The sequence below is a fragment of the Bacillus cereus group sp. BfR-BA-01355 genome (assembly GCF_022663675.1).
GTDB lineage: Bacteria > Bacillota > Bacilli > Bacillales > Bacillaceae_G > Bacillus_A > Bacillus_A thuringiensis_S.
In genome coordinates, this window is record NZ_JAKUFY010000015.1 from 1 (window position 1) to 57,671 (window position 57,671).

Here is a 57,671-nt window from a genome sequence, read left to right on the forward strand (position 1 = left end):
TTATTATCTACTGCGCCTCCAACTGGTGTTTTAGATAGGTAACGTGTTCCGATATAACCAGTTTGACCGTTGTAGTTAATTTTGCTCCATCCAGAGTTTTCAGAGATTACTTGAACCTTCTGTCCTTGTGGAAGTGCACCTATGATTCTATAATTTGTACCTTCGCCGCTACGTACATTTAGTGCAGAAGCATTAATGTAGTAGTCGCCAATTGCACCTTGGTTAGGTTTTTCAGGTTGTTTTGGTTGCTCAGGAGTAGTAGTACCACCTTTAACGAATTTTACAAATTCGCTACTAACAAAGCCTGTTTTTCCTTGGTAATTTACTTTAAACCAACCGTTTTCAGATCCAACTACGTTTAATGTTGTACCGTTTAAAACACCACCAATTACACTATGGTAAGCGGCAGGGCCTGTACGAACACGTAAAGATGTAGCGTTAACCACGTAAGAACCGCCAGTTTGAATAGTTCCATTATTATTGTTTTGCTCTTGTTTGTTGCCTTCTGTAACGTTTTCGTTAGAACCGCCTTTTGTTACGTAGTCTTTGCTTATATAAGCAGTTTGTCCTGCGTAATTGATTTTGAACCAATCTTGAACTTCGCCAACAACTTGTACTACTTGTCCTTTTGTAACAGAACCTACAGTTGTGTGAGAAGTACTAGGACCTGTACGAACACGAAGGGAAGATACATTTACTGTATAGTTTCCGCTTGCTGGTTTTACTTCTTGGTTGTTATTGTTATTATTCGTATTGTTGTTTGAAGAACCCGCATTAGAAGAAACGCCAGATACGAATTCGCCACTTACATAACCTACTTGTCCATTATGGTTAATTTTCACCCAACCATTTTCTTGTCCAATTACGTTTAATGTTTGTCCTGCATATACACGTCCAGAAACAGAACTAGAAGTGTTAGGAGCTGTACGTACACGTAATACATCAGCAGTAACTTTATTGTTTCCGCCTGTGCTTACATTGTTGTTTGTTGCTCCACTTTTTGATACAAATTCGCCACTAACAAAGCCTGTTTTTCCGTTAATGTTAATTTTGAACCAACCATTTTCTTCGCCAATCACGTTTAGTGATTGACCGTTATAAACGCGTGAGATGATGTCGTGAGAAGTGCTTGATCCCGCACGAACATGTAATACGCTCGCGTTTACCTTATAAGATGAGTCGTTTGATGCAGAAGCTTGGACAGTTGTAGCAGCTTTTTGTGTATTTTGTTCAGGTGCAGCTTGAACACTATCAAGTGTAGGTGCTGCTCCTCCTGCTACAGACACTGCCGCAAGACCGGCAAGATACTTTTTCATAATTTGTCGATTCCTTTCTGTCTGTAATGTAGTGAAGAAATATTTACCAACTGTTAAAAATTCTAAAGAGCATGTCGATTACTGTCAAGACTTATGTAGGAATCTGAATATGACAAAAAGATTACAAAAAAAAATCAAGGCATAAATTTACACCTTGATTTCCATTTAAATGTATATATTGAATATGAAAGGACAGAAATTATTCGTGTTTAAGAAGATGCCATATTGGATTGTAACAAGATTTGATTAAAAGATTTTTGCAGTTTTTTGGTGATAGGCCCAACTTGCCCATCTTGAATCGCGGTTCCATCAAGGTGGGTCATTGGTAAAATTTCAATCGTTGTGCCTGTAAAAAAGCATTCATCTGCTTGATAAACGTCACGAACGCTGAAAAGTTCTTCCTGTACAGGAATGTGAAGAGTATTCGCTAAAGAAAGGACATATTGACGAATAATGCCATTTAGAATAAGGTGATTGGCTGGATGTGTGTAAAGAGTTCTGTTTTTAATTAAAAAGAAGTTGGAATGGCTTCCTTCCGTTACGATACCATTCCTTATGAGAAGTGCCTCTTTACAGCCTTTACGTTCAGCTTTCGTAGCAGCTAGTACGTTTGGTAATAAATTTAATGATTTAATGTCACAGCGTAGCCATCGAGTATCGGGTTCTGATATAGCGCGTATACCATATTCAATCCATAATGCTGGTCTTTCTTTTTTTGTAATATAGGCATAAATTGTCGGAGGGGTGTCATATGAAAATACATGTGTGCGAGCTTGTACACCGCGAGATACTTGCAAATAAATTGTGCCATCTTCGTGGAAATGGTTTCGTTCAATTAATTTGTAAAGTAAAGTGATGAGTTCAGCTTTTGAGAAAGGGAGCGATAATTCTACTTCTTCCATGGATCGATATAATCTTGTTATGTGCGGATCTAATAAGTGAAAGTTCCCTTTATATAGGCGAATAACCTCGTAGACACCATCTCCGAATTGCAAACCTCTTTCTTCAAGTTCTATGTACGTTTGTTGTTTTGTTGTATCAATAACTTCATCATTCCAAAGTACAAATTTTTCGTATGCCAATTTCCGTCCCATCCTTTCGTAAGTACGTAAATAACGTGAAACTTTCATTCATGCGAGATAAAAATCACTATAGTAATTTTTATGTAAGCAATTCTCTATATATGACCGTATATGTATTTGTAAATCATAGAGAAGTAAGGACGATTTCCCCCGCATTAACGGGCTGATTAAAGTTTCACTTTACAGCATTTTGTATATACAAATTCGAAAATAAGAAATGAGAATCCTGCTTTTAAATAAAAAAAAGCAACATTCTTATGGAATGCTGCACAAGGAGGGTAGCTATCTTTCATAGGGACATTGTCTCGTTGAATGCTTTGTGTATGGAAACAAAACATGTTGAAAGACAATTATAAGAAAGTAGAAACAAGAGATTTACACATTTCTTTAAGGGATCTTACGAAAGATGAGAGGTAAGAAATATGTAGAACCTTGTTTACATATTTTATTATAGAGATTCTTCATTAACCCTATGTGAATATTTGGTAAAGGTTATGTAATTTTAAAGTTAATGAATATAAGCAGTTGTATGGAAGAAAATAAAAAAAGAGGCTGAGATTACTCAGCGCTCTTCTTTTCTTCTTTAATAGCTGTTTTTACTTCACCAGTTTTGATCTTATTACTTTCAGAGAAGCGAAGTAAGTCACCTTCAATGATTTTATCAGACATGTGCAATTCATTTTGGGCACGATCAATTAGTGGTTGAGATTCTTCTTTCGGTAATTGTACAACTTCGCCAGTAGCACGGTCGTAGAATGTACTGTTTGTGTACATGTATTTATCTGTAATGAAGCTACCGTCACGAAGAACAACAAATCCTTTATTATCAGGTGAGAATACATCATGACCGAATCGAACGTCATTTGTAGAATCTACACCAAGTAAGTTTAGAATAGTTGGTTTAATATCAATTTCACCAGTTGGTTTCGAAATTGTTTTACCTTCTTTTTGACCTGGAACGTGAATAAACATCGGTGTTTTTTGTAAGTTCATATGGTCAAATGCAGTGATTTCTTCTTTTCCTAAGAACTGTGCCATTGCACGGTTATGGTTTTCAGAAATACCGTAGTGGTCACCGTAGAATACGATTACTGAGTTGTCGTAAATACCTTCTGCTTTTAGACGCTCAATAAAGTGTTTCATTGCTTCGTCTAAGTAACGAGCAGTTACCATGTAACGGTCAAATACTCCATCACCAGAATTATATTCGTCGATTAATTTTGTACTGTCATCGTAAGTGAATGGGTAATGATTCGTTAAAGTAAGGAAGCGAGTATAGAATGGTTGCTTCACTTCTTTCAACATATCAATAGATTGATCGAAGTATTCGATATCTTTTAATCCCCAGTTTAATTTTGTTTCCGGCGTAATCTTGTAATCAAGCTCGTTGTAGTAACGATCATAACCAAGTGCTGGATACATAATGTTACGGTTCCAGAATGTTGCGTTGTTTGCGTGGAATACCGACGTGTGATACCCTTGCTGACGTAAAATTTCTGGAGTTGCTGTATATTCATTGTTACCGTGTGTGAAGAATACAGCACCGCGGTCTAGTGGATATAAAGAAGTATCTACTAGGAATTCAGCATCAGATGTTTTACCTTGCCCAGTTTGATGGAAGAAGTTATCAAAGTAATAACTTTCTTTCGTAAATTGGTTTAAGAACGGTGTAACTTCTTGTCCGTTAACTGTTGCGCCAATTAAGAATGTTTGTAATGACTCAAGAGAGACAACAATTACGTTTTTCCCTTTTGCAGTACCGAACATATTTGGATCTGGTTTACTTTGTGTTGTTTTCACGTAGTTTTCTGTTTCTTGTAATTTACTACCGTCAGCGAATGCTTTTTGTGAACTTGATTTCGCTTGTAAGCCAAGATCGTATACTTGGTGTACATATAATCCTAAGTTTTTAACAAGCATAACGCGGTCGAATGAACGTGTTAATAGTTCTGGGCGTTCAGCTTCTGCAAGTCCTAAGTTTGCGAAGAAAATAGCAACTGTTGATACGAAGTATAGAGAACGCATCGGGCGTGCTACACGCTCTGTAGGTGCAAAGTTTTTCATTTTCTTCAATAGAACGAAGAATACGATAATGTCTGCGAATGCAAGAATAATTTTGTAGTTAAATAATTCTTTCACACTAGAACCTAAACTTCCGAAGTTAGATGTTTGTCCGAGTACTGGTAAAGTAACGAAGTCATTGTAGAATCCGTAGAACATTACGTTACCAACAAGAACGATTGTTAAGACAAAGTTAATTCCAAGTGCTATATAGTTACGTTTTTTCCCTTTTGCAAATAATGCAAGACCAACAAGCAGTAATGATGCTGCTAATGGGCTAAGGAATAAAATGAATTCTTGCATGAAAGATTCAAGTTTTAAATCAAAGCTTGTGCGTGTAATAATGTAAGTTTTCAGCCATAAGGCTAAAGCTACGAATACAGTGAAACGCACATTTTGAAATTGCGATTTCAAGGTTTCTTTCATTCATTTCCACCCTTTCTCTATCAGGCTTGGTCGATTTTGGAGCGAAAAATGCTAAAATAAAAAATACATAGTTTTCTTGGCCATAATTAAAGGTTCTATATTCACCCATATACGACTATAACTATGCATACCCTTTTGGTTTCTTTTGTTGCTCATAAGCATAACGTCATTTCTGTATTATACAACAAAATTCATTTCTGAGAAACACTATAACATTTTACATTTTTTGTATAAGATTTGTCACTACCAGAGAAAACTTTAACATTCGTTTATATGTCCGTCAACTAGAAAATATAACAAAGATAGAGCAGAATGTTAAGTGGAAGTGAAAATTTCTTTGTTGAGAAATAAGAAACGAAGATGGATAAGGGTTATCTAGAAATCTATTATATGAAGGAAATCGTGTAAAAATTAACGAACACTTGTTCTTTTTTGGTTTGTTTGTTACAATGAAAGTTCATTGATAGGTTTTGTGTAATTTCCATGAACTTTTACTGATAACATATTGTAGCTTATTTCTTTTTAAAAATAGGGAGGCTTTTACATGAAACAAAAATTTTCAGTTGAAGCGTTTTGGAAGAAAGTAAAACATGTTGCAAAGCAAGCAGGGCAGTCGGTCATTTATACAAGTTTATTACTGTTTTACGTTTTGCAAAGACCCGATGTTCCAAAACGAGTGAAAATTATTGTAATTGGAGCACTTGCTTATTTTATTGCACCGATTGATGCGATTCCAGATTTCATTGCTGGAATTGGCTATACGGATGATTTAGGGGCGTTAACGGCCGCACTAATACAGGTGTCGTTATACGTCAATGAAGATGTGAAAGATAAGGCACGAGTGAAGTTGGCAGAATGGTTTGGTTCGGATATAGACACAACATTTATCGATCAGAAATTAGGTCAATAGGTGAAATCTGTCATAAGGTGACAGGACGAACGTAAGCGAGGAAGTGCATTATGCCATCAGGAAGAACGCATACGAAAATAAACTTAATATCCCTTCCGGTTGTTTTGTTTTTGCTCTTTTCGTATGGATTAACAAATTTTGATTTTTTATTAACTTTTGCAATTGGTTTTTTAGTAGGTACTTCATTTTTAACACCAGATTTAGATACGTACAGTAATGCTTATAACAAATGGGGTTTCTTACGTATATTTTGGTATCCTTATAAGAAAGTAATGCCACATCGATCTTTCTTTACGCATACGATTATACTTGGTGATGTGATTCGTATTGCGTACATGTTAATCGTCTTTTCTCCATTTTTATTCCTATTAAATGTAATCGCACTGGATGGTAATTTAATAGAAATTGCGAAGAAACATGAGGTTGAAATTGTAACGTTCTTAATGGGAATTGTTGTGGCAAGTACGCTCCACATTATAGCGGATAAGGTGAATACGCGCCGAAAGAAAATGATGAGAAAAAAGAAGAAACGCAGAAGATAAAGTAACTAATCGGGAAAAGGACCCTTGCAATTTGCAAGGGTCCTTTTTTAAACAAACGTTTGTTTAAAATTAAGCTTTCAGTACTTTAATTCCTTTTACAATGTTCCAGATGAAGTAGTATAAGCTGATGATTCCGCAAATAGCTAAGACAATCATTGCTCCAATTCCAAGTGTTACATCTGGTTGGTCAGATCCTATGCCCATAATTCCTAAAATGGTTAAGCCGATAAATGTAGCGATACTTGGAATGATGTGTGTCCATAGAGCACGTTTTGCGTGTGGCTTTGTTTCAGCGTCTCCTACAATCCAAACGATAATGGGGAATAAGATAGGGGCAAATAGTACACTAAAGTATGATAACGCAGCTAATATTTTATTTCCGTTCATATATATCACCTCATGAATAATGTCTGTTGTTATACTATTATTATGCAATAATTTAGGTAAGCTTTCTATCGATGAACATTACAAGAACATGACGATTTTGTAAGATTTTTTTGTTAAATGATAAAATTTTCAAAAAAATCTTTTTTAATGGAAATTGTTATGGTACAGTATAAATGGAAGTTGTTGAAAACGTTTTCTTAAACGTTTTTTATTTTTAGGCTTAAAGGTATGATGACCTGATAGTCTATTGATAAGATTGTATTTATTTAAAAGGGGATTCTTTAGGGGGAGAGGACAATGAACACATGGACACAAGTTTATGATCCGTTCGGTAATATTTGGATTTCAGCAGCGGTAGCACTTATTCCGATTATCTTTTTTTTCTTAGCTTTAGCGGTTTTTCGCATGAAGGGGTATGTGGCAGGATTTATTACAGTTGTACTTACAGTTTTAGTAGCATTATTCGCTTATAAAATGCCGTTCACGATGGCAATGGCAGCAACCGGGTACGGTTTTTTGTACGGGTTATGGCCAATTGCTTGGATTATCATTATGTCGGTATTTTTATATAAAATTTCTGTAAAAACAGGTCAATTCGATGTGATTCGTGCATCGGTATTATCGATTACGAACGATCATCGTTTACTCGTTATTTTAATTGGATTTTCATTCGGAGCATTTTTAGAAGGAGCGGCAGGGTTTGGAGCGCCAGTAGCGATTACAGCAGCGCTTCTTGCTGGTCTTGGGTTAAATCCTTTATACGCAGCAGGTCTTTGTTTAATTGCAAATACTGCACCAGTGGCGTTCGGAGCGATGGGAATTCCGATTACAGTTGCTGGACAAGTAACAGGTATTGATCCACATAAAATTGGACAAATGGCTGGGCATCAATTACCGTTCCTATCATTATTTGTTCCATTCTTTATCGTATTTTTAATGGATGGATTTAAAGGGGTAAGACAAACGTGGCCTGCGTTACTTGTAGCAGGTAGTTCATTTGCGATTACGCAGTTCATTACAGCGACGTTCTTAGGACCGGAACTTCCGGATATTACGTCAGCACTTGTAAGTTTAGTGAGTTTAGCACTGTTCTTAAAAGTTTGGCAGCCGAAAGAAATTTATCAATCCGGGCAAGCAAATAATGAGGTAGCAGCAACAACGACAGCAGCATCGATGCCGAAATTAACGTTTGGAAAAGTAGTGAAGGCATGGTCCCCATTTATCGTATTAACGGTTATGGTAGTCATTTGGAGCCAAAATTTCTTTAAGGCATTATTTGCTCCAGGAGGGGCTTTAGAAAGTCTTGTATTTAAGTTTGAAATTCCAGGTCTGCATAATCTAGTAATGAAAGCAGAGCCAATTGTAAATAAACCAACGCCTTACGAGGCAATTCTAAAGTTTGATGTATTATCGGCAACTGGAACAGCGATTTTAATTGCTTGTATCATTTCCATGTTTATTTTGAAAATGAATGTAAAAGATGCAGTAGTGACATTTAAAGAAACGTTAAACGAATTAAAAATGCCAATTCTATCTATCGGATTTGTACTAGGGTTTGCATTTATCGCAAACTATTCTGGCCTATCTTCTACGTTAGCGTTAGCATTAGCTGGAACAGGCGGACTATTCCCGTTCTTCTCACCATTCTTAGGCTGGATTGGCGTATTCTTAACAGGGTCTGATACGTCTGCGAATGCACTGTTCTCGAATTTACAAGCCATTACAGCGCAGCAAGTCGGCGTATCTGAAGTGCTTCTCGTTGCAGCAAATACAACAGGCGGTGTAACAGGTAAAATGATTTCCCCGCAGTCGATTGCCATCGCTTGTGCAGCAGTTGGTCTTGCTGGAAAAGAATCGGATTTGTTCCGTTTTACAGTGAAGCATAGTTTATTCTTCGTAATTATTGTTGGTATTATGACGTATGTACAGGCATATTATTTAACGTGGATGATTCCATAAAAAACAAAAGAAATAAACTTTGAATTTTTCAGATTATAGTGTATGATGGGAAAGTATTGAAAATTAAATCAGTGATAAACTAGGGGTGCCTAACGTATGCGTAGGCTGAGAGAGAAGCGCGTGAACTTCTTAACCCTTTGGACCTGATCTGGCTCGTACCAGCGTAGGGAAGTTAACGGCTTTACATAATGATGTCTTTATGAGCCAGGTCCTTATTTTTTTATGGACCTGGCTCTTTTTATTTTGGCATGCGCTGGCCATATCTTGTCCTTGTCACGAACAGGGGGGCAACAAAATTTATGAAACAATCTGTTTCAGCTGAGCAAATTGAATTGAAATCGAGTTTACCAGGGAGTAAGAAAGTATATGTGGATGGACCACGAGAAGGTATGAAAGTGCCGATGCGTGAGATTGAACAAAGCGAAACGAATGGCGTCCCAAATCCACCAATCCGTGTGTATGATACGAGCGGTCCTTATACAGATCCTGCGTATAAGGTCGAGCTGGAAAAAGGCATTCCAACGCCGCGCCACTCCTGGATTATGGGGCGTGGTGATGTAGAAGCATACGAAGGGCGTGAAGTAAAACCAGAGGATGACGGTGTGAAAGTGGCTTCGAAACATACACCTGTTTTCCCGCAAATGGATCGTAAGCCGCTTAGAGCAAAGCAAGGTGCAAATGTTACGCAAATGCACTATGCACGTAATGGCATTATTACGTCTGAGATGGAGTATGTTGCGATTCGTGAAGGGGTAGAGCCGGAGTTTGTTCGTAAGGAAATCGCAGAAGGCCGCGCTATTTTACCAGCGAATATTAATCATCCAGAAGCTGAACCGATGATTATCGGGCGTAACTTCCATGTGAAGGTCAATGCAAATATCGGAAACTCTGCTGTATCTTCTTCTATTGCAGAAGAAGTAGAGAAGATGACGTGGGCTACTCGCTGGGGTGCAGATACGATTATGGATTTATCTACAGGTAAAAATATTCATACGACGCGTGAGTGGATTATTCGTAACGCGCCTGTACCAGTTGGAACTGTACCGATCTATCAAGCGCTGGAAAAAGTAAACGGAATTGCAGAAGATTTAACGTGGGAAGTATATCGTGATACGTTAATTGAGCAGGCGGAGCAAGGCGTTGATTACTTTACGATTCACGCTGGTGTATTGCTTCGTTACATTCCAATCACGGCAAAGCGTACGACAGGTATCGTTTCACGCGGTGGTTCGATTATGGCGCAGTGGTGTTTATTCCATCATAAAGAAAACTTCCTATATACTCATTTTGAAGAGATTTGTGAAATTATGAAACAGTACGATGTTTCGTTCTCTCTTGGAGATGGATTACGTCCAGGGTCTATTGCAGATGCAAATGATGAAGCACAGTTTTCTGAGCTTGAAACACTTGGTGAATTAACCAAAATTGCTTGGAAACATGATGTGCAAGTTATGATCGAAGGACCTGGACACGTACCGATGCACTTAATTAAAGAGAATATGGAGAAAGAGCTTGATATTTGTCAGGGCGCGCCGTTTTACACACTTGGGCCACTAACGACAGATATTGCACCAGGTTATGACCATATTACATCGGCGATTGGAGCTGCGATGATCGGTTGGTTTGGAACGGCGATGCTTTGTTATGTAACGCCGAAAGAACATTTAGGTTTACCGAATAAAGATGATGTACGCACGGGTGTTATTACGTACAAAATTGCAGCGCATGCGGCTGATCTTGCGAAAGGACATAAAACGGCTCATCAGCGTGATGATGCACTTTCAAAAGCACGCTTCGAATTCCGTTGGCGCGATCAATTTAATCTATCTTTAGATCCTGAACGTGCGATGGAATATCACGATGAAACGTTGCCTGCAGAAGGGGCAAAGACAGCTCACTTCTGTTCAATGTGTGGACCGAAGTTTTGTAGTATGAGAATTTCACATGATATTCGTGAATATGCAAAAGAAAATGATTTAGAAACGACAGAAGCAATTGAAAAAGGAATGAAAGAGAAAGCAGAAGAATTTAAAGAAGCTGGTAGTCATTTATATCAATAACACGTTACACCTCTTTACTTGATTGATCACACTGTAGTACCTAACTTTATTATAGAAGAATCCCCATTTGCTAAGACGGTAGCAAATGGGGATTCTGTTGTTTATCCCGCTATTTGTGGGCAGTAAGACCCCCACCTCAAAATTCAGCGGAAGCAAAGAAGTTAGGTGGGGGTCGGGCTGCCCGTAAAAGCCCGATTGGTTAGGGCTAATAATCAGTGGGGGATGAACAAAACCCCCACTGATTAAAGTTTCACTTTATAAGGCAAAGAAGAGGTGTACCCAGTAGAATAAGAGGAATAGTGTGACGACTGTTGTGAGCGGGATAACGATAAGGGATACACTTAAATAGTCTTTCCATTTTACTTTAATTTTGTTTTGTTTCAGAATATACATCCAAATGAGTGAAGCTAGCGTACCAATTGGTAGTAATAGTGAACCGATGTCACTACCAATGATGTTTGCGAGATAGATTGTTTTTAATGTGACTGGATCTAGTCCCATTTCTGTTAATGTGATCGTACCAATCATAAGGGCAGGATGGTTATTGAAGACGTTAGAGAGGATGGATACAAGTCCGCCCATCGCAAAGCTAGCATAGAGTAGATGCTGATTCACAACTGGCTCGAGCCATTGTACAAGTGCAGCTGTTAATCCTGCGTTGTGGAGTCCGTAAATAATGACGTACATAGAGAAGGCGAAAATTAAAATGTGCCACGGTGTCTTTTTCAAAATGTCGACAGGATTTGTTCGTAAGTAGTCCCATCTCCAAATGAGAAGAACGAGTGAACCGAGTACCGCAACGATTTCAATTGGTATGGATAAGAAGGATGCAACGAATAGAAGACAGCGCATAAGGAAGACAAAACCTAATACTTTTAACATGAATCTTGTCCGTTTTTGTTTCGTATCAACAGAATTATTTCCTTTTAGTGGATGGAAGTTTTTCGTGAAAAAAATTTCTTCAATATCATATGAAGAAACAGGTAATTTTTTCGGAAGTTTTTTCTTCAAAACTGTATACATGAGCCATGACATAAATAATAAGCCTAATGTTGCAGGTACAAACATCATAGCAGTATGCATATAAAGAGTCATATTAACGATATTTAATGCAATTAAGTTTACGATATTACTTACACCAATTGGTGCACTAGACGCAGTAGCGATTAAAGCGCCACTTAATAAATAAGGAATTTGTTGATGTGGTTTTAATTGAAGGTTTTTTAGAAGAAGAATTAAAATTGGAGTTGTAATTAAAATACTGCCGTCGTTATTAAATAAAAGAGTCATAAGAAAACATAGTAATTGAATATACCAGTATAAACGGTGACCGGACCCTTTTGCTAAATTTGCTAGTTTCGCTGCGGACCAATGGAAGAAGCCGAAGCTTTCTAATATAACTGCCATAACAATAGTCGCTAATATTGTTATGGAGGCTCCTCCTATTTTACTAACAATATCTATGACGTCTGGTTTTGACACAAGTCCAGTAATTAGGATAATGCCAGCACCGATTGCTGCTGGCCACGCCTCATTTAAACCTCGAGGCCGCCAAAAGATAACAATCATTGTTAAGAAGAATACAATAATAGTAATCCATATTTCAATGCTCATATTTTGCCTACCTTTCTATTTTCCCTTAAACAGATGTAGCTTGTCTCAAGTTTATATTGGTAGTATATTCAGCAAAAAATAAGAAGAACTAGACGTATAACGAGATGAAGCGAATATGTGTTTTTCATGCTAAAGGACAAGTGTCACTAGTAGTGAAATAACTATTGTGATAGGAGTCTATAAATTGATTGGGCAGTAAGGTAGGAAATGAGATTTATATCGGAAATTTTTAAAATATATCGACTTAACGACAAAATATAACAAGAGGAGTCTATCCCAAAATACCTTTTGGAACAGACTCCAAGGCTATATTATTTTTCCTTCAAAAAAGTACGATCCTTCAAGAATAAATTCCAGAAGAAAATAAATCCTGGTAATAAAATTGCAATCCCAATTGCGTATAGAATGAGCAGTGCATAGAACGTTTCTTTCGTTGTAAAGCTTGTAAATACAGTTACGTCAGGGTAAATAATATACGGTAAATGCGCGACCCCGTAAGCATAGCTTGCAAATGCATATTGAGCGACGACAGCTAAAACAGCAATGCGAGGGAATCCTAGTGTGTTATACTTCTTGTTTGTCCACCAAAGGGACGAGTATCCGATAACGAATAGAACAATAGAAACTGTAAACCATGGGAATTGCTTTATTAATCCTTGCATAAGCCAATGTGTTTCTGGATCCATTACAACGAGAGCGATAATCGCCGTAACAAGTGTTGCAGGGCCAAGTATGATGGCATTCCTTCTATAAAGTTTGTATGCATCTTCTGAACCTTGCTCTCTCGCAAAATCAGCAAGAAAGAGAGAGGAGAGAAATAGTTCAGACGTTAGTCCGAAGAGCATATAACAATAGATAACCGGGCTAGAAAGAAGTTTTCCATACAGGAGTACTTCTCTTCCTTCAGACATTGTAATATACGCTCCCTCTGTAACGGGTAAAACGGTAATTAATAGTGCTGGAATTAAGAGACCAGTAATACCTGAAATAACCCGAAGAAGGTACTGATATTTTGGCAAGGAGTAAGCAAATACCATAAATGTACTACGTACTGCAACGAGTACTAAAATTAACATAACTGGTACGAACATAACGGTTGCAAGAGTAAAGGCCGCTTTCGGAAAGAAGCCGAGAAATGCGACAACGACGAAAACGAGAAACGTATTTGTTAATTCCCAAGTTGGTGATAAGTACCGATTGGCAAGTTTGGCAGCGAGCGTTGGATGTTTTGCGTATACCATGCCCCAAAAACCAGCTCCAAAATCGATGGACCCTAATATACTGTATACGAAAATAAGGGCCCATAAGATGATGATTGCAATACTTTCCTCATGCACGAGAATCGCCTCCTTGGTGTTGTAAATCATTCTTTAATGGATGTCTTCTAAAGAATGTCCGTAGAACAAAGACTGTTAAAATAGCGAGTCCAATATATAAAATGATGAATAAAACAAATAAAGGACCGACGAAATCAGCGCGAGTAGAAGCATCGACTGTACGTTGCATACCATAAATTGTCCATGGCTGACGACCGCTACAACTGAAAATCCATCCGAATTCAATACCGAGCATCATAATTGGTCCGCATGCGGCAGCCCCCCAAAGTAGCCACTTCGGTAGTTCTGTCCCCTTTTTTCGGTAAACGAAGTACCAATATAAGAGAGCAATTGCTGCAACTGCAAAGGTAAACGCAGCAGTGCCGACCATTAAGTTGAACAGTGTATGTGTATAAAATGGTGGCCATGTTTCTTGTGGGAATTCATTTAGACCTTTTACGACAGTGCTAGGGTCTAGTCCCACTAATAAGCTAAGCATGTTTGGAATTTCAAGTGCATAGTTTAGTTCAAGCGTATTAGGATCCACAATCCCGCCAATGGATAGCGGTGCGTGTGATGTCGTTTCAAATAAAGCTTCAGCAGATGCAAGTTTTTCAGGTGAGTGTTTATGTAGGGCGATTGCCGATTCGTGCCCTGAAAGCCACATCGTAGCGCCTGTAATAAATGTCACGACAAGCCCTAATAGTAGCCCCTTTTTATGATAAGCAATTTCACGTGTACTTAAATTTTTCTTCAATAATTTAAATCCAGCGATAGAAGCAATGACAGCCGCACCAGTTGCATAAGCCGTAATAACGACATGGAATGCACTTGTGCCAAAACTCGGATTAAAGAAAGCTTTCCAAGGATCAACGTTAAAAACAGATCCATCTGGATTCATTGAAAATCCTGCTGGTGTATTCATCCATGTATTTGCTGATGTAATAAGAACGGCGGATGCCGTGGCACCAAGCATGACGAAAAATAGCGAGATTAATCTCATAAATGGAGGAAGTTTATCGGCTGCATATACGTAAATCGACATGAATAAAGCCTCCAAAAAGAAGGCAAAAATCTCAATTTGGAAGGGAACAGAAATAACTTGCCCAACAATTTTGGCAAAACCAGGCCAAAGAAGTGAGATTTGCACACCGACAATTGTTCCAGTTGGAATTGCTACACCGAGAAGAATAGCAAACGCCTTTGTCCATCTTTTCGCCATAATGGCATAGTCGGAGTCTTTCTTCCAGTGATAGAGTATTTCGCTTATAAAAATCATCAATGAAAGTCCAACGCCAAGTGTTGCAAAGATAATGTGGAATGCTAATGAAGAACCAAAAAATGCTCTTGCTAATGTTACCGTATCCATATGTAAACTCCTCTTCTTTTTTGCCATTATTTTCTGATTGAATTGGAAGATTTATTCAAAAAAACTACCAAAAATATATATGTATTTAAAAAGTGAATATGATAATATAATGTTGTAATATTTTGAATAGAAAGAAATAAGTAGTTGCTTATATTTTGTTTGTTTTTTGCGCAGGAATCTTTTATAATCTTTTATGCGAACATAAGTTCTGTTTTTCGAAAAAGAAGTTTATGTGAAATGGAGAGGGTGTTTTATGTATCCTGAAGTCATTAAAAAGATGGCATTTTCAAAAGAGCATAGAGATTTATTATTGAAGCTATATAATAAAGAAATTACACGTCGTGAATATGATCGACTTGTACAATCGCTATATAAACCTTCTAAAGAGGTTTGTGGGGGATAGAAATGGGGGAGACAATCTAATAGATTGTCTTTTTTAAATTTATGTATGTTCTGATAAAATTAAGGTTAGCCTTACTAGGGAGGTGAAAAGATTGCGGAAACGTTTATATATAGGGATTGGAGTTATCTTCTTAATCGCTCTAGGTGGAATTGTATTTTGGTCAGCTTTACAAGGAAACCGTACAGAAAATTTTATTTTAAGACATATGGTGAATGAAAATGGAACGCTTGCCACGTATCGTTTAGTAGATACTAAGGCAGGTACGGGTGAAGCGAAGGGACGTGAAGCTTTATCAGAATCGGCGGGATTATGGTTACAATATACACTTGATAAAGATGACCAGGCGTTATTTGATGAGCAAGTAAAGGTTATTCAAGATAATTTCGTATATAAGAATCATATCGTTTTATGGAAACTCTCTGAAAAGGGAGAGAGGCAGTCAGCTACAAATGCACTTATAGATGATCTTCGTATTATAGAACAATTATATCGTGCTTATGAAATGTATAAGGAAGAGCGTTATAAAAACCTTGCCGATCAATTAAGTGATGCTGTACTTCGTTATAATAAAAAAGATAATTATTATGTTGATTATTATGATGCAGATGCAGGGAAACAAAATAATTTTGTAACAACATCATACATAAATCCGCGTGCATTCTCTTATATGAAGAAGTACGGTAAAGTTTCTGCTCAGCAATATCAGGAAATTGTTCAATTTTTAGCGGATTATCCAAGGCATGGCTGGGCATTCCCAAAAGAATATAAAGAAGATGGTACATTTAAGTACGATAAAGAAGTGAATCTTATTGACCAATCATACGTTGCATATCATCGAAGTTTAGGTGGTCTTTCATCAGCTGCTTATTTGGAATTTATAAAGAAGAGATTCCAGGAGGATGGAAAGCTATACGGTCGTTACAATTTAGAAACGGGAAAACAAACTGTGAATTATGAATCGCCAGCCGCGTATGGACTAACGATTTTGTACGTACTACAAACAGGTGATACAAAGTTTGCGAAGGAATTGTATGATCATATGTCCACATTCCGAAATGACAACGTATTTAGTAGATATTATGGTGGATATGTAACAGGTGAAAATAATAATACGCATATTTTTGATAATGTACTACCACTTTTAGCTGAAATGGAATTAAAAAAGAGTGACCAATAAAAGGTGCCACCATATGAGGGTGGCACCTTTTATTGGTTGATATAATTTTGCGTCCTAATATTAGAGAAGTAGTCAATCACGAATTCACGGAATTGCTGAGCTGTTTTTGATAAGTATCGCTTTTTTGACCAACTTAATCCGATGGTTCGCTTACAAGCGGGTTCAATAATACGCAACTTGTTTGCTGCTAAAGTAGAGTTTTTTAATAAAGTTAAATTTGGAACAAAAGCGATGCCGAGACCTTGCTTAATGAGGTCGCTAATCACTGTCGGTTCATCTACTTCAAAAGCAATATGCGGAGTGAAACCAGCTTCTTTACAAAATTCATCCGTTAAGTGCCGAAATCCATAGCCAGTATTCATACTAATAAACGGTTCGTCTTTTACTTCATGCAGGTGGATACTTTCGCGGTTTGATAACCGATGGCCTGAAGGAACGACTAAGAAAATTTCTTCTGTAATAAGTGGTTCCCAAACAATTTCTTCTCCTTCAACTGGTACAGAGGAAAGACAAAAGTCAATTTCCATATTTTCCAGTTGTCGTTTCATAGAAGGAGTAGACGCAAGAAATTGCTGGAATCGAACATTAGGATGTTCTCGTAAAAAAGAACCTAGTAGTTCTGGTAATATTCTTGGAATAGAAACGGCCATTGTAATAGAGCCTTGTTGTAATTCGGCTAAATCTTTAATTTCTCGTTCCCCTTCACTTAATTCATGAAAAATACGTTCTACCCGTTTTAAAAATACTTTTCCGAAAGAATTTAAAGTAATCTGTCGGCCTTGGCGATCAAATAAAGGGACGCCTAAATCCTTTTCGAGTCTAGCGATTGTTTTGCTGAGTGAAGGTTGCGCGATATGCAATTCTTCAGCTGCCTTTGTCATATGTTCTAGTCGTGCAACTGTCTGAAAGTATTTTAACTGGAGCAGTTCCATTTCGAATCTCCTTTCTATAGACCAAAAGGAATGAATTGATAATTAAAGATGTATTATACAGTATGGAAAGTGACGTGTATAGTAAATCTGTTAAACCATTGTAATGGTGTGAAATTAGGAGAAGGAGTATGTTTCATGAAAGGAATTCAACTTATATTTAAAGATTGGAAAGCGATGTGGCACCATAAACATGGACGTATCGCTTTAATTTTTTTATTAATCGTTCCGTTAATTTATTCAGGATTCTTCTTGGCTGGATATTGGGATCCGTACGGAAAATTAGATAAATTACCTGTTGCAGTTGTGAATTTAGATAAGGGTGCTGTGATGGATGAAAAAACAATTCATGCAGGAGACGATTTTGTTAAAAATTTAAAAGAGAATAAGGAACTGGCTTTTCATTTCGTATCAGAAAAAAATGCTGATGAAGGGTTAAAAGAAGATAAATATTATATGGTTGTTACGATTCCAGAGAATTTCTCTAAAAAGGTAAGTACACTTATGGATGAGAAACCAGAGCCAGCAAAGTTACAGTACAAAGTAAATCCAGGTAAAAACTTTGTAGCAGCTCAAATTGGAACGACAGCTGTTGAAAATATGAAAACAAAAATCTCAAATAGTATTACGAAATCTTATACAGAGGGTGTCTTTTCAAAGTTTCAAGATTTGGCACAAGGATTGAGTGATGCAAGTAATGGGGCTGAGAAGTTACATGAAGGAACGACCGATGCAAAAAATGGAGCGAATCAGCTTGCGGATGGTATTGATCGTTTAAGTGATGGGACATCGAAATTGAAAGAGGGAAGTGAAAAGCTTGCATCCAGTCAATCTGCTTTAACCGGGGGGGCAAATGAGCTGAGTCAAGGAGTGACATCACTTCATAGTGGTATGGAGTTATTAGCACAAGGTGAAAAAACGTTACAATCAGGAGTTAGTGAATTAAGTGCTGGTACAAATGAATGGGTGAGTGGAAGTGAGAAGCTTGCTGAAGGCCAAGTAAAAGCGGATGGTGCAGCTAATAGTGTAAAACAACAATTAGAAGAGTACGTGAAAAATCATCCAGAAGTGCAGCAAGATCCCGCTTTTCAAAAAATTGTTGCTACGTCTAATGGACTAGCTAAAGCAACAAGTACTTTAAATAATAGCCAACAACAATTGACACAAGGTGCGAAGAAGCTTACTGAGGGTCAACATAAGATTGAAGAAGGCATGAATACATTCGGAGTTAAGTTAAATGAAGCTACTGCTGGAACGAAAAAGGTAGCAGATGGTGCATCGAATTTAGCTGATGGATTTACGAAGTGGGGAAATGGATTTACAACAGTACAAGAAGGTGTAAATCAGCTTGCGAGTGGTGGAACGGAGCTGAATAACGGTGCTAGTAAATTAACAAATGGACTTGTTAAACTTGATGATGGTGCGAAAGAACTTTCTACGAAATTGGGAGAGGGCGCAGAGAAGATAGCGGATGTCCGTAATGATGATGCACGCAATACGATGTTCTCAGAGCCAGTTCAGTTAGTGAAGTCAACAGTTTCTGACGTTCCTAACTACGGTTCAGGCATTGCACCATATTTCTTATCACTTGCATTTTATGTTGGCGGAATTATGGCATCGAATATTTTACCTCTTGGCCGCAGACAAAATATGAAGGTAAGCGGAACGGTACATTTTATTAATAAATTAGGATTGGTATATTTAATTGGACTTATTCAAGCGCTACTCGTAGATGTAGTTGTGCTAGGTGTTATGAAACTAGAAGTTGCCAGTGTGCCACTTTTTGTTTTATCAAGTATTGTTATTTCCTTTACGTTCATGACATTTATTCTTATGTTAGTAACAGTATTTGGTCTTGTTGGAAAGTTCTTAGCGGTAACGCTTCTTGTCCTGCAATTAGCGACGAGTGGAGGTACTTTCCCAGGAGAATTAAACATAGCTGTGCTTAGCAAAATTGGACAGTTTCTCCCAATGTCCCATTCTCTTAGAGGATTACAAGATGTTATCTCTTTAGGAGATTGGTCGCAATTACAAATGCAAATTTTAATATTGTTATGTTATCTCGTTGTTGCCGGTGGAATTGCTTGGATCACGAGCCATATACAGCATAAAGAAACGAATGCAGAACAAGTTTCTTAAAATGAAATAAGCTATCCGATTTTTTCGGATAGCTTATTTTTTATTTACGTTCCATTACTGCAAAGTAATTATTTTCATTATCAGCAAAGTTGAATGCTCTACCAGTAGGTAAATCTACAACCTGTCCAACTGTGACATTTTTCTCTGAAAGATCTTTATATAGACGGTCTAAGTCATTTGAGAAGAACATAAGTGAAGGAGTACCTAAGTTTAATTCAGGTTGCATCTTCGCGATTAACGCTTTATCGTGAAGGACGATGCTTGTTCCTGCTTCTTTCGCCGGCGCAATTTCAATCCAGCGGAATCCGTTTCCGTTATTTTCTTCCGCAATGATTTGGAACCCTACTTTTTCTGTCCAAAATTGTACTGTTTCGTCTTGGTTATTTACATATAGCATAATTTGTCCAACTTGATTAATCATAGGTGTCTCTCGCTTTCCTTTTTATATGCGTATTATTATATCAAATATATGGTTTGAATAGTTTTTTATGATTTTTTCGGAATACAACCTTCGTCCATTTCATCTTTGTTGTAGGAGAAGGACCTGTAATCCAAGTATGAAATGGTAATGTGCTACAAACGATCATTGTTGAAATAGAGATAATGGCCGTTAACACAAATAGTAATAGGCTATATAATATAGTATTTTCTTGCAGCGTGAATAAGGAAAGAAGTTTTGTGCATAGTTGCAAGAAGAATAAATGAGCTAAATAAGCACCATACGTGTAATTTCCAATGAAACGTAACGTTTTATATAAGAAACCTCGACGCTGTACTATCGTAATAGATAACACATACAGTATGATAATTTCGCATACGATATATAAAAACATAGATGGTTTTAAATAGGTAGAAACAGTTAAATGAATAGAATTTGCTCCGTAAAAACTAAACAACTCATAATTGATGAATAAAAATAAGATGAAAAATAATATTGTTATAAGCGGGATATGTTTCATGACGAATAGACGCCAAGTTTTTAGTGCTACAGCGGCAATGCCACCCATAACGAAATAGAATGAGTAGAATAGAAATGATCGATCTGTATAATGTAAAATTGTTGAACTTGTTAATTTTTCTCCATTAAAAATATAGTGAGAAGAGAACCACATTAATAGAAAATATAGGCACGCGAAAAAGGTCATATATTTATATATGTCTTTTTTATTTTCTGTTCGTTTTTGAAACCAATAAAAAAGTGTGCATAGTAAAGGGAACAATAAGTGAATTTGGAACATCATAATAACGTACCAAAGATGGGGCGCGGCTGTTCCGAGTAATAAACTTTTTATTCCACTTTGTAATGTAATAAGATCGTTTGTTGTTAATAGGTAAAGAATAGACCAAAAGAAATAAGGAATGAGTAAGTGTGTCGCTTTTTCAGAAATATATTCTTTATATACTAATTGCTTCGTATAGTGCCGAATTAAGTGAAATCCAACGATAAATATGAATGCTGGTGCTGAGAATTTTGCAAGGTTGAATAGCATGCCCATAATGAGAGATTGCTCAAGTAAGACATTTCCTTGATTCATTGTATATAATAAGGAACTTTGCAAAACAACAGCGAGAAATGCAATGCTTTGCAAAACTTTAAATTCTGGTGCGCTTTGAGTCATTATTTCCATCTCCTTTTCCATACATGATTATAGTACGGAGAATGGATAATGGATGTGGAATATTTGTGAAGATTGTAACAAATTTGTGGCGAGAGGAGATATCAACTTATTAACAAATAACGACAAAAAGAGGATGCTCTAAACGAGCATCCTCTTTCTATCTATTAAGCAAATTTGTTTTTGATCCAATTCTTACCTTCTACAAGGCGAGCTGTCATTACCGCACAAGCGTTATCTGCTGTTACGTTTAACATCGTTGCAGGTGGATCAATGATTGTACTAATTGCTGCAATAATTGGCAATGCTTCTGGCGGGAAACCATATAGAGATACGATTAACATTTCACCAATCATACCACCGCCTGGAATAGCACCCATTACTGTTCCTACTAATAAAGAAACAACAAGTGCGATTGCTAATGTTTTCGGTCCTTCGAATTCCATGTTGAAAATACCGAATAAGAAAGCAATTTTTAATACGCCGCCTAAAACAGATCCATCTTTATGAAGTGTAGATCCAAGAAGGACAACTGTTTCACGAACGTCTGAAGAAATACCCATTTTCTTCGTTGCTTCTAAGTTCGCTGGAATACTTGCGGCACTACTACAAGTTGCAAGTGATGTAACTGTAGGAGAGACCATGTTCTTCCAAAATACTTGTACACCTTGTTTGCGACCTGCAAGGTATGCATAGAACGTGAAGAATACAAAGAAGTAGATAAGAGAAGCTGGATAGTATACCATTGCTGCTCGGAAGTAAGTTCCAAGAAGTTGTGGTCCGAATTCACCAACTAATGCTGCGAAGTAAGCAGCAAGTCCGATTGGAGCGTAGTACATAATGAAAGATACAACTTTCATTGAAATTTCTGCACCAGCTTGTAGGAATGTAGCGAATGGCTTTCCTTTTTCGCCAACTGCTGAAGTTGCAATCCCCATTAAGATAGAGAAGAAAATAAGAGCTAACATATTTTCACGAGATAGTAACTTCGAGAAGTCAGATACTGTTAAAATACCGACGATTTGATCTGCAACACTAACAGCTTTGCCGGCTTTGTCAGGTTGTGTTAGTTCTAGTACAACACCTTGTGCTGGCGGGAATACTTTCACGACGATAATCATAAAAATAGCAGCTAAAATACTTGTAAATAAGAAAGTCCCAGCCATACTAGACATAATTTTACCGAAACGTTTTAATCCATCCATATTAGCAATAGACGATGCGATGCTAAAGAACACTAGAGGTACAACAATCGTAAACATTAAGTTTAAGAAAATATCACCAAGCGGCTTTAAAGCAACTGCATCGGCACCCATGAAATAACCAATGAAACCACCAATTAGGATAGAAGATAATAAAATAAGTGGAAAGCGATATGCCTTCATAAATATATCCTCCTATCAATTAAAAAATCATACTGAATCATTATAGCGAGTTAGAGTCCTCTTTACTAGGAGAATACGGATAAATGGAATAGCGTGAAAACCAAGAAATTTTTGTTTTTAAGCTCGGCATACAGCAGGAAATCTAGACATATATATTTGTAACCTAGTGGTGGCAAGGGATGCACCATAACTTAGGTTTAGAAAAAGGGGGAGGGAAGCGGAATGAATATTTTGCTTTGCTGTGCAGCGGGAATGTCTTCCAGTTTGATTGTTACAAAGATGGAGAAAGCAGCAGAGGCAAGAGGGATAGAAGTGAAAATCTGGGCAGTATCAGGTTCTGAAGTGAATAGTCATATTGATAAAGCTGATGTCCTTTTACTTGGACCGCAAGTACGTTATTTATTACCGAAAATGAAAGAATTATGTAAGGAGAAAGGGGTACCTGTTGATGTTATTCAATCCGTCCATTACGGACTTTGTAATGGAGAAGCTATCTTGCAAGCAGCTTTGTCAATGAAACCATGAGGAGAGTGGGATAGATGATACGGTTTTTAGAGAAGTATGTGATGCCGGTGGCAGGGAAGGTTGCAGAGCAGAGGCATTTACAAGCAATTCGAGATGGAATTATTTTAACGATGCCTTTCTTAATTATTGGATCGTTTTTCCTCATTATTAGTGCACTGCCGATACCGGGATATAACGAGTTTATGGCAGGTTTGTTTGGTGAGAATTGGCAGAGAGCTTTAGGGTATCCAGTTAGTGCAACTTTTAATATAATGGCTTTAATAGCTGTTTTTGGAATCGCTTACAGGCTTGGAGAGTATTATAAAGTGGATGCTTTAGCATCCGGGGCATTGTCGCTTGTGACGTTTTTACTTGCGACTCCATTTCAAGTTGCATATATTATACCAAGTACAAAAGAGAGTGTACTTGTAGAAGGCGCTATCCCAGCTGCATTAATGGGAAGCCAAGGGTTATTTGTAGCAATGATTATTGCACTTATATCTACTGAACTTTATCGGTTTATTGTACAAAAAAAGATAATTATAAGGATGCCAGAGACAGTTCCACCAGCTGTCACGCGTTCATTTGCGGCACTTGTTCCAGGTTTTATTGTTGTAACAGTTATTTGGATTTTACGCTTAATTATAGAAAATACTTCTTTTGGCAGTATCCATAATATTGTAGGACAAATTTTACAGGAACCACTTAGTGTACTTGGTGCTAGTCTTTGGGGCGCAATAATAGCAGTTATTCTCGTTCATGTTCTTTGGTCGTGTGGAATTCATGGTGCTACTATTGTTGGTGGTGTAATGAGCCCTGTTTGGTTGTCGTTAATGGATCAAAATCGAGTTGCTTTTCAAGCTGGGCAAGATGTACCAAATACCATTACGGCACAGTTTTTTGACTTATGGATTTATATGGGCGGTTCTGGTGCAACGCTGGCTCTAGTTGTCGGAATGTTACTATTTGCACGAAGTCAACAATTAAAAAGTTTAGGGAGATTGTCAATCGCGCCTGGTATATTTAATATTAATGAGATGGTAACTTTTGGTATGCCAATTGTAATGAACCCAATTTTATTAATTCCATTTATATTGGTTCCAGTTGTGTTAACAATTGTTTCTTACTTTGCAATGGAATGGGGATGGGTCGCACGTCCGAGTGGGGCGGCTGTACCTTGGACGACACCTATTCTTTTCAGTGGATATTTAGGATCGGGTGGGAAAATTTCAGGTGTTGTTTTACAACTCGTCAACTTTGCGCTTGCATTCTTCATTTATTTACCGTTCTTAAAAATATGGGATAAACAAAAAGTAGCAGAAGAAAAGGGGGAGTGAAGAAGTAAAATGGATACGATAGAGACGAAAGCTTTTCATTTAATTTTGCATGGAGGAAACGCGAGAAGTTGTTCAATGGAAGCAATTGATTGTGCGAAGCGTGGGGAGTTTACAGAAGCAGAAGCTAAATTACAAGAAGCGCTAGAGGAATTAAAAGAGGCGCACCGTGTACAAACGGAGCTTATACAGAAAGAGGCTGGTGGCGAAAAGACCGAAGTTACTCTTTTAATGGTACACGCGCAAGATCATTTAATGAATGCAATTACAGTGAAAGAATTAGCAAGTGAGTTTGTAGAGTTATATAGGAAGATGTCGGTGGATGAATGAACCTTGCTTATGCAAGGTTTTTTTATCCCGCATTAACGGGCAGTAAAACTCCCACCTCAAAATGTGGCTGGAGCAAGGAAGTTAGGAGGGAGCTTAACTGTCCGTAAAGGCCCGATTGGTTCAACTAATAATTAGTGGGAGATGAACAAAACCCCCACTAATTAAAGTTTCACTTTATGTATATGCCTGTACCATCAGTGGAATGTTCATCCCACTGATGGTATTTACAATCCTCCTTTTTCCGGATGAGTAAGGGTTATAATTAATCGGCAGTAACAATTTCTCCTATACCACGAATTAATCTTTTTATATGCATCCGCTCCGGTTTTAATATATTTACGATATAATCAATCGCAATTTGTGGTTCAACGGTTGTACCGCAAGTATAACAGTCAATAGCTGCAAAATTTTGTTCCGGGTAAGTGTGAATGGAAAGATGGCTTTCTGATAATAACACTAATACAGTAACACCATATGGCTGGAATTCTTTTTTACTTACGTTTAAAACATGGGCACCAGAGCAATCTGCAGCTGTAACTAAATGATATTCTAAAAAGTGCGTATCATCTAGTAGAGAAAAATCTACTCCCCATAAATCTACTATTATATGCTTGCCAAAAGTAGAATATTCCATAGGCAACACTCCTTACTATAATATCGTCAAAACTTCATTTCCTGTTTGTAGCATTGATGTAGGATAAGGTTCGATTCTGAATTTAAAAGAGCGAGGTTGCGTTGTTCTAGATGTTCTTCTTTAAATTGAAATAAAGGGAAAAGAAGAGCAGGCAAGGTTCGAGGAGTTGGTACTACATATAATTGTTCAATTTGATCTAGTACATAGGCAGAATTAGCAGCGATATGAAATCCCCAGTCAGTTCCAAAAGAAGGAACGATTGTATGATAACTTTTCACAGTTAGTCCAGCATGTTCAATTGTATTACCGATGCTCCAGTATACTAGAGGTGCATCAGCAGGTGAATTAGATTGGCAGACGAATGCGCCATCTTCTGTTAAGAATGTAGCTATACGAGCAAAAAGTTCGCTTGTATATAAAGTACTTAACAACTCTGTCGCTGGGTCTGGGAAATCAATAATGATTACATCGTATAAAGAGGAAGGAGAGCTTAAAAACTCTTTTGCATCGCATACGTGTGTATTTACACGATTATCAAAAAATGCACTTTTGTTTAAAGAAACTAATTCTGGAACATTACGAGCCATATCAATCATCGATCCATCTAAGTCAACAAGGTCTACATGTAGTACAGTTTCATATTTTAAAACTTCTCGCAGGGCAAGACCATCGCCACCGCCTAATATGAGAACACGTTTTGGATCAATTACTTTTGACATAATTGGATGTACAAGTGCTTCATGATAAATTTGCTCATCGACGGAGCTGAATTGTAGTTGCTTGTCCAAGTATAAGCGAATATCGTTTACTTGGACTAAATTAATATTTTGATAATTACTCTTTTCTTTAAATAAATTTGTATGTTCACCAGCTTGTATTTCCTTTAGAGAAATTTCATCCCACACATCTAAGTTGTGTGAATCTGTGGGTACTATAATTACATTTTCTGATTGTACTTGTTTATCCTGTTCATCTTGTTTGTCTTGTGTATCGTGCTTGTCCTGCTGTTCTAGTTCAAATTTGTCAGAGTCTACTTCAGAACGCTTGTCTTTTTTATAGCTTTTTATTCTATAAATCTTTATTTTGCTTTGTTTTCTATGTTTTGGCATAGGAATCTCCTTTCGAATTGTGTTATTTTACTCTATTCTATGTAATCTAGTAGAATTTGCTTGGACAATAGATAGAAGAGTGTGTTCAAGAGCATGTTGTTTTTTTACTAGATTCTACGATGAAAGATTTTTTTAGTGTTTTTTTATGTTAAGCATAACTAGACAACTAAACACTAATCTATTTTCATACAGTTATGTGTTAAAAGCGTGTTGTTTTATAACACACTGTGTGTTTTTTGAGTAACACACTAATTGAAAGCGTTAACACACAAAGAAAATGCTCGAAAAAGCGCTGATTTTAGTGATTTTAAAAAGTTGGCACGCTAATTGCATTGATAAATAGCGTAAAGAAAAATAAATAACATAAACTTTTTATACTACACAAGGGGGATTTTCAAATGAATATTTTATTATGTTGCTCAGCAGGGATGTCTACAAGTTTACTAGTTACAAAAATGGAAGCGGCTGCAAAAGCTCGCGGTCTAGAAGGAAAGATTTGGGCTGTATCTGGGGATGCAGTAAAAACGAATATCGATCAAGCAGATGTGTTATTACTAGGACCACAAGTTCGTTACATGCTTTCTTCAATGAAAACGCTTGCTGATGAGAGAAACGTTGGAATCGATGTTATTAATCCAATGCACTACGGCATGATGAATGGAGAAGCAGTTTTAGATCACGCATTAACACTTAAAAAATAATTAGGGGGGAAGCGAAATGCAAAAGTTTATTGCATTTATGGAGAAATATATTGTTCCTGTCGCTGGTAAAATCGGATCGCAACGTCACTTAGCTGCGATCCGTGACGGATTTATTGCAGTTATGCCACTTATTTTAGTTGGTGCACTGGCATCACTAATTAATGGTTTTCCGTCTGAAGCTTTCCAAGATTTCATGAAAGGTTTGTTTGGTGAAACGTGGAAACAAGTCGGCGGTGGAATGTGGACTGGTTCTTTCGCGATTCTAGCACTAATCATAGCATTTACAACAAGTTATAACTTAGCAAAATCTTACGGCGTTGATGGTTTGTCAGCAGGTATTATTTCATTTGGTGCGTTAATTATTCTTACGCCAACAACACCGAAAGAAGGCGGATTGAACTTAGCTTGGACAGGTGCACAAGGGTTATTTGTAGCAATTATCGTGGCACTCCTTGTTACTGAAGTATTCCGTTTCTTTGTACAAAGAAACATTACTTTTAAAATGCCTGATGGAGTACCACCAGCAGTTTTAAGATCTTTCGCAGCTATAGTTCCAGCATTTGTTATCTTAACAGTAGTTGCAGGTATTCAATTAGCAGTGAAATTAGCTGGTACAAGTGTTCATGAATTTATCTTTAATACGATTCAATCACCACTACAAAGTTTAGCAGGGACATTACCAAGTGCAATTATCATTGTAATCCTTGTTCATCTTCTTTGGTTCCTCGGTTTACATGGTCCAAATATCGTTGGTGGTATTATTGAGCCATTATACTTACCGGCATTAGAGGAAAACATGAAGTTATTCAAAGGTGGTACATCTGCATTTGATGTTCCAAACATTGTTACAAAACCATTCTTTGATACTTTCGTATATCTTGGTGGTTCTGGTGCAACATTAGCGTTCTTAGTAGTTGTGTTACTTGTAGCGAAAAGTGCACAATTACGCGGTGTATCTCGTTTATCAATTGGTCCTGGTGCATTTAACATTAACGAACCAGTAATCTTTGGTACACCAATTATTTTAAACCCAGTTTTATTCTTACCGTTTATCATAACACCAATTGTATTAGTAATTACTTCTTATACAGCTATATCTATTGGCTGGGTACCAAAAACAGTTGGGATAATTCCATGGGCAACACCACCAATTATTAGTGGTTATCTTATAACAGGTGGACATCTTTCAGGTGCAATTCTACAGTTATTCAACTTTGTAATTGCGATGGTAATCTATTATCCATTCGTTGTATTATGTGACCGTTCAGTTGTTCGTACTGAAAAAGAAGCAGCACAAGGTAATAGTAATTCTTTACCTATGTAACATAGTAATTGTTCTCATAGACAACGATACCTGTGAGAACAATTACCTTTATATCATGTTCAAAAAGATGAAAAACATCTATATGAACACTAAACTATCATTAACAAATTCATACTTTAATAGACATGTTCAAACTGAAGGGGTATTTAAATCGGTTGAACCTTATAGAGAGGGCGGTAATTATGATGACTACAGCAGAACAAATTCCATTCCAATTGATTTTAAATAGTGGTAACGCACGAAGCTTTGCGATGGAGGCACTTCAATTTGCCAAACAGGGGAAAATGGTAGAAGCAGATGAAGCGATGGTAAAGGCGAAAGAAGCGATTAATGAAGCGCATCATTTCCAAACAGAGCTCATACAATCAGAAGCAAGAGGAGAAAAAACAGAGGTTAGTGTTCTTTTAATTCACGCACAAGATCATTTAATGAATGCGATTACAGTGAAAGAATTAGCAGCAGAGTTTATCGATCTTTATAAAAAGCTTGAAGCGAAAGGGGAATAAAGCATGACTGGAATTAAAATTGCTACAATCGGCGGTGGATCTAGTTATACACCAGAGTTAATTGAAGGATTTATTAAACGTTATGATGAGCTTCCTGTTCGTGAAATTTGGTTAGTAGATATTGAGGCAGGAAAAGAAAAGTTAGAAATTGTTGGTAACTTAGCGAAACGTATGGTGAAAAAATCTGGTTTACCAATCGAGGTACATTTAACACTTGATCGCCGTGAGGCATTAAAAGATGCAGACTTCGTAACAACACAACTTCGCGTTGGTTTATTAGAAGCACGTGCAAAAGATGAAGCAATCCCATTAAAATATGATGTAATCGGTCAGGAAACGAATGGTCCTGGTGGTTTATTCAAAGCACTGAGAACGATTCCTGTTATTTTAGATATTTGTAAAGATATGGAGGAGCTTTGTCCGAATGCATGGCTAATTAACTTTGCGAACCCAGCTGGTATGGTAACAGAAGCTGTCCTTCGTTATACAAATATTCAAAGAGTAGTTGGTCTATGTAACGTTCCAATCGGAATCCGCATGGGTCTTGCAAGATTACTTGAAGTAGATGCAAGTCGTGTCCACGTTGATTTTGCAGGTTTAAATCATATGGTATACGGACTAGATGTATACTTAGATGGCGTAAGTGTAATGGATCGTGTGTTAGAGCTTGTAACAGATCCGGAAAAGCAAATTACGATGGAAAATATCGCAGCGCTTAACTGGGAACCAGACTTTATTCGCGGCCTTCGTGCAATTCCATGTCCATATCATCGTTATTACTACAAAACACGTGAAATGTTAGAAGAAGAAAAAGAAGCTTCTGTTGAAAAAGGTACACGTGCAGAAGTAGTAAAACAATTAGAAAATGATTTATTTGAGTTATATAAAGACCCGAATTTAGATATTAAACCACCACAATTAGAAAAACGTGGCGGCGCTTATTATAGTGACGCAGCATGTAGCTTAATTACGTCTATTTACAACAATAAAGGTGATATCCAGCCTGTTAATACACGAAACAACGGAACAATTGCAAGCTTACCAGATGATTCTGCTGTTGAAGTGAACTGTATTATTACGAAAGAAGGTCCAAAACCAATTGCGGTCGGAGATCTTCCAGTACCAGTTCGCGGTTTAGTACAGCAAATTAAATCATTTGAGCGCACAACAATTGAAGCTGCTGTTACAGGTGATTATCATAAAGCGCTGCTCGCTATGACAATCAATCCACTTGTACCATCAGATACAGTTGCAAAACAAATTTTAGATGAAATGTTGGAAGCACATAAAGAATATCTTCCGCAGTTCTTCAAAAAGGTAGAGAAGTAAAAGCGGCGCTATTTAGCCCGCTTTTTTTATTCTATCCCACTTTAATGGGCAGTAAGACCACTACCTCAAAATTCAGCGAAAACAAAGAAATTAGGTGGGGGATCAACTGCCCATAAAAGTCCGATTGGTTCAACTAATAATCAGTGGGGGGGGAGAAAACCCCCCCACTGATTAAAGTTTCACTTTATTAGGAGGTATTACGATGATTAAGTTAATTGTAAACGCAGATGATTTTGGTCTTACAGAAGGTACAAATTACGGCATTATTGATGGGCATATAAACGGACTTGTAAATTCAACGACGATGATGATGAATATGCCAGGAACAGAGCATGCGGTACGCTTAGCCAAAGAGTATGAAACGCTAGGAGTAGGAGTACATCTTGTATTAACGGCAGGAGAACCACTTCTTGGAGACGTACCATCACTTGTAAGTAGCGATGGATTGTTTCATAAACAAGGTGTCGTAAGGGAAGGAAATATAAATCCAGAAGAAGTTGAGAGAGAGTGGACTGCTCAAATTGAGAAATTCCTATCTTACGGATTAACACCAACTCATTTAGATAGTCATCATCATGTGCATGGTTTACCGATTTTACATGATGTTCTTGAGAGATTAGCGGCTACATATAATGTTCCGATTCGTCGTTGTGAGGAAGATAGAGCGGTGCGCCCATTTTCTGATGTGTTTTACAGTGACTTTTATGCGGATGGTGTGACGGAAGATTACTTTGTGAAGTTAAAAGAAAGAGTACAAGGTGAACAAACGGTAGAAATTATGGTTCATCCAGCTTATATTGATCCAGAGCTTGTGAAGCGTTCTTCTTACGTAATGGATCGTGTGAAGGAATTGCGTATTTTAACAGAGAGCGAATTACCAGAAGGAATAGAGCTTGTGAAGTTTTAATAGAAAAACGACGGCTACATCATGCCGTCGTTTTTTATTTATAAAATGGATAGAGCATATCCGCCAAATGCCCCGAGTATAACGATAACCCAAGGTGGTGTTTTCCAAAAAGCGAGCAAGCAAAATAGAAGAGATGCAAAAACAAAATCTACAGCGTTCATAATTGTGCTTGTCCAAATAGGATCATAAAAAGCTGCTAGTAAAATACCGACAACAGCTGCATTGACTCCAAGTAGTGCGCCTTGTATGAATGATATTTTTCTCACGCTGTTCCAAAATGGTAAAACACCAATAACGAGTAAGAAAGCAGGGAAGAAAATTGCAATTGTTGCGAGTAATGCCCCAAGCGTCCCGTTTAACACTGCTCCTATATAAGAGGCGAATGTAAACAGTGGTCCTGGTACTGCTTGTGTTAATCCGTATCCAGCTAGGAACTGTTCTTTCGTCATCATTCCGTTTTGTACGAACTCACCTTCAAGAAGAGGCAGCACGACATGTCCTCCTCCAAATACAAGTGCGCCAGAGCGATAGAAACTATCAAATAAAGCGATGTAATAAGAGAACGGTCTTAATATTGGTAGCAGTAGTAATAGTCCAAAGAATAAGACGAGACAAGAAACTGCTATCTTTTTTGAAATAGGTACTTTTATATGTTGAGATTGGCTAATTGGTTGGTTGCGATATAACAACCAGCCGATAAAGCCACATATTATGATGAGGGTGACTTGTGTCCAACTACTTGGCCATAATAAGGCGATTGCGGCAGTTACAATCGCAATCGTTGCACGATTTCGATCTGGAGTTAACTTCCGCGCCATTCCCCATATGGCATGAGCGACAATAGCGACTGCTACAAGTTTTAGTCCATGAATCCAGCCAGCACTTCCAAGATCGAACTGATTAAGGAATGAGGCGAAGAAAACCAAAACAAGCACAGACGGTAAAGTGAATCCAATCCATGAAATAATAGCTCCTAATAGCCCGCCCCGTAATAATCCAACCCCCATACCGACTTGACTGCTGGCAGGACCGGGAAGGAATTGACATAGTGCTACTAAATCTCCATAGCTTCGTTCATCCATCCATTTTCTTTTTTGCACGTATTCGTGGTGGAAATAGCCGAGATGAGCGACAGGACCGCCGAATGAAGTAAGTCCTAATTTAAATGAGACGAGAAAAATCTCTAATAATGTATGAAAAGTGTATTTGTTAGTTTTCAATGGAACCTCCTATAATGTTTTTCTATGTGCATTATACAAGAGACTTTCAATCTACAGGAACAATTACAATGTAAAGATTTTGTGAATCTTTTCTTTGTAATTAAAATTGAAAAAGTCATAAATGATTATGTCTAAACCATAAAGTAGTAGAAGTAGTGCTGGGAAATTTATATAAGGAGAATGCCTTATGACAACACATTTCTTTGCCAGGTTAACAGGTAAGAGGGAAGTGCCTCCTGTAAATACAGAAGCTTTTGGGGTAGCAGAGTTTATTTTTAGTGATGATTTAACGAAATTGCATTACAGAGTAATACTAAAAAATATAGAAAAGGTTACATCGTGTCAAATTCATTTAGGGAAGTCTACTCAAATTGGTCCTGTTGTTTTATATTTGTATGGTCCACTAGAGCAAGGGATTAGCTTGAACGAGGGAAGCATTACTGGTGTAGTGAATGTGGAGGATTTTGAGGGACCTTTACAAGGGAAATCATTTGTACATTTACTTCAAGAAATTATTCAAGCAAATGTATATGTTAATGTTCATACGAAATCACAAAAAAGAGGAGAAATAAGAGGGCGAGTTAGAAAAGTAAAGAAATAGAGGAAAAGGCTGTCCATATGTTGGAACAGCCTTTTCTTCTTAATATAAGGTGCTAGTTTTAGTGATTATTGTCGGTAAAGCGATATATTTTGAAAATCGCTGATATAACTCGCGTTACGGTCGATATTTTTAAAAACTGCCTCGATTAATTTTTCGCAGGCTGATTTTTAATAAAGAAGTCCATAACGTAAAATACTTCGTCATCAGGTATTTGTATTTCAAATGTATTTTCAATTGGTTGCAATGCTTTTTTTACTTTCATATACATCCAGTATTCATCTTGTCTTCTTTTCTCTTTATCAGGGTGAGGAAGAAGGCTTTCTCCTTTTTGAAGACGGTCAACCATACAGCTCATATGCAGAATAACACCCATTAAGCTATCAGGAGTTAGCTGTAAGGAAATTAATTCTTGAATTGTATTTAATGCGTAACGAATTGTTTTGATAAGTAATGCCCCATCGTTACGCTGCATTTGTTGTTCAAGAATATCCGCCATTTTTGCATATGTTTCTTCATACGTAATTAATTCTTGAATGGGCTGAATCGCTGTGTAGTTTACGATGTCTTGGAAATGATATGTTAAGCACGGCACTTGCACATCGAAATTCGTGACGATACAAATGATGTTACGCTCTTTTTTTATGTTCTCGATCATTTTCGTTAAATCTTTTTCATGGACGATACTAATCGGAATAATTTCAATTAAGTCTTTATCAAATCGTAAATAGTTCTCTAACATTTTTTGAATAGCTAAAGCACTTCCTTCACCAGTTAAACAAGCTGTTAAAATAACAGATTTCATTGGAGAGAGAGGTTTTTTCTTTTCTTCTTGTACGTTTAAGTAAAATGGTGTTAAATTTTTTACTGTTTCATACAGCGCATCTAATGAATAACCGAGCTGAGCTTTTCGAGCTGCTTCTAGTGCATGTGGTGTGCTCGTCATCGAGAGAACACGTACAGGGATTTTGAACTCCGTTTCTAATATGTCACCGATATAAGCAAGTGACCCCATATCGACAAGTAAGAGAAGCCCATTTACATTTTGTAGTGTTTTCATATACACTTTCACACGTTCCAAGAAATCTTTCGGTGATTCGTGTAACGGCATATCAATACCGGTTACTTCCTCAATGCCGAGAAGTTCGTTTGCAACGTTTGCCATTTCAGTTGCGATGCCATTACCGTGTGCTAATATTAATACTTTTACTTCTGTTTGTGAGGCAGGAATTGGATCAACAACGAAGAACATTGTTAAAAAGCCAGCTTCATCAATAGGCATTGTTATTTGTAATTCTTCCTCCAGTAGTTGAATGCATTGCATAGCTACGGAAAAAGCTTCTTTATATTTCGTACGAATTTGATTTAATTGTGGGTGATGTATTTGTTTTCCGCTTTGTAAACGTTGTAGAGTTGTCTGTACATGTAAGCTTAAAGCGAGAAATACTTTTTCATCAAACGTCTTAGATAAATGCTTTTCAGCAAGTTCCGCTATTTTTTCACATACGGAAACGATATTACGATCCACAATTTTAAAAACATTTTCATGGCTTGTTTTTTTGGATATTTGGTTAAAATATTGTACGAAAAAGCTTTGAACATCATTTTCTATTAGTAATTCTAATTCTTCCTCTTCAATACCACGGGCTTGAAGTTCTTCGTATTTATAGTCAATATAATCGTAAATAGAAGAGCGTTTTTCATCTTCTGTTTTATGATTACTCCAACCTTCCTCACCTGTAAATACAAATGTTTCATTTGGTATTTGGTATAAGTGACGGCTCTTCCTTTCAATGAACAACCCTTCTTTCATATACCAAGGTAAATCTGTACTTGAAACATAGACAGAATCACGTTTCTTTGTGACCAAATCAGAATAGGCTTTCGCACAGGCAATTTGAACATCTGTTTTTAATTGACCAATGTTATTGGGACAATTATAAAAGACGAAAGCACGCATTGCATTTGGGCTAACGTGAATGTCTTTTCGCAGACGAATTGCTTCATTTGTGAAAAATAGCTGTAGTAAAGCAAAGCGCTCTTTATGTGTACGCTCACGAAGTGGTGGCAGCGTAACAGTCATCGGTATACGTCTTGTAAATGTTTTTAATAAAAATGAATTTGGTTCTTCTGTTGTTGCAGTAATGATTAATACTTGTGCTTTACGTTCGTTCTCTGTTTCTCCAAGGCGGCGGTACACTCCGCGGTCAATAAAGGTGAAAAGCATTTCTTGTCCCTCTGGAGGTAGGCGATGTACTTCATCTAAGAAAAGAATTCCTTCATGTGCTTTTTCAATTAATCCTTTTTGATCACTTGCTCCTGTGTAAGCTCCTTTTTTAATCCCAAATAATTGCCCGAGTAGTAGCTGTGGATTATTTGCGTAATCAGCACAGTTAAAGACGATAAATGGTGCATTTTTAGGAAGCTGTTCAACTTCAATTGCATATTCGTGCATTAAAGAAGCAAACATAGACTTTCCGACCCCTGTTTCTCCCAGTAGTAAAGTATGCATACCGTTTGGAGGATAGAGCATAGAAGCTTTCGCTTTTTCAATTGCGATTTTAAGGCTCGTATTTTCAATTGCAAATGTATCTAATGAAGTTACTTCTTTTGAATGCGTTTCCAACGAAGTGTTCGTTTCTATGTAAAAACGAACAGGTCGCGTATTTGTTTTTAATAAACGTTTATCTTTTACAAGTTTGTTTAAGTCGCTACTTACATTGGCGCGATCTAGTTGCAACAGGGTAGCTAGTTCTGATGCGGTTACACCTTCTGTATAATTGCCTTCTTGTATTGCGTTAAAAATGAGATCTATTCGTTTCATTTCTATTCACCTCGAAACTTCATCACTATTTAAAATTTTACACAAAAACGGGAAGGGTGGGAAGAGAAAAATAAAACAGCTTTAGCACATAGGCACTAAAGCTGTTACAATCTTGTGTCTTTCCAAAAATTTACCTTGAGATGAGAAGAAGGATTATAGGGAAGAAGTTTGTATCCTTGTGACTGTAAATAATCAATTACTTTTGGCAGTATTTGTACGGTTACACTCGAATCATGCATTAAAATGACTTCTACTTGTTCATCACTTTGATTACGTACTCTTTCGAGTATGGCAGAAGGATTGTCATAGCTTTTCCAGTCGTATGTATCGATTGTCCAATCCCACATTTTATACTGGGCCGATACAAGTGCGTCACGGTAATTCTTTTTTAAGTAAGGCATACTACCATATGGAACGCGAACGAGATGTGTATTTAATTTCGTAACTTGCTGGACAATGCTTTGTGTTTGCTCCATTTCTGCAATTAAAGTGGAAGGGTCACCAGTGTAAAGGCGTTTTACATCATGTGACATGCTGTGGAGACCGATATAATGTCCTTCTTTAATTAATCTTTGCATCGTTTTTGTGTAATGTGGCACTTTTCCGCCAATAACAAAGAAAGTTGCTTTTCCGTTCTTTTCTTTTAAGATGTTTAAAATTTGTGTAGTATATTTGTTTGGCCCGTCATCAAATGTTAAGTACGCAATTTTTTGTGTAGGAGAGGTCGTTTCAGTATTTGGATGATATTCAGCAGGAATAACAGTTGTTGCTTCAGTATTAGATGATGCGTACATAGTAATGGTTAAAAATAAAATAATACATTGCAATACTCGCTTGATCATAACATTCACCCTCAGTTTGACAATCAAGATGTAAAAAGAAAACTTGATACGTTTCTTATTATGTATATCTTTCTCCAATAGAGGAACTCTCAAACAATCTATATTTTGGAAATGTAAAATAATGAATAAAAAAATAGCATCCTCTTATAAGAAAGAGGGTGCTATTTGAATATTTCATAATGGTAAAGGCTATACTACAATTAGTCTTCGCGTTTTTTCACTTTTTTATAAAAGGAAATAAGTGGTTTGTAACGTTCATGTACAAGCCCGATTATTTCAGCAATGATTTCTGTGAAGAAAATCAAAGCGAAAAGAAGAATAATGGATAACCATAACGTTGCACTAGTGAAAATAATGGCATTTACACTAAAGAAAATACCGAATGCGTATATTATTAGTACCGTTTTGCGATGAGAGAATCCCATTGCAAGTAAGCGGTGATGTAAATGCGATTTATCTGGTGCTGAAATAGGTTTTTTATTTACGATACGACGGATGATTGCAAATATCGTATCAAATATAGGTACACCTAAAATGATAATTGGAACAATAAAACTGAATAACGTTACACTTTTGTATAATCCAAGTAACGATATAACAGAAATACAGTATCCTAAAAATAGTGCTCCTGTATCTCCCATGAAAATTTTTGCTGGATGGAAGTTGTAGAATAAAAATCCAATTGTACTTGCTAATATAATTAATGCGAGTGGCAAGATAATCGCTGTTCCAGTACCCCATGGGCTAGTGAAGGCCATATATGCTAGCGTTGCAAGTACGATAGATGAAATCCCAGCAGATAATCCATCTAAGCCGTCAATTAAGTTGATTGCATTCGTAATACCTACAAGCCAAAATACTGTAATTGGATAAGCAAGCCATCCAAGTTCAGTATCCCCAAGGAATGGGATATATAATACTTGCACTAATAATCCACTTTTTACAATCATAATGGCAACTAACAGTTGTCCACCGAATTTTACTCTCGCAGATAACTCGTACATATCATCTAAAATTCCAATGATTACAATGATAATCGCACCTAGCGTTATCGATAACATTCTTTGCTCATATAAGCCGCCGACAACAAATCCTACAGCTACACCGATAAAGATTGCTAACCCGCCAAGACGTGGCATAATCTTTTGGTGCACTTTACGTGCGTTTGGCTTATCTGTCGCTCCTATTTTAAAAGCTAATTTAATAACTAAAGGAGTAACGACGAGTACAGTGATGAAAGATGCCAAAATGGCATAAATCACTTGTGAGTCCATTAATACCCCACCCTTTATAGTCTAACGTAATTTTTTTTTTTGAAAATATATTTATCTGAAAATTATGATGTTTATTTACAGGCTCATAACATATGGTATCACAAAAAGATTAGAATTCAATCTTTTTTTCTTTTTACGGTTAATGGAAGCGGATAGAATATATGACAATTGTATATAGAATATTGAATCATATAAGAAGGTTAATCGTACTGGACTTTGGAATATGACATTTCCTCTTTTTCTTCGATAGTGAATACTTTTAGTTCAGTATTATAAGTGTTACACGTAGAAATGAGTAAGTCTCGTGTTAAAATGTGGGAATTTATCTGGAGTGAGCTGGTAACTGGATTCCCAATGATTAAGTTTCACTTTATATTATAGTGCATTTAATTTTACAAAAACTTTAAAAAGAATGAGGGAAGTAATTCATATAATGAAAAAGGAAAAGAGTTTTCTCATTTTTAATGTGAGAGGGGGAAGCGCAGGGAGAATTCTATATTTCATATCTTTTCTATTGTATATTCCTGTGCGAAAAGGAAATGAAAATTACGATAGTAGGTACTGGATATGTTGGATTGATTACAGGAGTAGGATTGGCAAAGTTGGGGCATTCAGTTACATGTTTTGATATAGATGATGAGAAAATTGAACGGATAAAACAAGGGGATTTACCTATTTATGAGGTTAGATTACATGAATTAATAAATCATGCATATGAGAATAATGCTTTAACTTTCACATCAAATAAAGAAGAGGCGTTTGAGGATGTAGAGTTTATATTTATTGCAGTTGGAACACCACCTTTATTAGATGGGACGGCGGATTTAACGTATATTCAGAGTGCTTGTAATGATATTGGAGTATATGCGAAGGACGATATTATTGTTGTTACGAAAAGTACAGTTCCAGTAGGTACAAATGATGTAATGAAAGGATGGATTGAGGAGGAGTTAAAGGGGAGATATACATTACATATCGTATCGAATCCAGAGTTTTTGCGTGAAGGTTCAGGTATTTATGATTTCTTTCATGGAGATCGTATTGTAATTGGAGCAGATAGTGAGGAAGTAGCAAGAAGAGTAAAGAGTTTGTATAGCGAATTACGCTTAGAAACGTATGTTACAGATATTAAAAGTGCAGAGATGATTAAATACGCGTCGAATGCCTTTTTAGCTACAAAGATTAGTTTCATTAATGAAATTTCAAATATATGTGAGAAGGTAGGCGCAAATGTATTGGATGTTGCTAAAGGGATGGGAATGGATAAGAGGATCGGTGCATCTTTTTTAAATGCAGGTATTGGATACGGGGGATCATGTTTTCCAAAAGATACGAAAGCGCTGGTGCAAATTGCGGGAAATGTTGCTCATGATTTTCGTTTGTTAAAAGCGGTTATTGAAGTAAATAATAAGCAACAACTGCTATTGATTGAAAAAGCGAAAAAAGTCATGAACATGAATAAAAAGCGGATTGCAGTTCTTGGCGCATCCTTTAAACCGAATACGGATGATATTAGAGAGGCATCATCTCTTATTATAATAGAAGCATTAATTAATATAGGTGCAGATATTGTTCTTTACGACCCAAAAGCAATTCAATATGTGAAAAATATATTTGGAGATGCTATACAATATAGTAGATGTATAGATGAATCGATTAGAGATGCGAGTGCGGTTTTTATCGTAACAGAATGGGAAGATATTCAAACTTATCCGTTAGAAAAGTACGTACAACTTATGAGGGAGCCTATTTTATTTGATGGGAGAAATTGTTATACTGATGAAGATGTTAAGAAACAAAAGATAGATTATTACTCGGTGGGAAGAAAAAGTATTTGTAATAGAAAAGTTTCTGTTATGCGTTAAAAAGGGATGTACTCATACATATTTTTATATGTCATAATAGAAGCTGTAATTAGTGAAAGAAAAGAGGCAATCACATGACTGAACGTTTAAAAGTAATGACAATTTTCGGGACACGTCCAGAAGCAATTAAAATGGCACCTCTTGTATTAGAGTTGCAAAAACACCCAGAAAAAATTGAATCGATTGTGACTGTAACAGCACAACATCGCCAAATGTTAGACCAAGTATTAAGTATCTTTGGAATTACGCCAGATTTCGATTTAAATATCATGAAAGACCGCCAAACTTTAATTGATGTTACAACGCGTGGCTTAGAAGGTTTGGATAAAGTAATGAAAGAAGCGAAGCCGGATATTGTACTTGTACATGGTGATACAACAACAACATTTATTGCAAGCTTAGCTGCTTTTTATAATCAAATTCCAGTAGGTCATGTTGAGGCGGGCCTTCGTACGTGGGATAAGTATTCTCCATACCCAGAAGAGATGAATCGTCAATTAACAGGTGTAATGGCGGATCTTCATTTCTCACCAACAGCAAAATCAGCAACGAACTTACAGAAGGAAAATAAAGATGAGTCACGTATTTTCATCACAGGAAATACAGCGATTGACGCGCTACAAACGACTGTAAAAGAAACATATAGTCATCCTGTACTAGAGAAACTTGGAAATGATCGTCTTGTACTTATGACAGCTCACCGTCGTGAAAACTTAGGTGAACCGATGCGTAATATGTTCCGTGCAATTAAGCGTCTTGTTGATAAGCATGAAGATGTACAAGTTGTGTACCCTGTTCATATGAACCCTGTTGTTCGTGAAATAGCAAATGAAATTTTAGGTGAACATAACCGTATTCATTTAATTGAGCCGCTAGATGTAATTGATTTCCACAATGTTGCAGCTCGTTCATACTTAATGTTAACTGATTCTGGTGGTGTACAAGAAGAAGCTCCATCACTTGGGGTACCAGTTCTTGTTCTTCGTGATACAACAGAGCGCCCTGAAGGTATTGAAGCAGGTACGCTGAAATTAGCAGGAACAGACGAAGAGACAATCTTTGGTCTTGCTGATGAGTTGTTATCAGATAAAGAAGCTCATGATAAGATGGCGAAAGCATCTAATCCTTACGGTGATGGTCGTGCATCAGAGCGTATTGTAGAAGCAATTTTACAACACTTTAATAAGTAAATAAAAAAGGCCCAATCGGATAGATTGGGCCTTTTTGTTATGGCTGATTGCGCATAATCCACTCTGCATGAGCATTTGTAGAAGGTGGCGGATCAGTTGGTGTTTTATTTTGGTTTGTTTCTTTTTTTGTTTGTTCGTTAGAACTTGAATTTGAATCAGGATTTGAGTTGTTTTTTGTAGTTGGATTTTTTGCTTTTTCTCCTAATTCTTTTTCAATTTCGTTACGCACCGTTTCTACACTGATTGGATCTGGAAGGAAGTAATAAATACCGCCTATCTTTTTGTCTTCGCCTTCAAGCTTTAACGTTTGCATTGTAGAAGGATCAAATCCAGAAATTTTATTGTAAAGAGCAAGTCCGTCTGAAATAGGAATGTCGGTTTTTATATATTTTCCAACGACAGCCGTTAAATCTTTAATTTTAAATACAGTAGATGTGGAGTTTAGTTTATGAGCAACAGCGGCCAGTAATTGTCTTTGTCTAGCAGCTCGACCATAATCGCCATTTGGATCTTGCTTTCGCATACGGACGTAAGCAAGTGCTTCTTCACCGTTTAAGTTTTGCTGTCCTTGCTTAAATTGAATTTTTTTGTAGTAATCCACGTCAGAGCGCTCCCAGAAATCGAAGGGTACGTCAACAGTAACACCGCCAACAGCATCAACGATACCTTTAAAGCCTTGGAAATCAATTTTAAGATAATGGTCTACAGGAACTTTTAGAAAGCCTTCGACAGTTTTGATTGCCATTTCTTCTCCGCCGTAAGCATGGGCAGCGTTAATTTTGTCTTCTTTATTTTTACCAACAATTGTAACTCGAGAATCACGAGGAATACTCATAAGTGAAATCTTTTGCGTTTTCGGGTTGACTGTTGCAAACATTAATGAGTCTGTACGACCATTTTGACCGTCTGTCGCATAATCTTCTATACCCATAATGAGAATTGTAAAAGGTTCCTTTGTAATTTCTACATCTTTGTTTCTTAAATCCGATTTTTCACGAGTAAAACCACTATACATCCCCATAAGAGAAGAGTAAGAATTTAACACATAAACTCCTATACTGCCAAATAAAAATGCGAAAATAAGGAAGAAGAAAAGTTTCCTTCTTCGTTTCTTTTTTATTCTGCTATTTTGGAGATGATAATAACGTTCTTCCATATATAATCTCCTTAGTTCGTTAGTTCATTTGTAGGGAAGTAATTCACTACATTAATCTTTAAAGGTGATAAAAGAGTTATGCTTAGATAACATCTTGTTCTAAGTACAACATATCTCCTTCTGTAATTGTACATTTCCCGTTTGTTAATTCAATCATCCAATCTGTAAAGGCTTGTTTGCCGTCTTCTTCAACATACGTATCAAATGTGACATTTTCTAGATAATGTATATCTTTAATGGCATATTTTGAATTGCGTAATTCATTTTCCACTTTGCCAAGTAATGTGTAATCAATCTCGGTTTGCATCACACGCATTAGTTTTCGCTGGACAACACCGACATGATTAATGCCTTCGCTTGTACACTTTCCATATGCACGAATTAATCCACCTGTGCCAAGTTTAATGCCACCAAAATAGCGTGTTACGACCACAACGGTATCTTTTAGTCCACGTTTTTTAAGTACTTCTAGCATTGGTACGCCAGCTGTACCGCTAGGCTCGCCGTCATCATTTGCTTTTTGAATATGATCTTGTTCGCCAATTAAATAAGCGGAACAATTATGTGTTGCATTCCAATGTTGTTTTTTTATTTTTTGTATAAATTCTTGAGCCTCTTCCTCAGTCGTTGCTCGGCTAATATAACAAATAAATCTTGATTTTTGAATGACGATTTCGTGTTCGCCGTAGTCTTTGATTGTTAAATATTGTAATAGCACTTGTATACGCCCCTATCTATCAAAATGACTAGTACTTTCCATTTTAAAAGCGAGCCTTTTTATATTCAAACATTTTTTCTAAATACGTTGAAGTTTTTGGTGATTATTTTATCTTTTTGTTGTAATTTGTCGAGATGGTGAGTATAATTTCAACCGGCATTTCCCTGTATGGATGCACCATTTGTAGTTTTCGTGTAAAATTAGGAAATAAAACTTTTTATAAGGCAGGTACGAAAATGAAAATAGCTATTGTTACTGATAGTACAGCATATATACCGAAGCAAATTCGTGATGAACTCAATATATATATGATTCCATTAAACGTTGTGTTTGGAACAGAATCTTATCAAGAAGAAGCTGAAATTTCAGCAGATGATTTTTATGTGAAAGTACGTGAACAAGAGGAACTTCCAAAAACTTCTCAACCAGCAATCGGAAAGTTTGTTGAGCTATATGAAGAACTAGCTAAAGATTATGATGCAGTTATTAGTATTCACCTATCAAGTGGAATTAGTGGTACATATCAAACATCAACAACAGCTGGACAGATGGTAGAGGGTATTGATGTATATACGTATGACTCTGAAATTAGTTGTGAAGTACAAGGATTTTATGTGCGTGAAGGTGCAAAGTTAGCAAGTGAAGGAAAGAATCCAAAAGAGATTATCGCTCGTTTTGATGAAATGAAGAAAACGATGGACGCCTATTTTGTAGTTGATGATTTACATCATTTGCAACGTGGTGGTCGATTAAATAGCGCGCAAGCTTTCATCGGCAGTCTGTTACAAGTGAAGCCAGTTTTATATTTTAGAGATAAAATCATTATTCCGTTTGAAAAGATTCGTACACGTAAAAAAGCATTAAAACGTATCATTGAAATTTTTGATGAGCAAGCAAGTAAAGGTGTACCTATGGAAGCAGTTATCATTCATGCGCAACGTGAAGAGGAAGCGAATGAATGGAAGAAAGAATTAGAAGCAAAATATCCTCACGTCACAATTCGTACAGGTTATTTTGGAGCTGTAATTGGTACGCACTTAGGTGAAGGTGCATTAGGTCTTGGATGGTATACGAAGTAATAAAGATATAAAAAGCTCTCTTTTTAAGAGGGTTTTTTTACGGGTATGTTACGTTTAGTTGACAAGTTAATATTTGGAAATGGTAAAATGTACGTAAAATAAAATAATGAGGAAAGTTTTATAACTTACTTTTTACAAGAAACTATATTATAATAGAAGAGAGGTGAAACATATGGAGCATAATTCTTGTTTATGTCCAAAGTTTGAGTCAGCTTTTACTTTGCTTAGTAAGAAATGGACTGGCTTAATTATTAAATCTTTGCTTGAAGAGTCGAAACGTTTTAGAGAAATCGCAGATATTATCCCAAATATGAGCGATCGTATGTTGTCAGAGCGTTTGAAGGAATTGGAAAGCGAGGGCATTGTAGTTCGTAATGTTTATCCAGAAGTACCAGTTCGAATCGAGTATGGCTTAACTGACAAGGGAAAAGCGTTAGAAAGTGTTATGGATGAGGTCCAAAATTGGGCTGAGAAATGGATGAAGTAGCATTTCATTTGTATTCGTATATTTAATAAAACGTAAGGGATTCCTTACGTTTTTTCTTTGTTTACAGAAGTGAGAAAAGTATATAAATTTCTACACATACATACAAAAATATACGAATTTTGCGCTAGAGCTACAAATAATATTACATTTGTTTTACAAAAACGTAACATTAGCAAAAAAAATCCCGAATTATGGTATAAATTTTATAGGTTATATACGGAAAAAGAAAAAAGAAAGCGGTGTAAAAAATAAAATGAAAAAGCTAAAAATGGCATCTTGCGCATTAGTTGCAGGGTTAATGTTTTCAGGACTAACACCAAATGTATTTGCAGAAGATAAAATTTCTGACGTGAAATCACAAATTAATACACAAAATGACACTTTACATAAACAACAACAAGAACGTGATGAATTACAAAAACAAATGAATGACTTAAACAAAACAATTCAAGGTTTAGATAAGTCTGTTCAAGAGAATGCTGCAAAACTTGATGAAACAACGAAAAAAGTTTCTGATACTGAGCAATTAATTGAAAAGAAAAATAAAGATATTGCAGAATTACAAACAAAGATTGCAAAACGTGAAGAGTTATTAAGAAAGCGTTTAGTTGCACTTCAAGAACAACCAAATACGAACGTTGTAACAGAAGTTCTTGTAAACTCTAAAAACGTTGCAGATTTAGTTGATCGTTTAACTTCTGTTTCTAAAATTCTTGAGTCTGATGAAGATATCATGAAAACACAGCAAGAAGATCAAGCTAGTGTGAAAAAAGATGTTGCAACGGTAAAAGAGAAACAAAAAGAATTAAAAGAAGCACAAGCTCAAATTGAAACTGCTAAGAAAGAACTTGACGCTGAAAAAGAGAAAAAAGCAACAGCGGTAAACGATTTAAGCGGTAAAATGGATACAGTTGTAACTACAATGACAAGTACGGAAAGCCAATTAAAAGAGCTTGAACAACAAGCATTAAAATTACAACAAATTGCTGAAAAAGAAGCGCAAGAAAAAGCTGCACAAGAAGCTGCTGCTCAAAAACAAGCAGAGCAAGCTGCACAACAACCAGCAGCGGCTCAACCAGCACCAACACAAGCTCAACCAGCAGCTCCAGCAAATAATGCTGTACAAGCTCCAAAAGAAGAGCCTAAAAAAGAAGAAGCGAAAAAACCAGCTCCAACTCCAGAAGTACCAGCTGATACTAAAGGTGGCAGACAAGATGTTGTCGAAAAAGCTAAAGGTTTAGTAGGTCTAAAATACGTATGGGGTAGTGCGTCAATTTCAAACGGTGGTTTTGACTGCAGTGGTTTAATCTCTTATGTTTACGGTTTAGGTCGTCAAGATACTAGAAGCCTGTGGAGTTCTGTACAAAAGATTAGCGCATCTGAAGCGAAACCAGGAGATCTTATCTTCTTACAAGGTACATATAGAGAAGGTGTATCTCACGTTGGTATTTATATCGGTGGCGGTCAAATAATTCATGCTGCTGATGAGTCAACAGGTGTTACTTACGGTAGTGTAAATAGCTCTTACAACCAAAAACATTTCTTAGGTTACGGAAGATTATAGAATTATAATTCAATAAAAAACGTGTATAAAGTCGATAGCTTACTATTTTATAAGTAGGTTATCGGCTTTTTTGAGTTTTTACGGGATTTGAAGAAGGGTTTATAGTAGTGCTGGAGGTGATTGTTGATGCTGGCGGGGAAACAGTTGCTATTAGACGAACTTTCTTCAGATTTACAGAGGGAATTAAATGGTTTGAAAAGGAAGGGAGAGGTCATATGTGTACAAGGTGTAAAAAAGAAGAATTCTAAATATAATATGTGCCAACGCTGCGGAAATGTAGATCAGCGGCTATTTGCGTCGTTTTTATGTAGAAGGTGCAGTAAAGTGTGCACATATTGCCGGAAGTGTATAACGATGGGGAGGGTAAGTGAATGTGCTGTACTTGTTCGCGGGATTGCTGAAAGAAAGAGAGAAAAGAAATTAAACTTGTTACAGTGGAACGGGAAGTTGTCTACTGGTCAGAATTTGGCGGCACAAGGTGTTGTAGAGGCTATTAAGCAAAAAGAATCATTTTTTATTTGGGCTGTATGCGGGGCTGGGAAAACAGAGATGTTGTTTTACGGTATTAACGAAGCGCTTCAAAAAGGAGAAAGAGTTTGTATCGCAACGCCGAGAACGGATGTTGTTCTGGAATTAGCACCGAGATTACAAGAAGTATTTCCATATATAAAGGTAGCGGCTTTATATGGAGGGAGTGTGGATAAAGAAAAAGATGCAGTATTAGTCGTTGCGACCACGCATCAATTATTGCGTTATTATAGGGCGTTTCATGTCATGGTTGTAGATGAGATAGATGCTTTTCCATATTGTGCAGATCAAATGTTACAGTACGCGGTAAAACAAGCGATGAAAGAAAGGGCGGCGCGTATTTATTTAACTGCGACTCCAGATGAAACGTGGAAGCGAAAATTTAGAAAAGGTGAACAAAAAGGTGTTATTGTTTCTGGACGATATCACCGTCATCCTTTACCAGTTCCTTTATTTTGTTGGTGCGGGAATTGGAAAAAAAGCCTCATTCATAAAAGAATTCCTCGAGTTTTACTACAGTGGTTACAAACATACTTAAATAAAAAACATCCTATTTTTTTATTTGTCCCCCATGTGCGATATATAGAAGAGATAAGCCTGTTGTTAAAATCATTAAACAAGCGAATTGAAGGTGTACATGCAGAAGATCCGGGGAGAAAAGAAAAAGTAGCGGCTTTCAGAAAAGGAGAAATCCCATTATTAGTTACAACGACAATTTTAGAGCGAGGCGTAACGGTGAAAAATTTGCAAGTAGCGGTTTTAGGGGCTGAAGAAGAAATATTCTCAGAAAGTGCACTCGTACAAATTGCGGGCCGGGCAGGGCGGAGCTTTGAAGCACCGTATGGAGAGGTCATTTATTTTCACTATGGTAAGACAGAGGCGATGGTGCGCGCGAAAAAACATATTCAAGGTATGAATAAAAATGCCAAAGAACAAGGATTGATCGATTAATGCATTGTTTACTTTGTGATGAGTGTTTTGTAGAAAAGGTTAGTTGGTACACTTTTTTTGTAAAGTGTCATAGAAAATATATATGTGATAGATGTGAGCAGAAACTTTCCTATATTATAGGAGAAATTTGCATGGAGTGCGGCCGACCTTTAGAATTTGTTCCTGCCTCATTTCAAGAAGACGGTATTTGCATAGATTGTATAAGGTGGATGAATGAGGAGAAGTATCGTCCTTTTAAAAACCGTTCGTTATACATGTACGATAATGAGATGAAAGAAATAGTAGCACAGTTTAAGTTTCGGGGTGATGCAGAGTTAGTGCGCATTTTTTATCGTCCTTTTCGAAGTTTATTTCAAAAGTATTTTGCTGATGTTTCAACCGTTATCGCTGTTCCGCTTAGTAAGGAAAGGGAAGTTGAACGTGGCTTTAATCAAGCGGAGTTATTAGCAACTTGTTTGCCTGTCCGTATTTCTGATTTTTCCTTAAGACGGCGAGAAACAGAAAAGCAAAGTAAGAAGACGCGTAAAGAAAGGATGTCAGGAAGCAATCCTTTTTATTTTCAGGGAGAAGAGATGTTTTGTGGGCAACATATTTTACTCGTTGATGACGTGTATACGACAGGAATTACAGTTAGGCAAATCGGAAGTTTGTTATATGAAAGAGGGGCAAGGGAAGTATCTAGTTTGACACTTTGTAGAAGTTAATATGGCAGTGTCGAAAGGGATAATAAAAAGGCGATAAGTCTTCTTTGACTTCATATGTTGTCATTCGTTATAGTCAAAATATGGGGCGAATGCCCTGATTTTTAGAGTGAAGGGAATGGAATGAACATGCAAGGACGAGTGAAATGGTTCAATGCAGAAAAGGGATTTGGATTTATTGAGCGCGAAGATGGTGACGATGTATTTGTCCATTTTTCTGCTATTCAACAAGATGGGTATAAGTCATTAGAAGAAGGGCAACAAGTAGAGTTTGACATTGTAGATGGAGCACGTGGACCACAAGCAGCTAATGTTGTAAAACTGTAGGAATATTGTTTTTGGGAAGAGAAAGCTGCATTTGTGGCAACGTTATATATATGGTAGAACCTCTTGTTTTTCGCAAGGGGTTTTTTGTTATAGGGTAAGTTGTCAAAAAGTTGTTTCTTTTCTGTAACGAATTGGCCACACTTATATTCGTTATTCACGATGTTAATAGGATAAAATAAAGATAGAAACGATGCATCTTTTCATTTCAACAAAAAACGATAAAAAAATCGCAATTCCACTAATTTTTTTAAAAAAGTTAGAAGGAGTTTTTAAGCCAGTGTCGAAATTATAGTACATAGGCTTGAAAGGAGGAATTCATCTATGAAATTCAACATTCGTGGTGAAAATATTGAAGTAACTCCAGCATTAAAGGAATATGTAGAGAAAAAACTAAGTAAGTTAGAACGTTATTTTGATACATTCCCAGAGATTAAAGTTAATTTAAAAGTATACTCTGACAAGCAACGTGTCGAGGTAACAATACCATTTACTGATTTATTACTTCGTGCAGAAGAAACTAATAGCGATATGTACGCTGCTATCGATTTAGTAGTTGATAAAATTGAGCGACAAATTCGTAAACATAAAACAAAAGTAAATCGTAAGTTACGTGAGAAAGGTTCTATGAAAACAAACTTTATCCTTCCAGAAGCAGTAGCTGTTATGGATGAGGTAGAAGAGGATGAATTAGAACTTGTACGTACAAAACGATTCGATTTAAAACCGATGGACGTTGAAGAAGCGATTCTACAAATGGATATGCTAGGACATAATTTCTTCGTCTTCACAAATGCTGATACAAATGAAACTAATGTTGTATACGGCCGTAAAGATGGGAAATACGGTTTAATCGAAACTAAATAATAATTCGAAAGCGCAGCCGAAATGGCTGCGCTTTTTTTGCTGAAAATAGATTTTTAAAAAACTTTTCTTAATTTAGAACGAGACATTCGGCCGATTGTTGTCATAGTTATAAGACAAGTGTTACAATTATCATTAGGTATATACATTTTAGTTTTTTAATTAGGAGAAAAATTGGCATAACATACATTTGATTTTTACAACGACTGATTGTAATAGAGAAAAAGAAAAACAATCGGAAGTTTTATTTTAATAAAAGAGGAGCGTATTTCCTATGATCGGTATTTTAAAAAAGGTGTTTGATGTAAACCAACGCCAAATTAAACGTATGCAAAAGACAGTTGAGCAAATTGATGCATTAGAGTCATCTATTAAGCCACTAACTGATGAACAATTAAAAGGAAAGACGCTTGAATTTAAAGAACGTCTAACAAAAGGTGAAACAGTAGATGATCTACTACCTGAAGCTTTTGCAGTTGTTCGCGAGGCGGCAACTCGTGTTCTTGGAATGCGTCCATATGGCGTACAGTTAATGGGTGGTATTGCCTTACATGAAGGGAATATTTCTGAGATGAAAACGGGTGAAGGTAAAACGTTAACATCTACATTACCTGTATATTTAAATGCTTTAACAGGAAAAGGTGTTCACGTTGTTACAGTCAATGAATACTTAGCACAACGTGATGCGAACGAAATGGGACAACTTCATGAGTTCCTTGGCTTAACGGTAGGAATTAACTTAAATAGTATGTCACGCGAAGAGAAACAAGAGGCTTATGCTGCTGATATTACGTATAGCACAAATAATGAGCTTGGATTCGATTACTTACGTGACAACATGGTTTTATATAAAGAGCAGTGCGTTCAACGTCCACTTCATTTTGCTATTATCGATGAAGTCGATTCTATTTTAGTCGATGAAGCACGTACGCCGCTTATTATTTCGGGACAAGCTCAAAAATCAACAGAGCTATACATGTTTGCAAATGCATTCGTTCGTACGTTAGAAAATGAAAAAGAGTATTCATTTGATGTGAAAACGAAAAATGTAATGTTAACAGAAGATGGTATTACGAAAGCAGAGAAAGCTTTCCATATTGAAAACTTATTCGATTTAAAACATGTAGCACTTCTTCACCATATTAATCAGGGGCTTCGTGCACACGTTGTTATGCACCGTGATACAGATTATGTTGTACAAGAAGGCGAAATCGTAATTGTAGACCAATTCACTGGTCGTCTTATGAAAGGTCGTCGTTATAGCGAAGGATTACACCAAGCAATTGAAGCAAAAGAAGGTGTAGAAATTCAAAATGAAAGTATGACACTTGCGACAATTACATTCCAGAACTACTTCCGTATGTATGAAAAATTATCTGGTATGACTGGTACAGCGAAAACAGAGGAAGAGGAATTCCGTAACATTTACAATATGAACGTTATTGTAATTCCAACAAACAAACCGATTATTCGTGATGATCGTGCTGATTTAATCTTTAAATCAATGGAAGGTAAGTTCAATGCTGTTGTTGAGGATATTGTAAATCGTCATAAACAAGGGCAACCTGTTCTTGTAGGTACAGTTGCAATTGAAACTTCAGAGCTTATTTCAAAAATGTTAACGCGTAAAGGTGTACGTCATAACATTTTAAATGCGAAAAACCATGCACGTGAAGCAGATATTATTGCGGAAGCTGGTATGAAAGGTGCTGTAACGATTGCGACGAATATGGCTGGTCGTGGTACAGATATTAAGCTTGGAGATGATGTGAAAATCTTCGGTCTAGCAGTTATCGGTACAGAACGTCATGAAAGCCGTCGTATTGATAATCAGTTACGTGGTCGTGCTGGTCGTCAAGGGGATCCTGGTGTGACGCAGTTCTACTTATCGATGGAAGATGAATTAATGCGCCGATTTGGTTCAGATAATATGAAAGCAATGATGGATCGTCTTGGTATGGATGATTCCCAGCCAATTGAAAGTAAAATGGTTTCTCGAGCGGTAGAGTCTGCACAAAAACGTGTTGAAGGAAATAACTATGATGCACGTAAGCAGTTATTACAATACGATGATGTACTTCGTCAGCAACGTGAAGTGATTTATAAGCAGCGTCAAGAAGTAATGGAATCGGAAAACTTACGTGGCATTATTGAAGGTATGATGAAATCTACAGTAGAACGTGCTGTTGCGCTTCACACACAAGAGGAAATTGAAGAAGATTGGAACATTAAAGGTCTTGTTGACTACTTAAATACAAACCTTCTTCAAGAAGGAGACGTAAAAGAAGAAGAATTACGTCGCCTTGCTCCTGAGGAAATGAGCGAACCGATTATCGCGAAATTAATAGAGCGTTACAATGACAAAGAAAAGCTTATGCCAGAAGAGCAAATGCGTGAGTTTGAGAAAGTTGTTGTATTCCGCGTTGTAGATACAAAATGGACGGAGCATATTGATGCGATGGATCACCTTCGTGAAGGTATTCATTTACGTGCTTACGGTCAAATTGATCCACTTCGTGAGTACCAAATGGAAGGATTTGCGATGTTCGAGTCAATGGTTGCTTCTATTGAAGAGGAAATTTCTCGTTACATTATGAAAGCTGAAATTGAACAAAACTTAGAACGTCAAGAAGTTGTTCAAGGTGAAGCTGTTCATCCATCTAGCGACGGCGAAGAAGCGAAGAAAAAGCCAGTTGTAAAAGGTGACCAAGTGGGCCGCAACGATTTATGTAAATGTGGTAGCGGTAAAAAATATAAAAACTGCTGTGGTATTGTTCAGTAATATAGGGCGGTAGCTTTGGCTGTTTTGCAAACTTTTATATCAAAAATGTATAATTAAGAAGGGTTAAACTCTCTCCGTAATAAGTGGAGAGAGTTTCCCTTGTTTTCATACGAAAGTAACAGCAATTACATAGAGGTGAAGGAAATGGAATTAGTAGAAATTAGACAGGAATTAGAGAAAATGGCTAAGCGATTAGCGGCTTTTAGGGGGTCTCTTTGACCTTCCTACTAAGGAGAAACAAATTGCAGAATTAGAAGAAAAAATGATGAGCGCAGGATTTTGGGATGACCAACAAGGCGCGCAAGCTGTAATTAATGAAGCGAATGCGTTAAAAGATATGGTTGGAAGTTTCCGTCAATTAGATGAAACGTTCGAAAATTTAGAAGTAACGCATGAGCTTTTAAAAGAAGAATACGATGAAGATTTACATGAGGAATTAGAGTCAGAAGTAAAAGGCTTAATTCAAGAAATGAATGAGTATGAGCTTCAGTTACTATTAAGTGATCCTTATGATAAAAATAATGCAATTTTAGAATTACATCCAGGTGCAGGTGGAACTGAGTCACAAGACTGGGGTTCTATGTTATTACGTATGTATACACGTTGGGCTGAAAAACGTGGATTTAAAGTAGAAACGGTTGACTATTTACCAGGTGATGAAGCTGGTATTAAGAGTGTAACTTTATTAATTAAAGGTCATAACGCTTACGGTTACTTAAAAGCAGAGAAAGGTGTACATCGTCTTGTACGTATTTCACCATTTGATTCTTCAGGTCGTCGTCATACGTCGTTCGTATCTTGTGAAGTTGTACCAGAGTTCAATGATGAAGTTGAAATTGAAGTACGTACAGAAGATTTAAAAATTGATACGTACCGCGCAAGTGGAGCGGGTGGGCAGCACGTTAATACGACAGATTCAGCAGTTCGTATTACACATACACCGACAAATACAGTTGTAACGTGTCAGTCGGAACGTTCTCAAATTAAAAACCGTGAGCATGCGATGAAGATGTTAAAAGCGAAATTATATCAAAAGAAACTAGAAGAACAACAGGCACAATTAGATGAAATCCGCGGGGAACAAAAAGAAATCGGATGGGGTAGCCAAATCCGTTCTTACGTATTCCACCCGTATTCTCTTGTAAAAGACCACCGTACAAATACGGAGGTTGGTAACGTACAAGCAGTTATGGATGGAGAGATTGATCCATTTATTGATGCCTACTTACGTTCTCGCATCTAATAAGTGAAAAAAAGCCAACTAAATTGTTGGCCCACGCTGAGGATATAGAGGATATAAAGAATTTGATTTTATTTTTATAGATGAAGTAAAGAGGAAGAGAAGTTGGAAACGACAACTTCTCTTTTTGATGGGATTATATGTAGATTACAATGGTGTATATTGTTTTGTAAAAAGTAGAGAATAGTAAAATAGAGCGATAATAGGGTAAAGATTTATATAGAACATTTCTAATTTTCCTTTTAAAAAGGATTCTTTATAGAAGTTTTTTAAGCTGTTCACAGAATTGAAACAACTTATGAAAGCTTTATTTTATCAAGGTTCTCACTGTATTTTTGAGGAATATGAAATACACCTTAGTTTTTCTATATAAAGATAATGCTTATAATGAAAATGAGTGTGTTAGGAATAAAAAGAATATCAACAATGGGGAGCGATAGAAGTGAAAAAGAAATTGTTGGCTATTGCGCTAGGGACATCGGTTGTTTTTGCTTTAGGAGCATGCGGAAATAAAGAAGAGAGTAAGTCTTCGAAACAGTCTGCAAGCACAGACAGCGCAGAACAAATTTTCCAAAGAAGTTGTGCTGGATGTCACGCGACAGATTTATCAGGGGCAACTGGACCTGATTTAAGAAAAGTAGGCGGTAAGTACGACGCTGCAGATATCGAAGAGATTATTAAAAAAGGCCGCGGTTCAATGTCACCAGGACTTATTCAAGGTGAAGATGCGAAAAAAGTATCTGAATGGTTAGCTGAACATAAATAAAAAAGGTGAACTGGACGAGTTGATAATATAGGTCAACTCGTTTTCCTTTTCATTTATGTAACATAACTGTAACAAAAATGTATCCGAACTGGAAACCGTTTGATGTTACAATGGGGTTTGTAGAATTTTGCTGAAATATATTACATAGAGTGGTATTGCTTATGAGAAAGCATAAGTAAACTACCTTCAACAAGGATGACTAAGTGAAAATGAAGGATGTCTTTTATTTTCAGATGTACAGAAAAGTATTTCGAAAAAAATCATTAAGTATTGGGTGATAAATAATGATAAAAATGACGAATGTTTATAAGGAGTACCCGAATGGTATGAAAGCCATTGCTGGTCTTACAGTTAACATTAAACAAGGTGAGTTCGTATACGTAGTTGGACCGAGTGGAGCCGGAAAATCTACATTTATTAAAATGATGTATCGTGAAGAGAAGCCATCTACAGGATCAATTAATGTAAATGGACTTGTTATTGAAACATTGGCAGAAAGAGATGTTCCATATTTTCGTCGTCAATTAGGCGTAATTTTCCAAGATTTTAAATTACTACCTAAATTAACGGTATATGAGAATGTTTCGTTTGCTTTAGAAGTAATTGAAGAAGAACCAGATGCAATTCGTGAGCGTGTAACAGAGGTTTTAGGTCTTGTAGGTCTTGAAGATCGTGCAGATGCAATTCCAAGTGAACTTTCAGGTGGAGAGCAACAACGTGTTGCGATTGCAAGAGCGATTGTAAATCGACCAAAGGTTGTAATTGCCGATGAGCCAACAGGTAACTTAGATATTGAAACAGCTCTTGATATTATGAAGATTTTTACTCGCATTAATGAGCGTGGTACAACAATTGTTATGGCGACGCATAATGCAGATATCGTAAATACAATCCGTCATCGTGTAATCGCGATTGAAGGCGGAAAAATTGTTCGAGACGAGATTGAGGGAGGATACGGATATGAAGGCTAAGACCCTTAGTCGACATTTGCGAGAAGGTGTAAAGAATCTATCACGTAACGGATGGATGACATTTGCTTCTGTTAGTGCAGTAACAGTTACATTATTACTTGTAGGTGTCTTTTTAACAGCGATTATGAATATGAACCATTTTGCGACGAAAGTAGAGCAAGATGTAGAGATTCGTGTACACATTGATCCAGCTGCGAAAGAAGCTGATCAAAAGAAATTAGAAGAAGATATGAGTAAGATTGCAAAAGTAGATTCTATTAAATATTCTTCTAAAGAAGAAGAGTTAAAACGTTTAATTAAAAGCTTAGGTGATAGCGGAAAAACGTTTGAGTTATTTGAACAAGATAACCCACTTAAAAACGTATTCGTTGTAAAAGCAAAAGAACCAACAGATACAGCGACAATCGCGAAGAAGGTTGAAAAAATGCAGTTTGTCAGTAATGTTCAGTACGGAAAAGGGCAAGTTGAACGATTATTTGATACTGTAAAAACTGGTCGTAACATTGGGATTGCGTTAATTGCTGGTCTTTTATTCACAGCAATGTTCTTAATCTCTAACACAATTAAAATTACAATTTATGCTCGTAGTACAGAAATTGAAATTATGAAACTTGTTGGTGCAACAAACTGGTTCATTCGTTGGCCATTCTTGCTAGAGGGGTTATTCTTAGGAGTATTAGGATCAATTATTCCAATTGGCTTAATTCTAGTTACGTATAATTCGTTGCAAGGTGTGTTTAACGAAAAACTTGGCGGAACAATTTTCGAGCTTCTACCATACAGTCCTTTCGTATTCCAATTAGCTGGTTTACTAGTGTTAATCGGTGCGTTAATCGGTATGTGGGGAAGTGTAATGTCAATTCGTCGTTTCTTAAAAGTATAAAAAGTTGCAAACATAATTCGTACAAGCTTATCATATAGTAGAAATAGGTAAAGGCATCACACACTGTGTGATGCCTTTTGCTACACCACCTGTGTGTTTTGGAAAGGGGAATTCCGCATTGAAACGTAGAGTTGCAATTATTGGAATGGTTGTTGCATTTTTAATTGGTGCTGGCGGAATGTTTGCAGGCATGTCTGTATTTGGGGTTAACCCAGCAGAAGTAACGCAAACAATTTCGAGTGGGAATGCTAGCACTGCGCAAGGGAATTTGGCAAAAATTAATGAGGCGTATGCACTAATTGATTCACGTTATGTGGAAGACGTGAAAGATGAAAAGTTAGTTGAAGGTGCAATACAAGGCATGTTGTCTACGCTGAAGGACCCTTATTCCACGTATATGGATAAAGAAACAGCCAAACAGTTTAGTGAATCGCTTGATCCTGAATTAGAGGGGATTGGGGCTGAGGTGAACAAAACGGACGATAAGCTTATTATCGTATCGCCAATTAAAGGTTCACCAGCAGAAAAGATAGGAATTAAACCGAATGACCAAATTTTATCTGTAGATGGAAACAGTGTGAAAGACTTATCACGTGAAGAAGCAGTATTAAAGATCCGTGGTAAAAAAGGAACGACTGTCGCAATTGAAATTAAACGTGCGGGAGTAACTGATCCGATTGTATTTAAAATTAAGCGTGAAAAAATTCCGATCTTTACAGTGTTTAGTTCTGTGAAGCAAGAGAGCGGAAGAGATATCGGTTATATGCAAATCACTTCTTTTGCTGAAAATACAGCGAAGGAATTTAAGGATCAGTTAAAAGAGTTAGAGAAGAAAAATATAAAAGGCTTAGTTATTGACGTGCGTGGTAATCCTGGTGGCTATTTAAATAGTGTAGAAGATATACTGGGAGAAATTATGACGAATAAAAAGCCGATGCTACAAGTAGAGCAGCGAAATGGTGAGAAGAAGAAATTCTCTACGGAACTGAAAGAGAGAAAACCATATCCAATTTCAGTATTAATTGATAATGGAAGTGCTTCTGCTTCAGAGATTTTAGCTGGTGCACTGAAAGAAGGAGAAGGATACGATTTAATTGGTGAAAAGACATTTGGTAAAGGTACTGTCCAGCAAGCTGTTCCATTTAAAGACGGCAGCAACATTAAATTAACGATGTTTAAATGGTTAACACCGGATGGGAACTGGATTCATAAAAAAGGAATCGCGCCAACAGTAGAAGTGAAGCAACCAAATTATTATCATGCGACACCAATTCAAATTGAAAAAACACTTTCATACAATTCAAATGATGTACAAGTAAAACATGCTCAAGAAATGCTTAAGAGCTTAGGATATGTACCAGGTCGTGAAGATGGATACTTTAGTAAAGAGACAGAATCAGCGCTGAAAGCATTCCAAAATGCGAATGAAATGGAAGCGACAGGACAGCTTGATAAAAAGACAGCTGAAGCGATTC

Annotated in this window: 50 protein-coding genes and 1 riboswitch (1 of these 51 running past the window's edge); of the genes, 31 read left to right on the plus strand and 19 right to left on the minus strand. The window is 36.8% G+C overall.

Translation table 11 applies throughout. The annotated features are described in order from the left end of the window. From MR167_RS07310 to MR167_RS07320, 3 genes are all read right to left on the minus strand, one after another. On the minus strand, nucleotides 1-1,316 hold a 1,316-nt coding region (locus MR167_RS07310), incomplete at its 3' end, for an SH3 domain-containing protein (RefSeq protein ID WP_242314274.1). Between the two features lie 209 nt (nucleotides 1,317-1,525). After that, on the minus strand, nucleotides 1,526-2,410 hold the full coding sequence (locus tag MR167_RS07315; protein ID WP_079997269.1) for a D-amino-acid transaminase: 885 nt from the start codon (nucleotides 2,408-2,410) through the stop codon (nucleotides 1,526-1,528). A 546-nt stretch (nucleotides 2,411-2,956) separates the two neighbouring features. After that, nucleotides 2,957-4,885 carry an LTA synthase family protein gene (locus tag MR167_RS07320; protein WP_000665344.1) on the minus strand — a complete coding sequence of 643 codons (1,929 nt, stop codon included), beginning with the start codon at nucleotides 4,883-4,885 and terminating at the stop codon, nucleotides 2,957-2,959. 544 nt (nucleotides 4,886-5,429) lie between these two features. On the opposite strand from MR167_RS07320, the gene MR167_RS07325 reads away from it, so the two are divergent. Together MR167_RS07325 and MR167_RS07330 are read left to right on the plus strand one after the other, a co-directional pair. Then, complete coding sequence (locus tag MR167_RS07325) at nucleotides 5,430-5,795, plus strand: YkvA family protein (RefSeq protein ID WP_000810378.1); 366 nt, start codon at nucleotides 5,430-5,432, stop codon at nucleotides 5,793-5,795. 50 nt (nucleotides 5,796-5,845) lie between these two features. Then, nucleotides 5,846-6,337 carry a metal-binding protein gene (locus tag MR167_RS07330; protein WP_001139059.1) on the plus strand — a complete coding sequence of 164 codons (492 nt, stop codon included), beginning with the start codon at nucleotides 5,846-5,848 and terminating at the stop codon, nucleotides 6,335-6,337. Nucleotides 6,338-6,406: 69 nt separating this feature from the next. Here the strand turns inward: MR167_RS07330 and MR167_RS07335 are convergent, their stop codons facing one another. Continuing rightward, nucleotides 6,407-6,724 carry a magnetosome magnetite crystal formation protein family gene (locus tag MR167_RS07335; RefSeq protein ID WP_001014091.1) on the minus strand — a complete coding sequence of 106 codons (318 nt, stop codon included), beginning with the start codon at nucleotides 6,722-6,724 and terminating at the stop codon, nucleotides 6,407-6,409. A 297-nt stretch (nucleotides 6,725-7,021) separates the two neighbouring features. Between MR167_RS07335 and lldP the strand changes: the two genes are divergently transcribed. Together lldP and thiC are read left to right on the plus strand one after the other, a co-directional pair. Continuing rightward, nucleotides 7,022-8,683, plus strand: coding sequence for an L-lactate permease (gene lldP / locus MR167_RS07340; protein ID WP_001099345.1), 1,662 nt, complete (start codon nucleotides 7,022-7,024; stop codon nucleotides 8,681-8,683). Nucleotides 8,684-8,754: 71 nt separating this feature from the next. Beyond that, a riboswitch (TPP riboswitch) is annotated at nucleotides 8,755-8,870 on the plus strand. A gap of 112 nt (nucleotides 8,871-8,982) precedes the next feature. Beyond that, a complete protein-coding gene (gene thiC, locus MR167_RS07345; protein ID WP_000814477.1) occupies nucleotides 8,983-10,743 on the plus strand; it encodes a phosphomethylpyrimidine synthase ThiC in 1,761 nt (586 codons plus the stop codon). Between the two features lie 255 nt (nucleotides 10,744-10,998). On the opposite strand, the gene MR167_RS07350 is transcribed toward thiC, so the two are convergent. The 3 genes from MR167_RS07350 to cydA all read right to left on the minus strand — a co-directional run bounded on the left by MR167_RS07350 (nucleotide 10,999) and on the right by cydA (nucleotide 15,042). Beyond that, nucleotides 10,999-12,357, minus strand: coding sequence for an arsenic transporter (locus tag MR167_RS07350; protein WP_242314276.1), 1,359 nt, complete (start codon nucleotides 12,355-12,357; stop codon nucleotides 10,999-11,001). Between the two features lie 311 nt (nucleotides 12,358-12,668). After that, entirely contained in the window at nucleotides 12,669-13,694 is a 1,026-nt protein-coding gene (locus MR167_RS07355) for a cytochrome d ubiquinol oxidase subunit II (protein ID WP_242314278.1), read from the minus strand. After that, nucleotides 13,687-15,042, minus strand: a complete 1,356-nt coding sequence (gene cydA / locus MR167_RS07360) for a cytochrome ubiquinol oxidase subunit I (protein ID WP_000381974.1) — start codon at nucleotides 15,040-15,042, stop codon at nucleotides 13,687-13,689. Before cydA ends, MR167_RS07355 begins: the two co-directional genes overlap by 8 nt. Nucleotides 15,043-15,295: 253 nt before the next feature. Between cydA and MR167_RS07365 the strand changes: the two genes are divergently transcribed. Both MR167_RS07365 and MR167_RS07370 read left to right on the plus strand, forming a co-directional pair. Next, nucleotides 15,296-15,445, plus strand: a complete 150-nt coding sequence (locus MR167_RS07365; RefSeq protein WP_000283180.1) for a hypothetical protein — start codon at nucleotides 15,296-15,298, stop codon at nucleotides 15,443-15,445. Between the two features lie 91 nt (nucleotides 15,446-15,536). After that, nucleotides 15,537-16,622 (plus strand): hypothetical protein, encoded by a 1,086-nt coding sequence (locus MR167_RS07370; RefSeq protein ID WP_001231674.1) that lies wholly within the window; start codon nucleotides 15,537-15,539, stop codon nucleotides 16,620-16,622. Between the two features lie 29 nt (nucleotides 16,623-16,651). Here MR167_RS07370 and MR167_RS07375 read toward each other — a convergent pair whose 3' ends face one another. Then, a complete protein-coding gene (locus tag MR167_RS07375) occupies nucleotides 16,652-17,554 on the minus strand; it encodes a LysR family transcriptional regulator (protein WP_000421919.1) in 903 nt (300 codons plus the stop codon). Between the two features lie 135 nt (nucleotides 17,555-17,689). On the opposite strand from MR167_RS07375, the gene MR167_RS07380 reads away from it, so the two are divergent. Further along, nucleotides 17,690-19,690 (plus strand): YhgE/Pip domain-containing protein, encoded by a 2,001-nt coding sequence (locus MR167_RS07380; RefSeq protein WP_000676322.1) that lies wholly within the window; start codon nucleotides 17,690-17,692, stop codon nucleotides 19,688-19,690. 40 nt (nucleotides 19,691-19,730) lie between these two features. On the opposite strand, the gene MR167_RS07385 is transcribed toward MR167_RS07380, so the two are convergent. The 3 genes from MR167_RS07385 to MR167_RS07395 all read right to left on the minus strand — a co-directional run bounded on the left by MR167_RS07385 (nucleotide 19,731) and on the right by MR167_RS07395 (nucleotide 22,691). Continuing rightward, complete coding sequence (locus MR167_RS07385; RefSeq protein WP_000610157.1) at nucleotides 19,731-20,111, minus strand: VOC family protein; 381 nt, start codon at nucleotides 20,109-20,111, stop codon at nucleotides 19,731-19,733. Nucleotides 20,112-20,151: 40 nt separating this feature from the next. Further along, complete coding sequence (locus MR167_RS07390) at nucleotides 20,152-21,309, minus strand: acyltransferase (RefSeq protein ID WP_242314281.1); 1,158 nt, start codon at nucleotides 21,307-21,309, stop codon at nucleotides 20,152-20,154. Nucleotides 21,310-21,473: 164 nt separating this feature from the next. Continuing rightward, a complete protein-coding gene (locus tag MR167_RS07395) occupies nucleotides 21,474-22,691 on the minus strand; it encodes a dicarboxylate/amino acid:cation symporter (protein WP_000649376.1) in 1,218 nt (405 codons plus the stop codon). A 222-nt stretch (nucleotides 22,692-22,913) separates the two neighbouring features. On the opposite strand from MR167_RS07395, the gene MR167_RS07400 reads away from it, so the two are divergent. Genes MR167_RS07400 through MR167_RS07410 form a run of 3 tightly spaced genes read left to right on the plus strand, consistent with a single transcriptional unit; the run spans nucleotide 22,914 to nucleotide 24,859 of the window. Continuing rightward, a complete protein-coding gene (locus tag MR167_RS07400) occupies nucleotides 22,914-23,216 on the plus strand; it encodes a PTS sugar transporter subunit IIB (protein WP_001023546.1) in 303 nt (100 codons plus the stop codon). A gap of 14 nt (nucleotides 23,217-23,230) precedes the next feature. Further along, complete coding sequence (gene celB, locus MR167_RS07405; RefSeq protein ID WP_000617790.1) at nucleotides 23,231-24,532, plus strand: PTS cellobiose transporter subunit IIC; 1,302 nt, start codon at nucleotides 23,231-23,233, stop codon at nucleotides 24,530-24,532. Between the two features lie 9 nt (nucleotides 24,533-24,541). Beyond that, on the plus strand, nucleotides 24,542-24,859 hold the full coding sequence (locus tag MR167_RS07410; protein ID WP_000379645.1) for a PTS sugar transporter subunit IIA: 318 nt from the start codon (nucleotides 24,542-24,544) through the stop codon (nucleotides 24,857-24,859). A gap of 262 nt (nucleotides 24,860-25,121) precedes the next feature. Here MR167_RS07410 and speD read toward each other — a convergent pair whose 3' ends face one another. Together speD and MR167_RS07420 are read right to left on the minus strand one after the other, a co-directional pair. Further along, on the minus strand, nucleotides 25,122-25,493 hold the full coding sequence (speD, locus tag MR167_RS07415) for an adenosylmethionine decarboxylase (RefSeq protein ID WP_000456838.1): 372 nt from the start codon (nucleotides 25,491-25,493) through the stop codon (nucleotides 25,122-25,124). A gap of 26 nt (nucleotides 25,494-25,519) precedes the next feature. Next, nucleotides 25,520-26,602, minus strand: coding sequence for a polyamine aminopropyltransferase (locus MR167_RS07420; RefSeq protein WP_001123950.1), 1,083 nt, complete (start codon nucleotides 26,600-26,602; stop codon nucleotides 25,520-25,522). 398 nt (nucleotides 26,603-27,000) lie between these two features. On the opposite strand from MR167_RS07420, the gene MR167_RS07425 reads away from it, so the two are divergent. The 5 genes from MR167_RS07425 to chbG all read left to right on the plus strand — a co-directional run bounded on the left by MR167_RS07425 (nucleotide 27,001) and on the right by chbG (nucleotide 31,369). Continuing rightward, a complete protein-coding gene (locus MR167_RS07425) occupies nucleotides 27,001-27,303 on the plus strand; it encodes a PTS sugar transporter subunit IIB (protein WP_001023569.1) in 303 nt (100 codons plus the stop codon). 16 nt (nucleotides 27,304-27,319) lie between these two features. Then, nucleotides 27,320-28,627 carry a PTS cellobiose transporter subunit IIC gene (gene celB / locus MR167_RS07430; RefSeq protein WP_001168819.1) on the plus strand — a complete coding sequence of 436 codons (1,308 nt, stop codon included), beginning with the start codon at nucleotides 27,320-27,322 and terminating at the stop codon, nucleotides 28,625-28,627. A gap of 182 nt (nucleotides 28,628-28,809) precedes the next feature. After that, nucleotides 28,810-29,133, plus strand: coding sequence for a PTS lactose/cellobiose transporter subunit IIA (locus MR167_RS07435; RefSeq protein ID WP_000989059.1), 324 nt, complete (start codon nucleotides 28,810-28,812; stop codon nucleotides 29,131-29,133). A 3-nt stretch (nucleotides 29,134-29,136) separates the two neighbouring features. Continuing rightward, a complete protein-coding gene (gene celF / locus MR167_RS07440) occupies nucleotides 29,137-30,462 on the plus strand; it encodes a 6-phospho-beta-glucosidase (protein WP_000145760.1) in 1,326 nt (441 codons plus the stop codon). Between the two features lie 202 nt (nucleotides 30,463-30,664). Further along, a complete protein-coding gene (gene chbG, locus MR167_RS07445) occupies nucleotides 30,665-31,369 on the plus strand; it encodes a chitin disaccharide deacetylase (RefSeq protein ID WP_000593462.1) in 705 nt (234 codons plus the stop codon). Between the two features lie 38 nt (nucleotides 31,370-31,407). Here the strand turns inward: chbG and MR167_RS07450 are convergent, their stop codons facing one another. Then, complete coding sequence (locus tag MR167_RS07450) at nucleotides 31,408-32,589, minus strand: chromate transporter (RefSeq protein ID WP_000856216.1); 1,182 nt, start codon at nucleotides 32,587-32,589, stop codon at nucleotides 31,408-31,410. Nucleotides 32,590-32,776: 187 nt separating this feature from the next. Here MR167_RS07450 and exsM point away from each other — a divergent pair, with 187 nt between their 5' ends. After that, nucleotides 32,777-33,190 (plus strand): exosporium regulatory protein ExsM, encoded by a 414-nt coding sequence (exsM, locus tag MR167_RS07455; protein ID WP_000207046.1) that lies wholly within the window; start codon nucleotides 32,777-32,779, stop codon nucleotides 33,188-33,190. A gap of 145 nt (nucleotides 33,191-33,335) precedes the next feature. Here the strand turns inward: exsM and MR167_RS07460 are convergent, their stop codons facing one another. The 3 genes from MR167_RS07460 to MR167_RS07470 form a co-directional block, all read right to left on the minus strand. Continuing rightward, on the minus strand, nucleotides 33,336-36,011 hold the full coding sequence (locus MR167_RS07460) for a sigma-54-dependent transcriptional regulator (RefSeq protein ID WP_000820954.1): 2,676 nt from the start codon (nucleotides 36,009-36,011) through the stop codon (nucleotides 33,336-33,338). Nucleotides 36,012-36,115: 104 nt separating this feature from the next. After that, nucleotides 36,116-36,853: a polysaccharide deacetylase family protein gene (locus MR167_RS07465; protein WP_000597185.1), complete on the minus strand. Its 738-nt coding sequence runs from the start codon at nucleotides 36,851-36,853 to the stop codon at nucleotides 36,116-36,118. 200 nt (nucleotides 36,854-37,053) lie between these two features. Beyond that, complete coding sequence (locus tag MR167_RS07470; RefSeq protein WP_000378320.1) at nucleotides 37,054-38,127, minus strand: glycosyltransferase family 4 protein; 1,074 nt, start codon at nucleotides 38,125-38,127, stop codon at nucleotides 37,054-37,056. A 539-nt stretch (nucleotides 38,128-38,666) separates the two neighbouring features. Here MR167_RS07470 and MR167_RS07475 point away from each other — a divergent pair. Together MR167_RS07475 and wecB are read left to right on the plus strand one after the other, a co-directional pair. Next, entirely contained in the window at nucleotides 38,667-39,992 is a 1,326-nt protein-coding gene (locus tag MR167_RS07475; protein ID WP_242314283.1) for a UDP-glucose dehydrogenase family protein, read from the plus strand. 74 nt (nucleotides 39,993-40,066) lie between these two features. Continuing rightward, complete coding sequence (gene wecB, locus MR167_RS07480) at nucleotides 40,067-41,182, plus strand: non-hydrolyzing UDP-N-acetylglucosamine 2-epimerase (protein ID WP_000140145.1); 1,116 nt, start codon at nucleotides 40,067-40,069, stop codon at nucleotides 41,180-41,182. Between the two features lie 37 nt (nucleotides 41,183-41,219). Here wecB and MR167_RS07485 read toward each other — a convergent pair whose 3' ends face one another. Further along, entirely contained in the window at nucleotides 41,220-42,338 is a 1,119-nt protein-coding gene (locus MR167_RS07485) for an LCP family protein (RefSeq protein ID WP_000392802.1), read from the minus strand. A gap of 82 nt (nucleotides 42,339-42,420) precedes the next feature. Next, nucleotides 42,421-43,056 (minus strand): YigZ family protein, encoded by a 636-nt coding sequence (locus MR167_RS07490; RefSeq protein ID WP_242314285.1) that lies wholly within the window; start codon nucleotides 43,054-43,056, stop codon nucleotides 42,421-42,423. A 236-nt stretch (nucleotides 43,057-43,292) separates the two neighbouring features. Here MR167_RS07490 and MR167_RS07495 point away from each other — a divergent pair, with 236 nt between their 5' ends. From MR167_RS07495 to MR167_RS07555, 13 genes are all read left to right on the plus strand, one after another. Next, on the plus strand, nucleotides 43,293-44,135 hold the full coding sequence (locus MR167_RS07495; protein WP_000684725.1) for a DegV family protein: 843 nt from the start codon (nucleotides 43,293-43,295) through the stop codon (nucleotides 44,133-44,135). A gap of 172 nt (nucleotides 44,136-44,307) precedes the next feature. After that, a complete protein-coding gene (locus MR167_RS07500) occupies nucleotides 44,308-44,622 on the plus strand; it encodes a winged helix-turn-helix transcriptional regulator (protein ID WP_000400857.1) in 315 nt (104 codons plus the stop codon). Between the two features lie 148 nt (nucleotides 44,623-44,770). After that, a complete protein-coding gene (locus MR167_RS07505) occupies nucleotides 44,771-46,186 on the plus strand; it encodes a C40 family peptidase (protein WP_242314287.1) in 1,416 nt (471 codons plus the stop codon). Between the two features lie 126 nt (nucleotides 46,187-46,312). After that, a complete protein-coding gene (gene comFA / locus MR167_RS07510; protein ID WP_242314289.1) occupies nucleotides 46,313-47,665 on the plus strand; it encodes an ATP-dependent helicase ComFA in 1,353 nt (450 codons plus the stop codon). Further along, on the plus strand, nucleotides 47,665-48,369 hold the full coding sequence (locus MR167_RS07515) for a ComF family protein (protein ID WP_044783038.1): 705 nt from the start codon (nucleotides 47,665-47,667) through the stop codon (nucleotides 48,367-48,369). Before comFA ends, MR167_RS07515 begins: the two co-directional genes overlap by 1 nt. A 126-nt stretch (nucleotides 48,370-48,495) precedes the next feature. Next, on the plus strand, nucleotides 48,496-48,693 hold the full coding sequence (gene cspC, locus MR167_RS07520; RefSeq protein WP_001990088.1) for a cold shock protein CspC: 198 nt from the start codon (nucleotides 48,496-48,498) through the stop codon (nucleotides 48,691-48,693). A gap of 321 nt (nucleotides 48,694-49,014) precedes the next feature. Then, complete coding sequence (gene hpf / locus MR167_RS07525; RefSeq protein ID WP_000671187.1) at nucleotides 49,015-49,557, plus strand: ribosome hibernation-promoting factor, HPF/YfiA family; 543 nt, start codon at nucleotides 49,015-49,017, stop codon at nucleotides 49,555-49,557. A 271-nt stretch (nucleotides 49,558-49,828) separates the two neighbouring features. Further along, a complete protein-coding gene (gene secA / locus MR167_RS07530) occupies nucleotides 49,829-52,336 on the plus strand; it encodes a preprotein translocase subunit SecA (protein WP_000579374.1) in 2,508 nt (835 codons plus the stop codon). 144 nt (nucleotides 52,337-52,480) lie between these two features. Beyond that, nucleotides 52,481-53,579, plus strand: a protein-coding gene (prfB, locus tag MR167_RS07535) for a peptide chain release factor 2 (protein ID WP_097807990.1) whose coding sequence is annotated in 2 segments (ribosomal slippage) — nucleotides 52,481-52,552 and nucleotides 52,554-53,579 — 1,098 coding nt in all. Because the reading frame shifts where the segments join, the coding sequence is not laid out codon by codon here. Nucleotides 53,580-54,018: 439 nt separating this feature from the next. Continuing rightward, nucleotides 54,019-54,342, plus strand: a complete 324-nt coding sequence (cccB, locus tag MR167_RS07540; protein ID WP_000727971.1) for a cytochrome c551 — start codon at nucleotides 54,019-54,021, stop codon at nucleotides 54,340-54,342. A gap of 284 nt (nucleotides 54,343-54,626) precedes the next feature. Continuing rightward, nucleotides 54,627-55,313 carry a cell division ATP-binding protein FtsE gene (ftsE, locus tag MR167_RS07545; RefSeq protein WP_000594331.1) on the plus strand — a complete coding sequence of 229 codons (687 nt, stop codon included), beginning with the start codon at nucleotides 54,627-54,629 and terminating at the stop codon, nucleotides 55,311-55,313. Further along, nucleotides 55,303-56,196: a permease-like cell division protein FtsX gene (gene ftsX, locus MR167_RS07550; RefSeq protein WP_000645028.1), complete on the plus strand. Its 894-nt coding sequence runs from the start codon at nucleotides 55,303-55,305 to the stop codon at nucleotides 56,194-56,196. The genes ftsE and ftsX overlap by 11 nt, the downstream gene beginning before the upstream one ends. A gap of 118 nt (nucleotides 56,197-56,314) precedes the next feature. Beyond that, nucleotides 56,315-57,671: the 5' portion of a S41 family peptidase gene (locus MR167_RS07555; RefSeq protein WP_000830306.1), read on the plus strand. Its footprint extends 80 nt past the window's final position; the window shows 1,357 of its 1,437 coding nt (coding positions 1-1,357); its start codon is at nucleotides 56,315-56,317; its stop codon lies beyond the right edge, outside the window.

Coding starts and splice junctions, on each gene's coding strand:
- celB (WP_000617790.1), top strand. CDS start 23,231: ATGATACGGTTTTTAGAGAAGTATGTGATGCCGGTGGCAGGGAAGGTT.
- MR167_RS07385 (WP_000610157.1), bottom strand. CDS start 20,111: ATGATTAATCAAGTTGGACAAATTATGCTATATGTAAATAACCAAGAC.
- MR167_RS07325 (WP_000810378.1), top strand. CDS start 5,430: ATGAAACAAAAATTTTCAGTTGAAGCGTTTTGGAAGAAAGTAAAACAT.
- MR167_RS07335 (WP_001014091.1), bottom strand. CDS start 6,724: ATGAACGGAAATAAAATATTAGCTGCGTTATCATACTTTAGTGTACTA.
- celF (WP_000145760.1), top strand. CDS start 29,137: ATGACTGGAATTAAAATTGCTACAATCGGCGGTGGATCTAGTTATACA.
- MR167_RS07380 (WP_000676322.1), top strand. CDS start 17,690: ATGAAAGGAATTCAACTTATATTTAAAGATTGGAAAGCGATGTGGCAC.
- cydA (WP_000381974.1), bottom strand. CDS start 15,042: ATGGATACGGTAACATTAGCAAGAGCATTTTTTGGTTCTTCATTAGCA.
- MR167_RS07315 (WP_079997269.1), bottom strand. CDS start 2,410: ATGGGACGGAAATTGGCATACGAAAAATTTGTACTTTGGAATGATGAA.
- secA (WP_000579374.1), top strand. CDS start 49,829: ATGATCGGTATTTTAAAAAAGGTGTTTGATGTAAACCAACGCCAAATT.
- MR167_RS07485 (WP_000392802.1), bottom strand. CDS start 42,338: ATGGAAGAACGTTATTATCATCTCCAAAATAGCAGAATAAAAAAGAAA.
- lldP (WP_001099345.1), top strand. CDS start 7,022: ATGAACACATGGACACAAGTTTATGATCCGTTCGGTAATATTTGGATT.
- MR167_RS07390 (WP_242314281.1), bottom strand. CDS start 21,309: ATGACTCAAAGCGCACCAGAATTTAAAGTTTTGCAAAGCATTGCATTT.
- celB (WP_001168819.1), top strand. CDS start 27,320: ATGCAAAAGTTTATTGCATTTATGGAGAAATATATTGTTCCTGTCGCT.
- MR167_RS07495 (WP_000684725.1), top strand. CDS start 43,293: ATGAAAATAGCTATTGTTACTGATAGTACAGCATATATACCGAAGCAA.
- chbG (WP_000593462.1), top strand. CDS start 30,665: ATGATTAAGTTAATTGTAAACGCAGATGATTTTGGTCTTACAGAAGGT.
- MR167_RS07375 (WP_000421919.1), bottom strand. CDS start 17,554: ATGGAACTGCTCCAGTTAAAATACTTTCAGACAGTTGCACGACTAGAA.
- thiC (WP_000814477.1), top strand. CDS start 8,983: ATGAAACAATCTGTTTCAGCTGAGCAAATTGAATTGAAATCGAGTTTA.
- MR167_RS07460 (WP_000820954.1), bottom strand. CDS start 36,011: ATGAAACGAATAGATCTCATTTTTAACGCAATACAAGAAGGCAATTAT.
- MR167_RS07365 (WP_000283180.1), top strand. CDS start 15,296: ATGTATCCTGAAGTCATTAAAAAGATGGCATTTTCAAAAGAGCATAGA.
- MR167_RS07410 (WP_000379645.1), top strand. CDS start 24,542: ATGGATACGATAGAGACGAAAGCTTTTCATTTAATTTTGCATGGAGGA.
- MR167_RS07400 (WP_001023546.1), top strand. CDS start 22,914: ATGAATATTTTGCTTTGCTGTGCAGCGGGAATGTCTTCCAGTTTGATT.
- MR167_RS07330 (WP_001139059.1), top strand. CDS start 5,846: ATGCCATCAGGAAGAACGCATACGAAAATAAACTTAATATCCCTTCCG.
- MR167_RS07500 (WP_000400857.1), top strand. CDS start 44,308: ATGGAGCATAATTCTTGTTTATGTCCAAAGTTTGAGTCAGCTTTTACT.
- MR167_RS07425 (WP_001023569.1), top strand. CDS start 27,001: ATGAATATTTTATTATGTTGCTCAGCAGGGATGTCTACAAGTTTACTA.
- MR167_RS07395 (WP_000649376.1), bottom strand. CDS start 22,691: ATGAAGGCATATCGCTTTCCACTTATTTTATTATCTTCTATCCTAATT.
- comFA (WP_242314289.1), top strand. CDS start 46,313: ATGCTGGCGGGGAAACAGTTGCTATTAGACGAACTTTCTTCAGATTTA.
- MR167_RS07475 (WP_242314283.1), top strand. CDS start 38,667: ATGAAAATTACGATAGTAGGTACTGGATATGTTGGATTGATTACAGGA.
- MR167_RS07515 (WP_044783038.1), top strand. CDS start 47,665: ATGCATTGTTTACTTTGTGATGAGTGTTTTGTAGAAAAGGTTAGTTGG.
- ftsE (WP_000594331.1), top strand. CDS start 54,627: ATGATAAAAATGACGAATGTTTATAAGGAGTACCCGAATGGTATGAAA.
- exsM (WP_000207046.1), top strand. CDS start 32,777: ATGACAACACATTTCTTTGCCAGGTTAACAGGTAAGAGGGAAGTGCCT.
- wecB (WP_000140145.1), top strand. CDS start 40,067: ATGACTGAACGTTTAAAAGTAATGACAATTTTCGGGACACGTCCAGAA.
- ftsX (WP_000645028.1), top strand. CDS start 55,303: ATGAAGGCTAAGACCCTTAGTCGACATTTGCGAGAAGGTGTAAAGAAT.
- MR167_RS07470 (WP_000378320.1), bottom strand. CDS start 38,127: ATGGACTCACAAGTGATTTATGCCATTTTGGCATCTTTCATCACTGTA.
- MR167_RS07350 (WP_242314276.1), bottom strand. CDS start 12,357: ATGAGCATTGAAATATGGATTACTATTATTGTATTCTTCTTAACAATG.
- MR167_RS07320 (WP_000665344.1), bottom strand. CDS start 4,885: ATGAAAGAAACCTTGAAATCGCAATTTCAAAATGTGCGTTTCACTGTA.
- speD (WP_000456838.1), bottom strand. CDS start 25,493: ATGGAATATTCTACTTTTGGCAAGCATATAATAGTAGATTTATGGGGA.
- MR167_RS07465 (WP_000597185.1), bottom strand. CDS start 36,853: ATGATCAAGCGAGTATTGCAATGTATTATTTTATTTTTAACCATTACT.
- hpf (WP_000671187.1), top strand. CDS start 49,015: ATGAAATTCAACATTCGTGGTGAAAATATTGAAGTAACTCCAGCATTA.
- cspC (WP_001990088.1), top strand. CDS start 48,496: ATGCAAGGACGAGTGAAATGGTTCAATGCAGAAAAGGGATTTGGATTT.
- MR167_RS07435 (WP_000989059.1), top strand. CDS start 28,810: ATGATGACTACAGCAGAACAAATTCCATTCCAATTGATTTTAAATAGT.
- MR167_RS07420 (WP_001123950.1), bottom strand. CDS start 26,602: ATGCCAAAACATAGAAAACAAAGCAAAATAAAGATTTATAGAATAAAA.